General features: G+C 40.8%; 65 protein-coding genes, 7 tRNA genes, 1 pseudogene and 1 riboswitch (2 of these 74 cut by a window edge). Of the genes and pseudogenes, 55 read left to right on the top strand and 18 right to left on the bottom strand.

Annotated elements, in window-relative coordinates; translation table 11 throughout:
* The 3 genes from KFQ09_RS07175 to KFQ09_RS07165 all read left to right on the top strand — a co-directional run.
* On the top strand, positions 1 to 124 hold the 3' portion of the coding sequence (locus KFQ09_RS07175; protein ID WP_019744198.1) for a hypothetical protein. Its footprint begins 59 nt before the window's first position; only the last 124 of its 183 coding nucleotides appear in the window; the start codon falls outside the window, past its left edge; the stop codon is at positions 122 to 124.
* A 71-nt stretch (positions 125 to 195) separates the two neighbouring features.
* On the top strand, positions 196 to 642 hold the full coding sequence (locus KFQ09_RS07170) for a toxin-antitoxin system YwqK family antitoxin (protein WP_255836152.1): 447 nt from the start codon (positions 196 to 198) through the stop codon (positions 640 to 642).
* A 190-nt stretch (positions 643 to 832) separates the two neighbouring features.
* A complete protein-coding gene (locus KFQ09_RS07165) occupies positions 833 to 1,057 on the top strand; it encodes a hypothetical protein (RefSeq protein WP_024720475.1) in 225 nt (74 codons plus the stop codon).
* Positions 1,058 to 1,097: 40 nt separating this feature from the next.
* Here the strand turns inward: KFQ09_RS07165 and KFQ09_RS07160 are convergent, their stop codons facing one another.
* From KFQ09_RS07160 to KFQ09_RS07145, 4 genes are all read right to left on the bottom strand, one after another.
* Positions 1,098 to 1,361: a hypothetical protein gene (locus KFQ09_RS07160; protein WP_008346966.1), complete on the bottom strand. Its 264-nt coding sequence runs from the start codon at positions 1,359 to 1,361 to the stop codon at positions 1,098 to 1,100.
* A gap of 98 nt (positions 1,362 to 1,459) precedes the next feature.
* Complete coding sequence (locus KFQ09_RS07155; protein WP_008346964.1) at positions 1,460 to 2,029, bottom strand: GNAT family N-acetyltransferase; 570 nt, start codon at positions 2,027 to 2,029, stop codon at positions 1,460 to 1,462.
* 67 nt (positions 2,030 to 2,096) lie between these two features.
* Entirely contained in the window at positions 2,097 to 3,374 is a 1,278-nt protein-coding gene (locus KFQ09_RS07150) for an Nramp family divalent metal transporter (RefSeq protein ID WP_008346963.1), read from the bottom strand.
* Between the two features lie 229 nt (positions 3,375 to 3,603).
* Positions 3,604 to 3,864 (bottom strand): GlsB/YeaQ/YmgE family stress response membrane protein, encoded by a 261-nt coding sequence (locus KFQ09_RS07145; protein WP_003214275.1) that lies wholly within the window; start codon positions 3,862 to 3,864, stop codon positions 3,604 to 3,606.
* Positions 3,865 to 4,020: 156 nt separating this feature from the next.
* On the opposite strand from KFQ09_RS07145, the gene KFQ09_RS07140 reads away from it, so the two are divergent.
* The gene (locus tag KFQ09_RS07140) at positions 4,021 to 4,851 is read left to right on the top strand and encodes an EcsC family protein (RefSeq protein WP_255836149.1); all 831 of its coding nucleotides are present in this window, start codon (positions 4,021 to 4,023) and stop codon (positions 4,849 to 4,851) included.
* 26 nt (positions 4,852 to 4,877) lie between these two features.
* Here KFQ09_RS07140 and KFQ09_RS07135 read toward each other — a convergent pair whose 3' ends face one another.
* Positions 4,878 to 5,975 carry a TRAP transporter substrate-binding protein gene (locus KFQ09_RS07135; RefSeq protein ID WP_096881033.1) on the bottom strand — a complete coding sequence of 366 codons (1,098 nt, stop codon included), beginning with the start codon at positions 5,973 to 5,975 and terminating at the stop codon, positions 4,878 to 4,880.
* 67 nt (positions 5,976 to 6,042) lie between these two features.
* Between KFQ09_RS07135 and KFQ09_RS07130 the strand changes: the two genes are divergently transcribed.
* From KFQ09_RS07130 to KFQ09_RS07095, 8 genes are all read left to right on the top strand, one after another.
* Positions 6,043 to 7,662, top strand: a complete 1,620-nt coding sequence (locus KFQ09_RS07130) for an ATP-binding protein (RefSeq protein WP_026050048.1) — start codon at positions 6,043 to 6,045, stop codon at positions 7,660 to 7,662.
* A complete protein-coding gene (locus KFQ09_RS07125) occupies positions 7,659 to 8,342 on the top strand; it encodes a response regulator (RefSeq protein ID WP_039166112.1) in 684 nt (227 codons plus the stop codon). Before KFQ09_RS07130 ends, KFQ09_RS07125 begins: the two co-directional genes overlap by 4 nt.
* 125 nt (positions 8,343 to 8,467) lie before the next feature.
* A complete protein-coding gene (gene dctP / locus KFQ09_RS07120) occupies positions 8,468 to 9,736 on the top strand; it encodes a C4-dicarboxylate transporter DctP (RefSeq protein WP_048001258.1) in 1,269 nt (422 codons plus the stop codon).
* 210 nt (positions 9,737 to 9,946) lie between these two features.
* Positions 9,947 to 10,969 carry an AI-2E family transporter gene (locus KFQ09_RS07115; protein WP_007496515.1) on the top strand — a complete coding sequence of 341 codons (1,023 nt, stop codon included), beginning with the start codon at positions 9,947 to 9,949 and terminating at the stop codon, positions 10,967 to 10,969.
* Positions 10,970 to 11,032: 63 nt separating this feature from the next.
* Positions 11,033 to 11,166: riboswitch (cyclic di-AMP (ydaO/yuaA leader) on the top strand.
* 77 nt (positions 11,167 to 11,243) lie between these two features.
* Positions 11,244 to 12,485, top strand: coding sequence for a dicarboxylate/amino acid:cation symporter (locus tag KFQ09_RS07110; protein ID WP_025206789.1), 1,242 nt, complete (start codon positions 11,244 to 11,246; stop codon positions 12,483 to 12,485).
* Positions 12,486 to 12,611: 126 nt separating this feature from the next.
* Positions 12,612 to 13,538 (top strand): ABC transporter ATP-binding protein, encoded by a 927-nt coding sequence (locus KFQ09_RS07105; RefSeq protein ID WP_255836148.1) that lies wholly within the window; start codon positions 12,612 to 12,614, stop codon positions 13,536 to 13,538.
* Positions 13,516 to 14,283, top strand: a complete 768-nt coding sequence (locus KFQ09_RS07100) for an ABC transporter permease (RefSeq protein ID WP_024720482.1) — start codon at positions 13,516 to 13,518, stop codon at positions 14,281 to 14,283. The genes KFQ09_RS07105 and KFQ09_RS07100 overlap by 23 nt, the downstream gene beginning before the upstream one ends.
* A gap of 117 nt (positions 14,284 to 14,400) precedes the next feature.
* A complete protein-coding gene (locus tag KFQ09_RS07095) occupies positions 14,401 to 14,736 on the top strand; it encodes a hypothetical protein (protein WP_017366657.1) in 336 nt (111 codons plus the stop codon).
* A 98-nt stretch (positions 14,737 to 14,834) separates the two neighbouring features.
* Here the strand turns inward: KFQ09_RS07095 and fbpB are convergent, their stop codons facing one another.
* Complete coding sequence (gene fbpB, locus KFQ09_RS07090) at positions 14,835 to 14,984, bottom strand: Fur-regulated basic protein FbpB (protein WP_017366658.1); 150 nt, start codon at positions 14,982 to 14,984, stop codon at positions 14,835 to 14,837.
* A gap of 339 nt (positions 14,985 to 15,323) precedes the next feature.
* Positions 15,324 to 15,644 (bottom strand): thioredoxin family protein, encoded by a 321-nt coding sequence (locus KFQ09_RS07085; RefSeq protein ID WP_008346934.1) that lies wholly within the window; start codon positions 15,642 to 15,644, stop codon positions 15,324 to 15,326.
* A 184-nt stretch (positions 15,645 to 15,828) separates the two neighbouring features.
* On the opposite strand from KFQ09_RS07085, the gene KFQ09_RS07080 reads away from it, so the two are divergent.
* From KFQ09_RS07080 to KFQ09_RS07050, 7 genes are all read left to right on the top strand, one after another.
* Positions 15,829 to 16,911 carry a D-alanine--D-alanine ligase gene (locus KFQ09_RS07080; protein WP_255836147.1) on the top strand — a complete coding sequence of 361 codons (1,083 nt, stop codon included), beginning with the start codon at positions 15,829 to 15,831 and terminating at the stop codon, positions 16,909 to 16,911.
* Between the two features lie 81 nt (positions 16,912 to 16,992).
* Complete coding sequence (gene murF / locus KFQ09_RS07075) at positions 16,993 to 18,357, top strand: UDP-N-acetylmuramoyl-tripeptide--D-alanyl-D-alanine ligase (protein ID WP_045035108.1); 1,365 nt, start codon at positions 16,993 to 16,995, stop codon at positions 18,355 to 18,357.
* A gap of 26 nt (positions 18,358 to 18,383) precedes the next feature.
* Positions 18,384 to 19,076 carry an alpha/beta hydrolase gene (locus KFQ09_RS07070; protein WP_008346929.1) on the top strand — a complete coding sequence of 231 codons (693 nt, stop codon included), beginning with the start codon at positions 18,384 to 18,386 and terminating at the stop codon, positions 19,074 to 19,076.
* 127 nt (positions 19,077 to 19,203) lie between these two features.
* Positions 19,204 to 19,542 (top strand): avidin-fold protein, encoded by a 339-nt coding sequence (locus KFQ09_RS07065; RefSeq protein ID WP_017358401.1) that lies wholly within the window; start codon positions 19,204 to 19,206, stop codon positions 19,540 to 19,542.
* A gap of 166 nt (positions 19,543 to 19,708) precedes the next feature.
* A complete protein-coding gene (locus tag KFQ09_RS07060; protein ID WP_240504406.1) occupies positions 19,709 to 21,208 on the top strand; it encodes a degradosome RNA helicase CshA in 1,500 nt (499 codons plus the stop codon).
* A gap of 110 nt (positions 21,209 to 21,318) precedes the next feature.
* Positions 21,319 to 21,798, top strand: coding sequence for a PH domain-containing protein (locus KFQ09_RS07055; RefSeq protein WP_008346922.1), 480 nt, complete (start codon positions 21,319 to 21,321; stop codon positions 21,796 to 21,798).
* Positions 21,788 to 23,284 carry a PH domain-containing protein gene (locus tag KFQ09_RS07050; protein WP_255836146.1) on the top strand — a complete coding sequence of 499 codons (1,497 nt, stop codon included), beginning with the start codon at positions 21,788 to 21,790 and terminating at the stop codon, positions 23,282 to 23,284. The genes KFQ09_RS07055 and KFQ09_RS07050 overlap by 11 nt, the downstream gene beginning before the upstream one ends.
* Positions 23,285 to 23,339: 55 nt before the next feature.
* Here KFQ09_RS07050 and KFQ09_RS07045 read toward each other — a convergent pair whose 3' ends face one another.
* The gene (locus tag KFQ09_RS07045; RefSeq protein WP_007496491.1) at positions 23,340 to 23,945 is read right to left on the bottom strand and encodes a rhomboid family intramembrane serine protease; all 606 of its coding nucleotides are present in this window, start codon (positions 23,943 to 23,945) and stop codon (positions 23,340 to 23,342) included.
* Between the two features lie 94 nt (positions 23,946 to 24,039).
* On the opposite strand from KFQ09_RS07045, the gene acpS reads away from it, so the two are divergent.
* The 14 genes from acpS to KFQ09_RS06975 all read left to right on the top strand — a co-directional run bounded on the left by acpS (position 24,040) and on the right by KFQ09_RS06975 (position 35,027).
* Positions 24,040 to 24,405 carry a holo-ACP synthase gene (gene acpS, locus KFQ09_RS07040; protein ID WP_017358398.1) on the top strand — a complete coding sequence of 122 codons (366 nt, stop codon included), beginning with the start codon at positions 24,040 to 24,042 and terminating at the stop codon, positions 24,403 to 24,405.
* 160 nt (positions 24,406 to 24,565) lie between these two features.
* A complete protein-coding gene (locus KFQ09_RS07035; RefSeq protein WP_007496489.1) occupies positions 24,566 to 25,582 on the top strand; it encodes an outer membrane lipoprotein-sorting protein in 1,017 nt (338 codons plus the stop codon).
* Positions 25,583 to 25,710: 128 nt separating this feature from the next.
* On the top strand, positions 25,711 to 26,892 hold the full coding sequence (alr, locus tag KFQ09_RS07030) for an alanine racemase (protein ID WP_241511749.1): 1,182 nt from the start codon (positions 25,711 to 25,713) through the stop codon (positions 26,890 to 26,892).
* A gap of 293 nt (positions 26,893 to 27,185) precedes the next feature.
* Positions 27,186 to 27,467, top strand: a complete 282-nt coding sequence (locus KFQ09_RS07025) for a hypothetical protein (protein ID WP_003214273.1) — start codon at positions 27,186 to 27,188, stop codon at positions 27,465 to 27,467.
* A 4-nt stretch (positions 27,468 to 27,471) separates the two neighbouring features.
* Positions 27,472 to 27,822, top strand: a complete 351-nt coding sequence (gene ndoA / locus KFQ09_RS07020; protein ID WP_003214169.1) for a type II toxin-antitoxin system endoribonuclease NdoA — start codon at positions 27,472 to 27,474, stop codon at positions 27,820 to 27,822.
* 116 nt (positions 27,823 to 27,938) lie between these two features.
* Positions 27,939 to 28,769 carry an RsbT co-antagonist protein RsbRA gene (locus KFQ09_RS07015; protein WP_008346908.1) on the top strand — a complete coding sequence of 277 codons (831 nt, stop codon included), beginning with the start codon at positions 27,939 to 27,941 and terminating at the stop codon, positions 28,767 to 28,769.
* A 4-nt stretch (positions 28,770 to 28,773) separates the two neighbouring features.
* Entirely contained in the window at positions 28,774 to 29,142 is a 369-nt protein-coding gene (gene rsbS / locus KFQ09_RS07010) for an RsbT antagonist protein RsbS (RefSeq protein WP_003214235.1), read from the top strand.
* A 2-nt stretch (positions 29,143 to 29,144) separates the two neighbouring features.
* Positions 29,145 to 29,546, top strand: coding sequence for an anti-sigma regulatory factor (locus tag KFQ09_RS07005; RefSeq protein ID WP_019744214.1), 402 nt, complete (start codon positions 29,145 to 29,147; stop codon positions 29,544 to 29,546).
* A 10-nt stretch (positions 29,547 to 29,556) separates the two neighbouring features.
* Positions 29,557 to 30,564 carry a PP2C family protein-serine/threonine phosphatase gene (locus KFQ09_RS07000; protein WP_008346904.1) on the top strand — a complete coding sequence of 336 codons (1,008 nt, stop codon included), beginning with the start codon at positions 29,557 to 29,559 and terminating at the stop codon, positions 30,562 to 30,564.
* A gap of 59 nt (positions 30,565 to 30,623) precedes the next feature.
* On the top strand, positions 30,624 to 30,953 hold the full coding sequence (locus tag KFQ09_RS06995) for an anti-sigma factor antagonist (RefSeq protein ID WP_008346902.1): 330 nt from the start codon (positions 30,624 to 30,626) through the stop codon (positions 30,951 to 30,953).
* Positions 30,950 to 31,438: an anti-sigma B factor RsbW gene (gene rsbW / locus KFQ09_RS06990; RefSeq protein ID WP_007496471.1), complete on the top strand. Its 489-nt coding sequence runs from the start codon at positions 30,950 to 30,952 to the stop codon at positions 31,436 to 31,438. The genes KFQ09_RS06995 and rsbW overlap by 4 nt, the downstream gene beginning before the upstream one ends.
* Positions 31,404 to 32,192, top strand: a complete 789-nt coding sequence (gene sigB / locus KFQ09_RS06985) for an RNA polymerase sigma factor SigB (protein WP_012009000.1) — start codon at positions 31,404 to 31,406, stop codon at positions 32,190 to 32,192. Before rsbW ends, sigB begins: the two co-directional genes overlap by 35 nt.
* Positions 32,192 to 32,791: a PP2C family serine/threonine-protein phosphatase gene (locus KFQ09_RS06980; protein ID WP_255836144.1), complete on the top strand. Its 600-nt coding sequence runs from the start codon at positions 32,192 to 32,194 to the stop codon at positions 32,789 to 32,791. Before sigB ends, KFQ09_RS06980 begins: the two co-directional genes overlap by 1 nt.
* 76 nt (positions 32,792 to 32,867) lie before the next feature.
* Entirely contained in the window at positions 32,868 to 35,027 is a 2,160-nt protein-coding gene (locus tag KFQ09_RS06975) for a Tex family protein (protein ID WP_255836143.1), read from the top strand.
* A gap of 19 nt (positions 35,028 to 35,046) precedes the next feature.
* Here the strand turns inward: KFQ09_RS06975 and cmpA are convergent, their stop codons facing one another.
* On the bottom strand, positions 35,047 to 35,181 hold the full coding sequence (cmpA, locus tag KFQ09_RS06970) for a cortex morphogenetic protein CmpA (protein ID WP_008346893.1): 135 nt from the start codon (positions 35,179 to 35,181) through the stop codon (positions 35,047 to 35,049).
* Positions 35,182 to 35,280: 99 nt separating this feature from the next.
* Between cmpA and KFQ09_RS06965 the strand changes: the two genes are divergently transcribed.
* The 10 genes and pseudogenes from KFQ09_RS06965 to KFQ09_RS06920 form a co-directional block, all read left to right on the top strand.
* The gene (locus KFQ09_RS06965; protein ID WP_255836141.1) at positions 35,281 to 35,748 is read left to right on the top strand and encodes a SprT family protein; all 468 of its coding nucleotides are present in this window, start codon (positions 35,281 to 35,283) and stop codon (positions 35,746 to 35,748) included.
* Between the two features lie 117 nt (positions 35,749 to 35,865).
* Positions 35,866 to 35,940, top strand: a tRNA-Asn gene (locus KFQ09_RS06960).
* Between the two features lie 4 nt (positions 35,941 to 35,944).
* A tRNA-Ser gene (locus KFQ09_RS06955) sits at positions 35,945 to 36,035 on the top strand.
* A gap of 9 nt (positions 36,036 to 36,044) precedes the next feature.
* Positions 36,045 to 36,116, top strand: a tRNA-Glu gene (locus tag KFQ09_RS06950).
* A 24-nt stretch (positions 36,117 to 36,140) separates the two neighbouring features.
* Positions 36,141 to 36,215: transfer RNA gene (locus KFQ09_RS06945), tRNA-Gln, on the top strand.
* A 32-nt stretch (positions 36,216 to 36,247) separates the two neighbouring features.
* Positions 36,248 to 36,323: transfer RNA gene (locus KFQ09_RS06940), tRNA-Lys, on the top strand.
* A 7-nt stretch (positions 36,324 to 36,330) separates the two neighbouring features.
* A tRNA-Leu gene (locus KFQ09_RS06935) sits at positions 36,331 to 36,413 on the top strand.
* A 48-nt stretch (positions 36,414 to 36,461) separates the two neighbouring features.
* Positions 36,462 to 36,545: transfer RNA gene (locus KFQ09_RS06930), tRNA-Leu, on the top strand.
* A gap of 623 nt (positions 36,546 to 37,168) precedes the next feature.
* Positions 37,169 to 37,714, top strand: coding sequence for an HAD-IIIA family hydrolase (locus tag KFQ09_RS06925; protein WP_050826989.1), 546 nt, complete (start codon positions 37,169 to 37,171; stop codon positions 37,712 to 37,714).
* Positions 37,715 to 37,987: 273 nt separating this feature from the next.
* Positions 37,988 to 38,059 (top strand): annotated as a pseudogene (locus KFQ09_RS06920) (hypothetical protein); the annotation flags it as partial.
* 193 nt (positions 38,060 to 38,252) lie between these two features.
* Here the strand turns inward: KFQ09_RS06920 and KFQ09_RS06915 are convergent.
* On the bottom strand, positions 38,253 to 38,816 hold the full coding sequence (locus tag KFQ09_RS06915; RefSeq protein ID WP_050826991.1) for a GNAT family N-acetyltransferase: 564 nt from the start codon (positions 38,814 to 38,816) through the stop codon (positions 38,253 to 38,255).
* A 333-nt stretch (positions 38,817 to 39,149) separates the two neighbouring features.
* Here KFQ09_RS06915 and KFQ09_RS06905 point away from each other — a divergent pair, with 333 nt between their 5' ends.
* From KFQ09_RS06905 to KFQ09_RS06895, 3 genes are all read left to right on the top strand, one after another.
* A complete protein-coding gene (locus KFQ09_RS06905; RefSeq protein WP_050826992.1) occupies positions 39,150 to 39,950 on the top strand; it encodes an alpha/beta fold hydrolase in 801 nt (266 codons plus the stop codon).
* Between the two features lie 396 nt (positions 39,951 to 40,346).
* Positions 40,347 to 40,724, top strand: a complete 378-nt coding sequence (locus KFQ09_RS06900; protein ID WP_050826993.1) for a hypothetical protein — start codon at positions 40,347 to 40,349, stop codon at positions 40,722 to 40,724.
* A gap of 360 nt (positions 40,725 to 41,084) precedes the next feature.
* On the top strand, positions 41,085 to 41,288 hold the full coding sequence (locus KFQ09_RS06895) for a cold-shock protein (protein WP_003214229.1): 204 nt from the start codon (positions 41,085 to 41,087) through the stop codon (positions 41,286 to 41,288).
* 288 nt (positions 41,289 to 41,576) lie between these two features.
* Here KFQ09_RS06895 and KFQ09_RS06890 read toward each other — a convergent pair whose 3' ends face one another.
* Together KFQ09_RS06890 and KFQ09_RS06885 are read right to left on the bottom strand one after the other, a co-directional pair.
* Positions 41,577 to 42,038: a CarD family transcriptional regulator gene (locus KFQ09_RS06890; RefSeq protein WP_050826994.1), complete on the bottom strand. Its 462-nt coding sequence runs from the start codon at positions 42,036 to 42,038 to the stop codon at positions 41,577 to 41,579.
* Positions 42,039 to 42,288: 250 nt separating this feature from the next.
* Entirely contained in the window at positions 42,289 to 43,338 is a 1,050-nt protein-coding gene (locus KFQ09_RS06885) for an NAD(P)-dependent alcohol dehydrogenase (RefSeq protein WP_181891252.1), read from the bottom strand.
* A 223-nt stretch (positions 43,339 to 43,561) separates the two neighbouring features.
* Here KFQ09_RS06885 and KFQ09_RS06880 point away from each other — a divergent pair, with 223 nt between their 5' ends.
* The gene (locus KFQ09_RS06880) at positions 43,562 to 43,963 is read left to right on the top strand and encodes a MerR family transcriptional regulator (protein ID WP_046342750.1); all 402 of its coding nucleotides are present in this window, start codon (positions 43,562 to 43,564) and stop codon (positions 43,961 to 43,963) included.
* A 42-nt stretch (positions 43,964 to 44,005) separates the two neighbouring features.
* On the opposite strand, the gene KFQ09_RS06875 is transcribed toward KFQ09_RS06880, so the two are convergent.
* Positions 44,006 to 44,737: a beta-glucanase gene (locus KFQ09_RS06875; RefSeq protein WP_047947368.1), complete on the bottom strand. Its 732-nt coding sequence runs from the start codon at positions 44,735 to 44,737 to the stop codon at positions 44,006 to 44,008.
* Between the two features lie 258 nt (positions 44,738 to 44,995).
* Between KFQ09_RS06875 and KFQ09_RS06870 the strand changes: the two genes are divergently transcribed.
* From KFQ09_RS06870 to KFQ09_RS06850, 5 genes are all read left to right on the top strand, one after another.
* Complete coding sequence (locus KFQ09_RS06870) at positions 44,996 to 45,568, top strand: TetR/AcrR family transcriptional regulator (protein ID WP_255836140.1); 573 nt, start codon at positions 44,996 to 44,998, stop codon at positions 45,566 to 45,568.
* Between the two features lie 79 nt (positions 45,569 to 45,647).
* A complete protein-coding gene (locus tag KFQ09_RS06865) occupies positions 45,648 to 47,087 on the top strand; it encodes a DHA2 family efflux MFS transporter permease subunit (RefSeq protein WP_060832105.1) in 1,440 nt (479 codons plus the stop codon).
* 190 nt (positions 47,088 to 47,277) lie between these two features.
* Positions 47,278 to 48,171 (top strand): alpha/beta hydrolase, encoded by an 894-nt coding sequence (locus tag KFQ09_RS06860; RefSeq protein WP_019743361.1) that lies wholly within the window; start codon positions 47,278 to 47,280, stop codon positions 48,169 to 48,171.
* Between the two features lie 149 nt (positions 48,172 to 48,320).
* The gene (locus KFQ09_RS06855; protein ID WP_025206805.1) at positions 48,321 to 48,701 is read left to right on the top strand and encodes an MmcQ/YjbR family DNA-binding protein; all 381 of its coding nucleotides are present in this window, start codon (positions 48,321 to 48,323) and stop codon (positions 48,699 to 48,701) included.
* A gap of 104 nt (positions 48,702 to 48,805) precedes the next feature.
* Positions 48,806 to 49,567 (top strand): SDR family NAD(P)-dependent oxidoreductase, encoded by a 762-nt coding sequence (locus KFQ09_RS06850; RefSeq protein ID WP_050826997.1) that lies wholly within the window; start codon positions 48,806 to 48,808, stop codon positions 49,565 to 49,567.
* A 120-nt stretch (positions 49,568 to 49,687) separates the two neighbouring features.
* On the opposite strand, the gene KFQ09_RS06845 is transcribed toward KFQ09_RS06850, so the two are convergent.
* Positions 49,688 to 50,098: a UPF0715 family protein gene (locus KFQ09_RS06845; protein ID WP_225310507.1), complete on the bottom strand. Its 411-nt coding sequence runs from the start codon at positions 50,096 to 50,098 to the stop codon at positions 49,688 to 49,690.
* A 187-nt stretch (positions 50,099 to 50,285) separates the two neighbouring features.
* Here KFQ09_RS06845 and KFQ09_RS06840 point away from each other — a divergent pair, with 187 nt between their 5' ends.
* Positions 50,286 to 51,434, top strand: a complete 1,149-nt coding sequence (locus tag KFQ09_RS06840; protein WP_048001236.1) for a type II asparaginase — start codon at positions 50,286 to 50,288, stop codon at positions 51,432 to 51,434.
* 34 nt (positions 51,435 to 51,468) lie between these two features.
* Here the strand turns inward: KFQ09_RS06840 and KFQ09_RS06835 are convergent, their stop codons facing one another.
* Together KFQ09_RS06835 and KFQ09_RS06830 are read right to left on the bottom strand one after the other, a co-directional pair.
* Positions 51,469 to 52,362 carry an alpha/beta fold hydrolase gene (locus KFQ09_RS06835; RefSeq protein WP_017366679.1) on the bottom strand — a complete coding sequence of 298 codons (894 nt, stop codon included), beginning with the start codon at positions 52,360 to 52,362 and terminating at the stop codon, positions 51,469 to 51,471.
* Positions 52,363 to 52,418: 56 nt separating this feature from the next.
* Positions 52,419 to 52,871 (bottom strand): MarR family winged helix-turn-helix transcriptional regulator, encoded by a 453-nt coding sequence (locus KFQ09_RS06830; protein WP_007496431.1) that lies wholly within the window; start codon positions 52,869 to 52,871, stop codon positions 52,419 to 52,421.
* Positions 52,872 to 53,192: 321 nt separating this feature from the next.
* On the opposite strand from KFQ09_RS06830, the gene KFQ09_RS06825 reads away from it, so the two are divergent.
* On the top strand, positions 53,193 to 53,798 hold the full coding sequence (locus KFQ09_RS06825; protein WP_017358446.1) for a TetR/AcrR family transcriptional regulator: 606 nt from the start codon (positions 53,193 to 53,195) through the stop codon (positions 53,796 to 53,798).
* Positions 53,799 to 53,829: 31 nt separating this feature from the next.
* Positions 53,830 to 55,032 carry an MFS transporter gene (locus KFQ09_RS06820; RefSeq protein ID WP_050826998.1) on the top strand — a complete coding sequence of 401 codons (1,203 nt, stop codon included), beginning with the start codon at positions 53,830 to 53,832 and terminating at the stop codon, positions 55,030 to 55,032.
* Between the two features lie 34 nt (positions 55,033 to 55,066).
* Here the strand turns inward: KFQ09_RS06820 and KFQ09_RS06815 are convergent, their stop codons facing one another.
* Complete coding sequence (locus KFQ09_RS06815) at positions 55,067 to 55,483, bottom strand: hypothetical protein (RefSeq protein WP_048001232.1); 417 nt, start codon at positions 55,481 to 55,483, stop codon at positions 55,067 to 55,069.
* Positions 55,480 to 55,694, bottom strand: partial view of a LytTR family DNA-binding domain-containing protein gene (locus KFQ09_RS06810; protein ID WP_008346719.1) — the end only. The gene runs 226 nt beyond the window's last position; the window shows 215 of its 441 coding nt (coding positions 227-441); its start codon lies beyond the right edge, outside the window — the gene reads right to left on this strand; the stop codon is at positions 55,480 to 55,482. Before KFQ09_RS06810 ends, KFQ09_RS06815 begins: the two co-directional genes overlap by 4 nt.

Below are 55,694 nucleotides of genomic sequence, written 5' to 3'. Positions count from 1 at the left end.
TACACCGATTAATATAGAGTTCGGTAGTTGGAATATATCAAAAGAGCCAACGATATATTGGAAAACTGAAGATTTTAAGAAATTCCTAATTAAAATAGGCATAATGAAGGGTCTCTGTGCTTAAAGCAAACAGTATATTTTATCAGAACGCTCTAAAATAATAAATATGAAAGTTATAAAATGAAAGGAGTTTACATGATGGATGATATTCTGACAAAAAAAATAATTACAGAAAGTGGTACGGAGTTTGAAAAATCTCTAGAATATGGAGGACCCTACGAGCTAGCAATTGTAGAATTTACTAAAGAAGGAGAAGAAAAACTTTTTACAGGACTAGCCTATGATTTATATGAAAATGGAAATATTGAAAGTTATTTCTATGCAGAGCAAGGTGTTAAGCAGGGAAAGTATGTTGAATTTTACTCAAATGGAAATGTGAAAAAAATAGATAATATGAATAAAAGTGCTGCAGACGGATATCAAGTCGAGTTTTTTGAAAATGGAAATAAAAAGTATGAATCTGAATATATAGCTGGTCGGAAAATGACTTATATAAAGTACGATGAAAACGGAAGTATTGTAGAGCAAAAAACAGAGCCTGATGAATCTGATTTAAAATACGTCGAAAAATTCAATGGTTAATAAGGAAAAATAAATTCGAATAATGATTGAAATAATTGGAGTAATATTAATCTGTCTCAAAATAAAGAGAAGGCTTATATATAAAATGTGATAAAATTTATTAATCTTGACTACTGATCCCTGTAAGATATGCAGATATCGAGACACGCATTATTCGAAATGAGCTATTAACAAAAAAGGGGAATAAACCATGCTATGGATTTTCACACAAAACGAACAAAGTTTCGTTAATGTTCACGAAGTCACAGTAACTGGTAAAAAGATTGAAGGGTTTATCGCAGGCAGTGATTCTTGGGTTAAGACGCTCGGCAAGTATGACTCAAGCGATCGAGCATCAGAGATCCTTCAAGACATTGTGAAAGTAATTGAAAAAAACCCAAATGGTACGATGACCTATCGAATGCCTCAGCAGTAAAAAAAGAAACCACCTTTCCATCGCGAAAAGGTGGTTTTGTTTATGAAGGTGTTTTGGTAAAGGCTAAAAATAACGGGATGCCTGTGCCGACAAGTGTAGTGGCGAATAGGAACATACCGCAAATGAATAGAAAATGACTGGCTGAAAAGACGAGTGCCAGAATGAGAAACACGATGCTGAGTCCTGCCATGCTATATGATGGGACAAAGCGGCGTTTGTATGTGGCTTTCTTTGTTAGGAATGAGAAGAAAATGCCAAATAATAAAGGGACAATCCATAAGTAAAATAAAATAATAAGAGACATACATCATACCTCGATTTTTCCTTCTATTTTATCAGATGCCAATCACAACGGATACTACAAAGCTTCACTTTGTAAAATAGTTCATGCAATCGACACAATTAAGTGGGCTGATTGATCGAATTCGTTTTTTGTTTCATATATTCAGGCTGTAAAAGTGCGTACACACAGTGATCGGCAAAGTGGTCGCCCAGCCATTCACATTGTCTTAATATGCCTTCAAGTGAAAAAGATAAACGCTCTGCGATGCGTCTGCTTTTTTGATTATCAACAGCGGCCCTTATTTCAATGCGATGCAGACCGCACTCTTCAAATAAATAGTGAATGACCGCTTTGCATGCTTTTGTCATGATGCCTTTTCCTTGATAGCCTTCCCCGAGCCAATAGCCAATGGAAACCGTCCGATTAATCCAATGAATTTGGTGGGTGCCAATGATACCAACGAGTTCACCATGTGACCAGATTCCAGCCTGAAAACCATTGTTTTGCAAAGCTTGCTGCATGGCACCTTGAATAAACGCCATGCTGTCTTCTTCTGTCTGCGTCGAATCGACCCATAGCATCCATTCACGTAAGTGCTCTCTTGAGCGTTGGATGAGCAGATACAGACTTCTCGCGTCTCTTGGTTCAAGCAGCCGCATGGATAGATCTTGATCCTGATAAAAAAACATGTGATCACATCCTCTCAAGGGAAATTCTACCACAACCCGATATAAAAGACAGCCTGATCACTGTCTTTTACATAAACGTATCCACAATTAAAAACAGATTAAGTGCGACAACAAGAGCTGCTATCACCCAAGATATTCCGGTCACCCAGCGAGCATTCGTCAAATCGCCCATAATTCGTTTTTTACTTGTAAACAAAATGAGCGGAATTAAAGCAAACGCAATTCCAAATGATAAGACCACTTGACTCATCACAAGCGCAGATGTCGGATTGACTCCAGATGCAATGATCGCAATAGGTGGAATGATGGTAATCAGCCGGCGGACATACAGCGGGATTCGGTACTGAATAAAACCCTGCATAATAATATCGCCTGACAGTGTACCGACAGAAGAACTGGAAAGCCCGGCTACAAGCAGACCTACACCAAATAAGATCGCTGATACAGGACCTGCGAGAGTTCCAAAATGCTGAAATGCTACATCTAAATCCTCAACAAAAAGACCATTTTTAAAAAATAAAGCAGCTGCTACAATCAACATGCTGGCATTGATGGCGCCAGCAACTACCATCGCAATGAGGATGTCTAAAAACTCAAAACGAAAAATCAGCTTTTTCTCTTTTTCCGTTCTGCCGACGACTCTTCTTTGCGTTAAGGCTGAATGGAGATAGATCGCATGCGGCATCACCGTAGCGCCTAAAATACCAGCGGCAAGCAGTACGCTGTCTGTCCCTTCAAACCTTGGAATGAACAGTCCACCGGCGACACTTGCAAGATCAGGTTTGGCGACAAAGGTTTGTACAGCGAAAGCAATCACGACAACAAACAGCATGCCGGTAATTCCTGCTTCTAACGCTCGATAACCTCGTCTTTGGAGCTCTAAAATGGCAAAAGAACCGATCGCTGCAATAATCGATGCTTCAAGCAGCGGGATACGAAAGAGTAAGTATAAACCAAGGGCAGCCCCGATAAATTCGGCTAAATCTGTGGCGATAATGACGAGTTCGCCCTGAATCCATAAACCGATCGAGACTGGTTTTGGAAACTCTTCTCGAGCAATTTCAGGTAAATTTTTCCCTGTTGCGATTCCAAGCTTTGCAGACAAAGACTGGATGAGTAAGGCCATGAGATTGGATATGAGAATGACCCATAACAGAAGGTAGCCATATTTCGAGCCAGCTGCAATGTTGGTCGCAAAGTTTCCTGGATCAATATAGGCAATGGCGGCGATAAAAGCAGGCCCGAGAAAAGGAAGGAGCCTTCTAAATCCCTTCACCTTTCCTTCAAGTGCACGCTCCGCTGCCACTGACATGTGGGCTTGTGCCTCGATGTATTTGTTTGTCATATGTCATCACCTAGATTCTACAAAGTTTTGCTTTGGCACAAAAAGTTTCCTCGATGCAATTTTTAATCATCATATGCCCATCTTCATGAAAAGTCAACTATCTGAACTAATAGGTTTGTTTATCATATGTAAGTGAAAAAAATAGATACCTTGTCAATCAACACATAAAAAACACCGCCTCTTATCTTAGGCGGTGCATCCTCTGCTTCCTCTTCTTTTGTATCGTTTTTTAAGAAACCCTTGATCCAACGCTGCGGAAGATCAAGCTTAAAATAATGACGAAAATGGCTGCTCCTAAGATCGCTGGAATGATCGCAAATCCTGCCAGACTAGGACCCCACGTTCCAAGTAATCCATGACCAATCCAAGCACCTGCAAGCCCAGCAATCATTGAACCGATCCAGCCTCCTGGTACACTGCCTCCAGCGAGTGCACTCCCAATGAGACCAATGACAATCGCCACAACTAATGAAATCAGAAATCCTAACATGTTGATCACTCCTCTTTTGTTTGTTTACTAAGCAATAACCGTTTTAAAAGAGATTAAAACCTTTCGGAACCGCTTCAATGTTCGATACGTATGATGGACAAGGATTGTGTATAATAACAGACATATACTTGAACGGCATCTAAGGAGGCAAATGGCATGGAGGAAAGAGAGTGGCTAAAAGCACAATTAAAAGAGATTGAAAAATGGGAGAAAGACCAGCAAAAGGTATGGTTTTGGGAGAAACTTAGCCGGCTTCCATTTCAAATGTTGGACAAGCTGACCCCTGCCTTTATTCAAAAGAAAATCGGTGTGTTATTAGATGAGATGGGGCACTACATTCAATCAGGCGGTGTCTATTTGACGTCAGAGAAAGGCATTATTCATCAATTTCAAAAGAAATGTGCCGATGAATCGATTCAGCGTATTGAAGATATTGAGGCGGCTCCGATCGAGGTTATGGATGTCATTAGTGATCAGATGGGGAAAAACCGAACAAACCTCGCCACTGTACAAGGTGCGACAACAGGTGTCGGAGGTATGTTTACATTAGCGGCAGATATTCCGGCTGTCCTCGGTCTCTCTTTAAAAACATTACAGGATATCGCCGTCACCTATGGCTATGATCCGAAAAATAAAGAAGAACGAGTCTTTATCATTAAATGTTTACAGCTGAATTCTGCTGACGTTGTTGGGAAAAAATCAATATTAAATGAGCTGAAGAGCTATCATGCATCAGAAGGGAAGCACGAAAACATGATCTCTCAAATTCAAGGATGGCGTGAGGTCGTATATAACTACCGTGATTCGTTTGGCTGGAAGAAGCTGTTTCAACTTGTCCCAATTGCGGGGATTTTGTTTGGTGCAGCGTCCAACCGCTCACAGTTAAAAGGAATTGCCGAAACAGGCATCATGCAATATCGAAAGCGCAGAATATTAACAAGATTAGAGGAGCTCGCTCAGCAAGAACAGCGTGACTCCGGCGCATAAAAAAATCCCTTTCTCGAAGGGATTTTTTATTTGGTCTCAGCATCTTCTTCAAACGCTTGAATCGGAGAATATTCATAGCGTGCCCGGAGCTCGCGGATTTGTTTGATCAAGGTGGAACCGATGATCCTTTCTGCTTCATCATATAAAGGATCGAGCGCCTTCATCCATTTTTGCCGCTCTGCTGGTGTTAATTCGTGTATGGCAATTGGAGATTCGCGTTTAATATCCTCCAGCTGATCCTTGTTCATTTGTTCGGCATGTTTTTCGTTCCATGCCGTTGTTTCTTCCATCGCTTCGAGTAAAATTCGCTTCGTCTCAGGTGTTTGACGATCAAAAAAGGATTGATCTGTTAAGACGACATACCCTAAATACCCGTGATTACTGATCGTCATATAGTCTTGTATATGATAGAATTTTTTTGAATAAATATTTGAAATTGTATTTTCTTCACCGTCTACTTTTTTTGTTTCTAGCAGCTGAAAAGTTGAATTAAACGATTCCTGATAGGGTTTTGCGCCAAGAAGCTTGAATTGCTTTTCAATCATGTCACTTTGCATAATACGGAGAGATTGTTTTTTTAAATCACTAGGTTGCTTGATTGGGCCTTTATTCGAAGTGATTTGCTTAAAGCCATTTGTCCAGTAGGCCATTCCCTTTAGTCCGTCTTTTTGCAGTGTGCCGAACAGTCTCTGTCCAATCGCACCATGTAACCCTTCTTGGACAGCATCGTAGTTAGAAAAGGCAAAGGGCAGATCAAGTGCCAGCCATTCAGGAGATAGCATGCCGAGCTTTGACGTAGACGGAGCAATAAATTGAACTTGATTCTCTTTTAGTGCATTAATTTCTTCGATATCAGAATAAAGACTCCCGTTTGAAAAGATTTGAATGCTGATCCTGCCGTCGGATTTTTCGTGAACAAGTTCAGCAAATTTCTTTGCAGCCAGCCCTTTTGGGGTATTATCTGCGACAACATGGCTGAATTTGAACACAAGCTGATCCTTCAGCCCAGTCTGTTCATCGTCGAAGATCGTCGCTGATTTAGGCATCATATGATAAAAACCAAAGTATAAAGCGGTTACAAAACCGATGATGAGCAATAGCGTATAGGCGAGTAAATTCTTCATGCGTCAGATCCCCCTTATGTCAAGGATACTTGACAGAGGAAGAATTCGTAAAGATACAGGTGAAAAAATGATGAGAAATCGACTGAAATTACAACAATTATCTATTAGATGGAAGCTCACCATCCTCACATATTTCGTTGTCATTTTTGCCCTTTTAATCGGAGGAATTGTTCTGGTCGGGGGAATTCAGCAAACAGAGGAACGAGAACTTCGAAAAAGGCTCATGAACACGGCAAGAACAGTAGCTGAGATGAATGAGGTAAAGCAGGCATTGGATGATCAGACAAAGGAGCGTGCTCGGTTACAGCATGCCATTGAAGAGATTCGGATTATCCAAGATGCTGACTACATTGTTGTCATGGATATGGATCACGTGCGATTGACACATCCAGTAAAAACAAGGATTGGCCAGCGCTCTGAGGGGACAGATGAAGAACCTGCCTTTGCAGAGCATATCTATTTCTCAGAAGCACAGGGAGAGCTTGGCACAGCCATTAGAGCCTTTTATCCAGTAAAGGATGAAAAATTTAACCAAACAGGGGTTGTACTAGTCGGAAGAACATTGCCGAGTATGGCAGATATATTAGGAGAAATGAAGCAGGATATCCTCATGATCCTTTTGCTGACGCTCAGCTTCGGGCTTGTCGGTTCATTTTTGCTCGCCCGTCATATTAAACAGCAAATGTTTAAGCTGGAGCCGCATGAGATTGTCAGAATGCTAGAGGAGCGCACCGCTACCTTTCACTCCATTAATGAAGGGGTCATTGCCATTGATAACCAGCACATGATCACCATTTTTAATGAAAAAGCAAAGCAAATTTTCAGCGTGACAGGTGATGTAGTGGGCCGAAATATTTGGGATGTGCTGTCAGATACAAGGCTTCCAGAAATCATTGACCGCGCAGAACCCGTCTACAATGAAGAAATTCATATGAGCGGAAAGCGGATCATGAGCAGCCGAATTCCGATTGTGATGAAAAAGAAAATCATCGGAGCGGTTGCGATTTTTCAGGACCGGACAGAGGCGGCCAAATTGGCGGAGGAATTAACCGGGGTGAAGAACTTCGTTGATGGCCTACGGGTGCAAAATCATGAACATATGAATAAGCTTCATACAATTGCGGGATTAATTCAGCTGGGGAAAGCCGATCAAGCACTCGATTTAGCGTTTCAAACGACCGAAGAGCAGGAGCATGTGACGGACTTTCTCCACCGTGTGATACAGCATGACGCAGTGGCAGGTTTATTGATGAGCAAGATAAGAAGGGGCAAGGAGCTAGGCATAAAGGTTGAAGTAGATGAAAATAGCAGTCTGCGCGATTTCCCAGAGCGGCTGGATCAGCATGATATGACGAAGCTACTTGGCAACCTGATCGAGAACGCCTTTGCCGCGTATGATACTGTAGAAAGAGACACAAAACTCATTTCTATTAGTATTGATCAAACAGAGGATGTCCTCGCGATCTTAATTGAAGATTATGGATCTGGAATAGAAGAGGACATGATTCCTCATATTTTCGACAAAGGCTTTACTCACGGTAAAGAAGGCGGAACAGGCTACGGACTGTATATTGTAAAAACGATTATCGACAAAGGGATGGGAAATGTAGAAGTCACATCAAGCATCGGCATTGGTACCACCTTCTCAATCGAATTCCCAATGACAATAGAGGAGAGAGACAGATGACCCAGATTAAGGTGCTATTAATTGAAGATGACCCGATGGTGCAAGAAGTCAATAAAGAGTTCATTAAGAGTGTCCCTGGCTTTCAAGTTGCGGCTGTAGCAGGAAATGGCGAGCAGGGCATCCAGCTGATCAAAGACATTCGTCCAGATCTTGTGGTGCTCGATGTGTATATGCCTAAAAAAGATGGCGTCAAAACACTGCAAGACATCAGAAAGCAAAAGATGCAGGTGGATGTGATTGTTATTTCGGCAGCAAAGGACAAAGAGACGATCGGCACCATGCTTCAAAATGGTGCCCGAGATTATATTATTAAGCCATTTAAGTTTGAACGGATGAAAGAATCTCTTGAAAGCTATAAAGCGTTCAAATCAAAAATTCGTACCGCAGCAGAATTTTCTCAAGAAATGCTCGATGATATCATACGAAAGCCTGCGGTTAAGCAGGAAGAGACATGGCTTCCTAAGGGGCTGAATGTGCATACGATGAATGAAATTAAAGCCTATATGCGTCTGCAAGAAGGAGCGCAGTCTGCAGAGGAAGTCGCCAATGCACTTGGGATTGCACGTGTCACGGCACGCCGTTATTTAGACTTCCTTGTAAAAGAAGGCGAGCTGAAATTAGATATGCAATATGGCGGGGTCGGACGCCCTGTGAATAAATATATCGTACATTCTGACTAAGAGACCAAAAAGACCAAAATGTACGATATGTCCATAAGCTTCACAGCCTTTGATGAAATCGCTATCATTTACCTACAGATAGCAGTTAAGCGTTTACATCAAAGGGTGAGGGAGTTGATTTTTTTATGAAGAGGCTATTGAAGAACCTGACATTTCAGGTCATTGCAGCTGTCATTATCGGGATCATTGTTGGGATGGTTTGGCCAAACGTCGGGAAAGAAATGAAGCCGCTTGGTGACACATTTATTAATGCAGTGAAAATGGTCATTGCACCCATTATTTTCTTAACCATTGTTCTTGGAATTGCCAAGATGGGGGACATGAAAAAGGTTGGAAAAGTTGGGGGAAAAGCTTTTATCTATTTTGAAGTTGTGACGACGCTTGCGCTTGTCATCGGACTGTTTGTGGTCAATATCATGAAGCCGGGAGCGGGTCTTGACTATAGTAAGCTTGAAAAAGGGGATGTCTCGCAATATACCCAAAATGGGGGACAGGGTATCGACTGGATGGAGTTTGTCACACACATTGTGCCATCTAACATGGTAGATGCCTTTGCAAAGGGAGATATTTTACAGGTCTTATTCTTCTCTATTTTATTCGGTGTTGCGCTCGCTGCACTTGGCGAGAAGGGGAAAGGCATCATCGAATGGCTTGATAAACTGTCGCTTGTCTTCTTTAAAATCATTGGTTACATCATGCGTGCCGCGCCATTAGGGGCATTTGGAGCAATGGCTTATACAATCGGACACTTCGGTTTAGCTTCAATTAAACCACTGGCTAGTCTGATGCTTTCCGTTTATATGACGATGTTCCTGTTTATTTTCGTCGTGCTGAACATCATTTGTAAAATGTATGGCTTCAGCCTGCTCGGTTACCTCCGTTTTATCAAAGATGAAATTTTAATTGTTCTTGGCACAAGTTCTTCAGAATCTGTCTTGCCAAGAATGATGGATAAAATGGAACGCTACGGGTGCTCTAAGTCGGTCGTTGGACTTGTCATTCCGACAGGCTATTCTTTTAACTTAGATGGAACCTCAATCTACTTGTCCATGGCCGTGGTCTTCTTAGCGCAAGTGTTTGGGGTGGATCTATCCATCGGACAGCAGATCACGATTATCCTTGTTCTGATGCTCACATCAAAGGGAGCAGCTGGAGTCACAGGAAGCGGATTTATCGTGCTGGCTTCTACACTTGCTGCACTTCAGGTTATCCCGCTAGAAGGTCTTGCACTGCTATTAGGGGTCGACCGTTTCATGAGTGAAGGAAGAGCGATTACGAACCTGATTGGAAATGGAATTGCTACAATTGTTGTAGCGAAAAGTGAAGGGGAATTTGACGAAGCGAAGAGTAAAACAGCGCTACAGGAAATGCGAAATATCAAGCAGGCTGTTTAGTATAAAAACAACCAAAAACCGAAACCTTATGTTCTACATGGGGTTCGGTTTTTTCTTGTGTAAAAAAAGAAAAAACATAAAAGCTTGATTAATTTAGGACGAATCGTAAGACCTCATTGACCTTTTGTTATATAATTTACAGAAAGATCCGATATAATGAATATGAGATCCAACGAAAAATAGACTTTAGTCCTGGCAGGTGTGTAACGTATGGCGGCATTTTTTAAATTGTTCGAAAAACCTGGTGTCAAGAGGTTTTCAGTATTTGTAGTATTAGCCACAGCATTATATCTATTAAGAGGAATGATGAATTTAATCCTCCTGACCTTCATTTTCACTTTTTTAATGAACCGGTTAGAAGAGGTCATAAGAGGCTTTTTAAATCGCTTCCTGAAAATAGGACAGAAATCAGTCATCACCATTTTGTACATCCTTCTAGCTGGTGGATTGACGTTTGGCGGCTTTGTGTTTGTGCCCATCATTGCTAAACAGGTGGAACAGTTATTTCATTTAGGGAAAAAGATTGCAGATCATCCACAAGATTTACCCTTCTTTGACGTCGTCACCAATGTGTTCGGAGATTTCAAAATATCTTCTTTCTTCGAGAAAGGGTTTAATTTCCTCTATACATACTTAACAGATTTCAGCACGTTCAGTATCCAGGTCATTATGTCCTTAATATTAAGCATGTTCTTCCTGTTCGAAAAGGAACGCCTCATTCAATTCATGAATAAGTTCAAAACGAGTAAAATCTCCGTGTTCTATCATGAAATTGCCTTCTTTGGACGTAAGTTTTCCAGAACATTTGGTAAGGTACTTGAAGCACAGTTCATCATTGCAACAGTTAACTGTGTCTTAACGACAATTGCGCTTGGCATTATGGGCTTTCCGCAATTATTTGGATTAGCGGTCATGGTCTTCTTGTTAGGTTTAATTCCGGTAGCGGGTGTGGTCATCTCCCTCGTTCCACTCAGCATCATTGCGTATACACTTGGAGGCGGAATGTACGTCCTATATATTGTGCTGGTGATCGTGATCATCCATGCCATTGAAGCCTACTTCTTAAATCCGAAGCTCATGTCAGCTAAAACAGAGCTCCCTATTTTCTTCACGTTTATTGTCCTGATCTTTTCTGAACACTATATTGGCATTTGGGGACTGATTATCGGCATCCCAATCTTTGTGTTTATCTTAGATATCTTGGAGGTCACGAATAAGGAAGAAAGTAATTAAAAAGTTCATATGAACCTGTTTACAATTTTCTAAAAATAAGGTATAAATAGTATGAAAATATCATATTACCACACGCTTAATCCTTCTAAAGGAATGGGGGACCCAAGTTTTTGGGGTGAATTTTTCTTATTTAAGAAAAAAGGACATCTCTTCGTCCTAACCCGTCAGCTAACCTCATCAGCGTGAAGAGAGTAGACAGTGGTACACGTATGGACACGCAGGCCCACGAGAAGACTCTCTCGTGGGCCTTTTTGACGAGGAAGGGGAGATTTTATTGAAGCTTGCGACGAAAATTATTATTGCTTTAATTGTAGGTGCAATCACAGGACTACTGCTCAACATTTTTGCTCCAAATGTATTCAAAGTGTTAGACCCTTATCTATTTACACCTCTAGGTCAAATCTTCTTAAACCTGATTAAAATGTTAGTTGTACCGATTGTCTTCTTTTCGATCACACTTGGTGTAGCAGGCCTTGGCGATCCGAAAAAACTTGGCAGAATCGGCGTAAAAACCATTACTTACTTTCTACTCACTACAACTTTTGCCATCATTATTGGCATTTCATTGGCCTTACTTATTAAGCCAGGCGCATTTGGCAATTTTGATACGAAAGCGGCAGAATATTCCGCTGAGGAAGCCCCATCAATGGCAGATACACTACTCAATATTATTCCAACCAATCCAGTCCAATCTCTAGTTGAAGGAAATATGCTTCAAATTATCGTCTTCTGTGTATTTTTAGGTCTTGGCATTGCCTTGCTCGGTAAAAAAACAGAAGGTTTGCTGAAGCTGTTTGAACAAGGAAATGAATTAATGATGTATCTTGTCGGTGTTGTGATGAAATTCGCACCGTACGGGACATTCGGTTTGATCGCAACGGCAATTGGCAGTCAGGGGCTCGATGCCATGAAAGCGATGGGACTTTACTTCTCAGTCGTCTTAATTGCGCTGATCTTGCATTTCTTCCTGACCTATGGGTCAACCGTTGCCCTATTAGCTAAACGAAATCCAATGGCATTCTTCAAAGGATTTTCTCCAGCGATGGTTGTGGCATTTAGTACATCAAGCAGTAACGCAGTACTACCAGTATCAATGGAAACAGCTCAAAAGCGTTTGAAGGTGCCAGAACCTATTTCAAGCTTTGTGCAGCCGCTAGGTGCGACCATTAATATGGATGGTACAGCGATCATGCAAGGGGTTGCGACTATTTTTATCGCACAAGTGTATGGAGTTGAATTGACCCTTGTTCAAATGCTGACAGTTGTCTTAACGGCAGTACTAGCAAGTATTGGCACAGCAGGTGTCCCAGGGGTAGGGCTCATCATGCTAGCCATGGTTTTAAATTCCGTGAATCTTCCTGTTGAGGGCATTGCGCTGATCCTTGGCATAGACCGCTTATTAGACATGGCAAGAACCGTGGTCAATATTACAGGTGACGCAGCATGTGCGGTGATTGTTTCTGAAACCGAGAAGAAACATGAGAAGGAAGCACCAACACCTAATTTATCACTGTAACAACAAAAAGGGCTGACTGGATCAGCCCTTTTTTTCGTGGAACGGCTTGTCTAGCGTGATATACTTTTTACAGGATGAGCGGCCGTAACTGCCGCCATAGGTTTTACATCAGAAGGAGGAACCACTTTGCAGTCTGCTGTTCTACACATAGAGAACGTCGATAAACAAATTGGCCGGCATCAAATTTTGCAACATATTTCGATGGACATTAGGCAAGGGGAGATTGTCGGTTTACTTGGACCAAATGGGTCTGGAAAAACGACCTTGATTCGATTGATTGTTGGCTTGATGAAAAAAAACAACGGCCGGATCATCATTAATGGATATTCTCAAGATGATGATCATCTAAAGGCGATGTCATCTGTTGGAGCGATCATAGAAAATCCGGAATTTTATTCATATTTAACAGGTTTTGAAAACCTTGAGCTGTATGCATCTATGCATGATGGAGTTTCAGAAGAGCGCATTTTTGAAGTGGTAAAAAGAGTTCGTCTGGAGCACGCCATTCACCAGAAGGTCAAAACGTATTCACTAGGGATGAAACAAAGGCTCGGGATTGCACAAGCCATTTTGCATAAGCCCAATCTGCTCATTTTAGATGAACCAACAAATGGGCTTGATCCCGCAGGAATGAAGGAGTTTCGAGAGCACTTGCAAATGCTTGTACAAGAAGAAGGTGTCTCTGTGTTATTTGCTACACATCTTTTGCATAAAGTAGAAGAGTTGTGTGACCGCATGATCATCATCCAAAAAGGACAGATCAAAGCCAATACAAACCTTCGCGACATGGAAGGGAAAGAGCAGGTGCTGATGAATATTCAGCCGGTAGAAAAGGCAGTTTCATGGCTAGATACGCAAGGATATACATATGAACAAAGGGATCAGCATGTGCTGGTTCAACTGAAAAAAGACCGTGTGCCGGAGCTGAATAAACAGCTTGTCTTAGCAGAATTTGATGTACTTGAAATGACGCCTCAAAAACAATCAATTGAAGAGGCCTTTATGAAATGGACGGAAGGCGGGACGGCAGATGCTTCAACTCATCAAGAATGAACATAAAAAAATCACGAGACAAAAGATCACATTCATTGCACTTGGACTGATTGTTGTCTTTCAATTGACGATGGCTCTAGCATTGAAGCGAGTCATTTCCGGGCTTGGCGGGCAAGATACAGTCGCGAACTATTTTGCTTATTCCACGAATGTTGTGTTTATTTTACAAGTGTTCGCTGTCGTGATTGGCGCCACATTGATCTCAACAGAGTTTCAAAAAAGAACCATCAAGTTCTTGTTGATCAGGCCGAAGACAAGGCTTCATATTTTCTTGTCAAAATATATCACTCTTGTGCTGATGGTCCTTTACCTGTTTGTTTTTTATTATGTGTTCGCTTTTCTTTTTGGCCTTATTTTCTTTGGTACTGATTTTGATGAAAGCACTGGGCGGTTATTTCTGCACACATTTGCTGTGATTGGATCACAGTGGGTGGAAGTAGTCATGATGGCAAGCTTTGCTTTTCTGTGCTCAAGTTTGTTTAGAAACAGTCTGATTGCACTTGTGACTTCATTTTTCGTCTTATACGCGGCGAAATCACTAGTGTCGATCATGTCTCTGTTAGAAAATCAGTGGGGGAAAATTCTACTTTTCGCTAATACGGACTTCACACAATACAGTTTTCAAGGTCCGCCGCTCTTTCAGGGCATGAGCCCTCTTTTTTCGCTATTCATTGTAGGGGCGCATTTCGTTTTCTTTGTTGGTGCTGCTTGGCTCCTTTTTTGGAAGCGTGATGTAAATGTGTAAAAATTGTGTCAAATAACAAGAAAAATTCGTGACATCTTTGTGAAAACGAGTCTGTATTTCACGATAACCGGCTGATTTTGTCTTATAATAAGACAGAGTCATGGAGGTGGCACTATCGTGAAAAATTTTATTACGGCTTTACCTATTTTGCTGCTGTTGTCGTTTTCGTTTGTGTCTTTTGCCTTCCAGTTTGATCATCTTGTTTATTTCAGACTAGCGCTAGGGATCTTTTCATTAGCGGGTCTTTTCTTTCTGTATACACTTAAAAGAAACATGAAATGGTTCATGGTCTATTTATATGCGAGCTGGATCGTTCTTGCTGCCGTTACGACATTTGAAGAACCCGTGTTTTCACAATTCTTCTTCGGTGGTTTAACGATGACAATGGGTTATCTAACATATATGCTCATCTATTTAGGAATGAAGCAAGACCGTGTAGCGAAATCACATTAAAACAAAAGCCGATAAAATCGAAGAATAGATTTTATCGGCTTTTTCTTTTCTTCAGGCAAATAAAAAAGCAGCCATCTGTTTGACTGCTCTTCTTGTGTTTATGATTCACGTCCAGCAGCGGCAAGCTGCTTCTGGTGCTTTTTGTCGATGGTTGCGTATATACTTTCCATCATCTTAGGGTCTCGCATGATCGCTTCCTTGTTTTCTTCAATCAATTGCTGATACGTTTTGATTTTCTTCTTAGACATGTAACTCAACGCTCCTTTGGTAGAATGGACTCTATAAGATTTCACACAGATGAAATTGATAATCATTTTCAATTAGCATCTCCATTATACAAAGCAGAATGTCATAAGTAAAGATTCAATTCAGAAAATTCACGTAACCGACATATTCCCATCCATATCGACGATGAATTCTTTCCCAGGAAATAATCCGCTGTCAAACCTTGTCATGAAATCAGATCAAACATTCCTGTCGATGTTGAAACATTTTAGCCGCACATCTCGTCTTATGAAGAGATTTGATTTAAAAGGATATAAAAAAAGACACCAGCATGAGTTGGCTGATGTCTCCATTCAAATGAGTTATGAAACGTGTTCTTGAAGAAACTCTGTTACTTCTTCAGGTGATTTAGCGTTGGCACTGTGTAAATGACCTGTTTTTTCGCCATTTTTGAAAATTAACAGGCTAGGAATTCCCATGACCTGATACGTTTCCGCTAACTCAGGAAAGTCGTCTTTGTTTATTTCAAACCATTCATTCTGAGCATAAGCCTCTAAGATGTCTGGAATGAACATGTCCATTCTAGTGCAATCAGGGCACCATGTCGCAAAGAATTTAACGATGACCTCTTTGTCTGATTGAATGATTTCGTTGAATTGTTCAGTGCTTGTAATTTTTTTCAATTTGTCACAACTCCTTTTCAATGTCATTTTAATATAAAATAAAGGCGAATGACATACAAATGCTCGGGGGGCGCTTACAACCTTTACAAATCATTTCAATTCCGTAACAACAAAAATTAATTAGAGCATTTTTGCTTGAAAGTGATAAGATAGTAAAGATGAATTTTAGTGGGGGGAGTATCCATTGAAAATAAGTTTAGGATTGGTTTACGGCGGAAAGTCAGCCGAACATAATGTATCACTGCAAACAGCCCTTGCAGTTACGAAAGCACTTAACACTGAGAAGTTCGATATACATCCAATTTATATTACAGAAGAGGGCGAATGGCTAAGAGGAGAAAAACTCACTGAACAAGTATCAAACGTCAAAATGCTTCAATTTGAACAAAATGCAAAGACGTTTTTACCAACTTCTTTAAATGAAAGCATGTTTCCACAGCCTGCATCAGCTGATGAAAAGATTGATGTTGTCTTTCCATTGCTACATGGGCCAAATGGTGAAGATGGGACCATGCAAGGGTTACTTGAACTAATGAATATCCCGTATGTCGGTAACGGCGTTCTCGCGTCTGCTGCGGGTATGGATAAAGTCATGATGAAAGATGTGTTTGCTCAAGCTGGGCTTGCGCAGGCAAAGCATCTTTCCTTCAATAAAAAGGATTATGAGAAAGCCATATCAGACAGTCTAGAACAGGTAGAAGCAGTTCTCGGGTATCCTTGTTTTGTGAAACCTGCCAACATGGGATCAAGTGTCGGAATTAGTAAATGCCGCAGCAAAGAAGAGCTGCAAACAGCATTTGATTTGGCTTTCCAATATGATCGTCGTGTTGTTGTGGAAGAAGGCGTTGTAGGACGAGAAATTGAAATTGGTGTATTAGGAAATGACGAGCCGAAATGCTCAGTCGTTGGTGAAATTGCACCTAAAACAGATTTTTATGACTACAAAGCAAAATATGAAGATGGCGATACAGATTTGATCATTCCTGCGAGTGTGACAGAGGAAGAGTACAAGACGATTCACGATATGGCGATTAAGGCTTTTAAAGCCATTGATGGATCTGGCCTCGTACGTGCAGATTTCTTCCTAACAGAAGAAGGCGAAGTGCTGATCAATGAAGTGAATACAATGCCAGGATTCACACCTTTTAGTATGTTCCCGCTGCTTTGGAAACATACTGGTGTAGAGTATCCTGAGCTGATTGAGAAGCTGGTGTCACTTGCAATTGAACGCCATCAAGAAAAACAAACCATTAAAACCACTTTTTAATGTAAGAAGCAAGCAGACACTATCCTACAGGTAGTGTCTCTTTTCCTTCAAACGTGAAATGAGAAAGAGAGGCGAAAAAACATGATCAAACGTACAGTGAAACAAGTCGCCCAAATGGCTGGTGGCACATTATCGAATGAAGCTTTTGGCGAAGAACAGATACACGGAGTGACAACAGATACACGAAAAGTATCAAAAGGCGCACTATTTATCCCGCTTATTGGGGAACATTTTAACGGTCACACTTTTGCTTCAAAAGCAGTGGAGCTTGGAGCGGCAGCGGTTCTTTGGAATCAAACAGAAGCGAATCCACCGTTCGGTGTACCTGTCATACTTGTAGAGGATACTTTGACAGCACTCCAACAGCTTGCAAAATCATACTTAAAAGAGGAAAACCCTCGAGTTGTCGGTATTACTGGAAGTAATGGCAAAACAACGACGAAAGATATGATCCATTCTGTCCTACAAACGACATACAGAGTCCACAAAACAGATGGCAACTTTAATAATCACATTGGACTTCCACTGACCATCCTTGCGATGCCAGAAGGAACCGAGATTGCTGTACTAGAGATGGGCATGAGTGCAAAAGGGGAAATCGAATTTTTATCTAAACTCGCTGAACCTGATGCAGCTGTCATCACGAATATTGGAGAATCTCATATGCAGGATTTAGGATCAAGAGAAGCTATTGCAGATGCAAAATGTGAGATCACAAAAGGGTTAAAAGAGGATGGGACTTTTTATTATTTAGGAGACGAGCCTTTACTCCGCCAAAGAGCAAATGCCCTGGCACGCAGCGTAAAAACGTTTGGAGAATCAGAGGACTGTGATATCAAGGTGATTCACATTCACCAACTCGCTGAAGGCACTGAATTTCAAGTGGAGGGATATGCTCAAGGGTTTCTCATTCCTGTATTAGGGAAACACAATGTAAAGAATGCTCTTGCAGCTATTGCAATCGGCCAGCATTTCGGTCTGAATGAAAGACAAATTGCCCAAGGGCTGATGCAAACGAAATTGACAGGCATGCGTTTAGAACTGTTTAAAACAGATAAGGGCATCACGGTTATCAACGATGCGTATAATGCGAGTCCTACGTCGATGAAAGCAGCGATTGATCTTGTAGGAGATATGGATGGCTTTGCTAACCGCATACTCGTTCTCGGAGATATGCTGGAGATGGGCAGTGAAGAAGAGACCTATCATTTTGAAGTAGGGGAGTACATCAAGCCTGAGTTTATTGATCATGTTTTAACGTTTGGCCGTCTTGGCGCATTCATTGCTGAAGGAGCAAAGAAAGCATTTGGAGACGACCGCGTGTCTTCTTATATGGACAAAGAAGAACTGAAGAAAAAACTAACGGATGTGGCAGGACCTGACGATGTCGTTCTGGTCAAAGCTTCCCGTGGCATGAGATTGGAAGACGTTATTACTGCACTATAAATCAGATCGGCAAAGAAGGTGACAGGGTGATTGGCTGTCTATGTATACACGGTTTTACTGGTGCCCCGTATGAAGTAGAGCCGCTTGCGGAATATTTAAAGCAGACGACAGATTGGACGGTACAATCTGTCACGCTTCCGGGGCATGGGGAGGAACTTCAGCTCAAAGGCATTCTCTATCAGGAGTGGATTGCCACCGCTGAATTAGAACTCTTATCCCTTTACCGAACATGTGACACCATTTATTTGGTCGGCTTTTCTATGGGCGGGATGATTGCCTCATATTTAGCAGCGAAGTATCCAGTGGCCCGTCTTGTTCTGTTAAGTGCTGCTGCTAAATATGTAAACCCAAAACAAATGATTCAAGACACAAGGCAGATGGTGAAGGAATCCTTGTCTGGTTTGATTGATACGAACCCATTGTATGATCGATATCGTCATAAGCTGACGAGTACACCGCTATCAGCTGCTGTAGAATTTATGAAATTGGTGAAGCAAACGAAAGGTTCTCTTGAAAAGCTTCATCTACCTGTCTTGATCGTTCAAGGTGAAAGTGATGGGATCGTCCCCGCTTCTAGTGCAGAATTCATTTATCATAAAATCCCGTCCCGTCAGAAAGAAATGTTCTATTTACCTGATTGTAAACATCACGTTTGTCATGAGCCTTGTGCACAGCAATTGTTTGAGAAAGTCGAACAATTTCTAAAAAAAACAATTTAATCTATAGAAAAGCTAAAATGTGGCTAAACTAATATAAATTGAATCCCACTTGTTAAAATTTGCATCATTTTTGTCGAATGAGTGACAGGCCTATGTTACAATAGGTAAGAAAAGGTGGTCGATTCGGTTGTTTCAATATGACGGAAAAACCTTTATCCCGCAGTCTAATTCGAGCAATGGGGAAGTATCGGAAGGAACCATTTTTCAATATCGTCAGGACGGGAATATTTTAACGGGCACATATCAAGGCGGCAGTATTCAATCTGGCGTGCTTGTGGGAACTGTGAATAAAGACGGAGCACTTCATTTTAGATATCACCATGTAAGTAAGGATGGCAGCATGAGAAGCGGTTCATGTCATTCCACTCCTAAGCAGCTGGATAACGGAAAAATTCAACTGTTTGAAAAGTGGAAATGGATGGACGGAGATCAAAGTGAAGGTGAATCGGTCATTGTCGAGCAGTAGATATATCCATTTCTGTCTTGTTGAAAAACAAATAGTGTAATGGTAAGATATAATGTAGGGTAATTCGGGCTTTGTATATAATGGACCTGTCCTTTCATACAAAGGGCAGTTTTTAATGATCATTCACGAGATTACTGAAACAGCAATTAGAAGGAGTTTGAATAAATTGACTATAACGTTTCAAGATTTTCAATTAAGCGAAAGTCTCATGAAAGCTATTAACCGCATGGGATTTGAAGAAGCAACACCGATTCAAGCAGAAACAATTCCTCTCGGTCTTCAGAATAAAGATGTCATCGGACAAGCACAAACAGGAACAGGAAAAACTGCAGCATTTGGTATTCCTCTTGTAGAAAAAATCGATCCAGCGTCTCCTAACATCCAAGCGATTATCATTGCGCCAACAAGAGAATTAGCGATTCAAGTATCTGAAGAGCTATACAAAATCGGCCAAGACAAGCGTGCACGTGTACTTCCAATTTACGGTGGACAAGATATCGGCCGTCAAATCCGTTCGCTCAAGAAAAATCCTCATATCATTGTAGGAACTCCAGGACGTTTACTTGATCACATTAATCGTCGCACAATGCGTCTTCAAAATGTTGAAACAGTCGTGCTTGATGAAGCAGACGAAATGCTTAACATGGGTTTCATCGAAGACATTGAAGCGATCCTTTCAAATGTACCAAGTGAACACCAAACACTTTTATTCTCTGCGACAATGCCTGCACCAATTAAGCGTATTGCAGAGCGTTTCATGACAAACCCAGAACATGTAAAAGTAAAAGCGAAAGAAATGACTGTATCTAACATCCAGCAGTTCTACTTGGATATTCACGAGCGTAAGAAGTTCGATACATTGACTCGTCTTCTTGACATTCAATCACCAGAGCTTTCAATTGTTTTCGGCCGTACGAAACGTCGTGTTGACGAATTGACTGAAGCATTAAACCTTAGAGGTTATACAGCTGAAGGAATTCATGGTGACTTGACTCAGGCGAAACGTATGGTTGCGCTTCGTAAATTCAAAGAAGGTTCAATCGATGTGCTTGTAGCAACAGACGTTGCAGCACGTGGACTTGATATTTCAGGTGTTACACACGTGTATAACTTCGACGTACCACAAGATCCAGAAAGCTATGTACACCGTATTGGACGTACAGGCCGTGCTGGACGTACAGGTATGGCGATGACATTCATTACACCACGTGAAAAAGATATGCTTCGTGCGATTGAGCAAACGACTAAGCGTAAAATGGATCGTATGAAAGAACCAACTCTAGACGAGGCAATTGAAGGACAACAACAAGTCACAGTTGACCGTCTACGCACAATCATTAGTGAAAACAACTTGAACTTCTACATGACAGCAGCAGCTGAATTGTTAGAAGATCATGACTCTGTCACAGTGGTTGCGGCTGCTATCAAAATGATGACAAAAGAGCCGGATGCAACGCCTGTTCGTTTGACAGATGAAGCACCAATGATTTCAAAACGCAATCGTAACAACCGCAGCTCTTCTAAACGTAGAGACGGCGGCGGTGGCGGAGGCTACCGTGGAAAAGGTAAGAGCACTCGTTCATCTTATGGTGATAAAAAGCGTTCTTCAAATGACCGCAATCGTTCTTCTAACGATCGTCGTCAAAAGAAATCTTATAACAACTAATTCAAAAGCGAATCCTTTGCAGGGTTCGCTTTTTTTAACAGGCCTAATGAAACTTTTTAGGCTTTCTTTCGTAATATATTGATAGAAAAGTAAGAGAATGGGGGAAGAATGTGAGAAAACAGCCGCAACGTCAAATCAGCTTAAATGGATTAAAAGTATGGCGTCTTCAAAATGGAATTATCTCATTGATTTTCTTATTCATCATCATTGGGGTATTTGTAGCTAGTTATTATTTTCAATGGCCATATTGGATTGGAGCCATCCTCATCGGTTTATGGATTTTACAGGTCATCTTCGGAATCTGGCTCATACCGAAAATCCGTCATCACATCTGGCGCTACGAAGTATTTGAGAACGAAATTGAAATACAGCACGGACTGATACGTGTCACACGTGTCATTGTGCCAATGGTACGTGTTCAGCATGTGGATACATCCCAAGGGCCGCTTTTAAGGCGCTACCGGTTGGCATCTGTTCAAATTTCTACTGCTGCGACAGTGCATGATATTCCGGCACTGGAATTAGAAGAGGCAGATGAGCTTCGCGATTACATATCTCGATTAGCAAGGGTGACGGAAGATGATGTCTGAACCAAAACGTGTACATCCAATCTCGATGTTCATTGATTTTATATCAGATGCCGTATCCATGATCAAAAACTTCATTATCCCTTTTTTCGTGCTTATTTTTGTGAACTCGAATTCAAGTATTCGTTTTTATGCGTTCATCATTCTTGGGGTGCTTCTTTTATGGAAAGCTGTTTCAACCGTTTTAGCATGGAGACGATTCACCTACCGAATGGAAGACGATGAATTTCGAGTAGAATCAGGTGTCATCACCAAAAAGAAAAAGTATATCTCATTAGAACGAATTCAAACGGTGAATACAAGTGAAGGCATCTTCCAGCGGATTTTCGGTTTGGTTCGGGTGCAAATCGAAACGGCAGGCGGGACGGATGGACCTGAAGTGAGCCTGACGGCCATTACAAAAGCAGAAGCTGAGCAATTAAAGCAATCGATTTTCAACCGGAAGAAAAGCTTGCAACAAGAAGAAATGAATGATGAAAATTTAGATCTCCCTGATCCTCTGACAGCGCAACAGCCTGTAGAAAAAGAAATCAGTGTTTCCTACCGAATGGGTATACCAGAGCTGCTTTTGGCTGCGACCACTTCAAGCGGAATCGGCGTCATTATTTCTGGGTGTCTCGCCATTTACACACAAATAGATGAAATTTTGCCTTTGGACGGATTCCTCAAACGGTTTTCTTTTTTAAGTCATGCGAGTGTTGAGATTTATGCGATTCTCATATTTATTGCCGTATTGATTGCGTGGATTCTTAGTGTTGGGGTAACAGCCCTTCAATATGCGAATTTTAACGCAAAACGAAAAGGGAAAGACATCATCATCACAAGAGGACTCATCGAAAGGCATCAAATGACCATTCCGCTTGCGAGAATTCAAGCAGTGAAAATCAAGGAAAATATTCTGCGTGAACCATTTGGTTTTGCGACGGTCATGCTTGTCAGCGCAGGAGGTTCCATTACAGAAAAAGAGACTTCTTCTGTCTTATTTCCACTCATACGGAAGAAAAAAATCAATGAATTGTTAACGCAATTTACAGATCAATATCAGCTGGCACCAGAAAGTGAATTGAAAAAAGTGCCGAAGCGTTCACTAAAACGTTATCTGATATCTTACGGATTTGTTCCATTACTTGTAGGTATAATCCTTTCTGTACGTTTTCCACCATGGGGATATTTGGCGCTGATTCCATTACCATTTGCCTTGTTTTTTGGGTATTTAGCCTATAAACAATCAGGATATGTGATCAAAGATCAACTGATTCAATTAACGACAAGAGGTATCGGCAAGACCACCGGAATTGTTTTAAGAAAACGAATGCAAAACTATACGATGACCCAATCTTATTTTCAAAAGAAAGGGCGGGTGGCAAGTATTCACACCTTTGTGAAGTCCTCTGCCTTGCTTGATTCCTTTGGTGTGCATCACCTTGAAGAGGAAGATGCTGAACGTGTATGCGATTGGTATTCCTATGAAACGAATCAATCAACTTAAACAAAAAATGTCGATCAGCTCCCGTTAAACGGAGTGATCGACATTTTTTATGAGCTTAATAGCGTCGTTTTTTTGAATGGAAGAATAGAGTGATCGGTGCTAGGATCATGCCGCCTATCAATCCAAATAAGTGGGCCATGATGTTGATGTTCGAGTTGACGAACGTCATAATAACAGAGACGCCGAGAATCGTTAAGATCACCTGAGAATTACCACGGTCCATCATATGCGGTTTAAATAGGACAAGATAAAGATAGACGCCAAATAAACCAAATATCGCACCAGAAGCCCCGACATGTACGTACTCTAAAGGCTCCACCCAATAGGTTCCGAGATTGCCAATGAATCCAGCACCCAGATAAATCACAAGAAATCGAACCTTTCCAAGCAAATACTCAAGTGCTGGAGCGAATAGGAAGAGCGACATGGAATTGAACAGAATATGTGTCAGACTTCCGTGAAGAAAAATAGGCGTTAAAAGCCGCCACCATTCTCCTGCTGCAACACCATAATTAAAACCAACGAGATGGTCCTGCCCAAGCTGGATCATTGGAATAGGGATCGCAAATAAAAGCCATAGGCCGATTTGCAAAGCAAGGATCGCTGTTACGATTGGATACGATCTAATAAATTGTTGAAAGCTCTCCGTTCGAATAAACATAACAAACCCCTTTTGACTAGATAATGGTAAGTTTATAGTAACACGTTTATGAAGCGAACATCCAAATTAGTACGAGTATCATAGGAGGTACCTCATGATTAAAGGAATCGGTATGGATATTGTAGAGATCGGCCGGCTGTCACGAGTTCTTAGCAGGCAGCCCCGTTTACCAGAACGAATTTTGACTTTACGTGAACAGGAAGTCTTTCACACACTAAGTGAAAAGAGACAGCTGGAGTTTCTGGCAGGGCGTTTTGCGGCGAAAGAAGCATTCGCAAAAGCATACGGTACGGGAATTGGTCAGTATATAAGCTTTCACGACATCGAGATACAAAAAGATGCGAACGGAAAACCCCTCATCAAAAGTGAGAAAACAAAAGAAGACTACGTTCATGTATCCATTACACACACAAAAGAATATGCTGCAGCACAAGTTTTAATTGAAAGGTTGTCAAGCTAGTCTGCATATTGTTTGTCCCCCCTTCATATATTGGGTAGTGCGATAAGGAAGGGCGAGTTGCTAACAGGCTTTGATGGTTCGCGGTACGCAGTTAACTCTTGAGGCGTACTGTTAAAGTCAAACAAGCGGTTTCTTCCTTTTAACACAATTAACGAAGGGGTTGAAAAGGGTGAGAAAAAGCTTTGTTTTGCTTGTAACGGGGATCCTTTTTGTATTGATTCTCTCCGCATGCGGTCAAAAATCTCAACAAGATATCGTTGGAGATTTAAACAAAAAGGCAGAGGAAATGACATCATACAAAGCCAAAGCAAAAATGACCATTGAGACAGGAAATGATCCGCAGGAATACCATGTGGAAATTTGGTACAAGAAGCCGGAGCTTTACCGTGTCTATTTAGAAAATCCGAAGAAGGATCAGAGTCAAGTCATTTTAAGAAATGGCAATGGTGTATTTGTGCTGACACCTTCATTAAACAAAAGCTTCCGCTTCCATAGTGATTGGCCGAACAACAGCAGTCAGGTGTATTTATTTGAATCACTTGTGAAAGACATTAAAAATGACAGTGCAGCTCAGTTCAAAGCAAAAGAGTCGAAGTACGTTTTTGAAACAAAAACCAACTATCAGCACAACCAAATGCTGCCGACCCAAGAGATTACCTTTCATAAAAAAACAATGGCGCCTGCTAGTGTGAAAGTACTGGATAGCGATAAAAAGCCAATGGTGAAAGTAGAATTCTCTCACTTTGAATTCAACAAATCCTTTGACAAAGACGCCTTTGATGAGAAGAAAAATATGACACTTTCTCAAATGGATGTTGCCACAAGTGCAGATCCATCTGACAGCTTTGCTGTGAAAACGCCTGTGGATATGCCAGAGGGCGTGAAGAAAATGGAAGAGAAAGAAATGACAACAGATGCTGGAAAGCGGTATGTGATGACGTATGGCGGAAAGAAATCCTTCACGCTCATTCAGGAAAAAGCGCGGGTAGCAGAAGCGTCTACGCCTGTGACGATGAATGGCGAGCCAGTCGATCTTGGCATGACAGTGGGTGTTCTGACAGACAAATCTCTTTCTTGGACATCTGATGGAGTTGACTACTTAATTTCTTCAAGTGATTTATCGAAAGAAGAACTCTTAATGGTCGCCAAAAGTGTAGAAGGACAGTCAGCGAAATAGGCGAGATTCTTAACATAACAACAAATCAGCCCTGTGCAGGGGCTGATTTTCTTTGAGTTGTTTCACATTATTCTGGATTTTTAGTATCATAATGAAGTATTGAATCATTCAATAGGGAAGTGTGATGAATGGACACAAATGCCTTTTATAGAGACACATGGGCAGAAATTGATTTAACAGCAATCAAGCATAATGTTTCACATATGAAAGACCATATTGGTCAAAGCGTCCAACTAATGGCTGTTGTGAAAGCCAATGCATATGGACATGGAGATATAGAAGTGGCAAAAGCTGCCCTCGAAGCAGGAGCAGACCTATTAGCCGTCGCTTTTTTAGATGAAGCCATTTCTTTAAGAAATAAAGGCATCAAAGCCCCGATTCTTGTGCTCGGCGCAGTACCGTCAGAGTATGTCAAAGTCGCCGTTAGATACAACGTCATCATGACCGCTTACTCGATCGATTGGCTGAGAGAAGTCGTCAAAGTGATGAACGGGCAGATGGGACAACCCATTCGTTTCCACTTGAAAATCGACAGCGGTATGAATCGGTTAGGTGTGAAAACAATCGAGCAGGTGAGCGAAGTAAAAGAGCTTGTCCACGATCATTCTTTTTTACAGCTGGAAGGAGTATTTACTCACTTTGCCACAGCGGATGAAAAAGATGAAAACTACTTCGGTATGCAGGTTGATACGTTTAAAACATTGCTTCAACCGCTTCATACGGACAAACTGCTCATTCATTGCGCCAACAGTGCAGCAGGTCTAAGGTTTAAAGACACTTTATTTAATATGGTTCGTTTTGGCATCAGTATGTACGGGCTGTCGCCGTCGGAAGAAATCAAGGATGAATTGCCGTTTCAACTGGAAGAAGCATTATCTCTTCATACAAAACTTGCACATGTAAAGCCCATTCAAAAGGGTGAGAGCGTGAGCTATGGTGCAACTTATACAGCGAATCAAGATACATGGATTGGTACGATTCCAATCGGGTATGCAGACGGCTGGATCAGGAAGCTTGCCGGAACAGAAGTGCTCGTTGGCGGAAAACGCCGAAAAATTGCTGGAAGGGTGTGCATGGATCAATTCATGGTTGATTTGAAAAAGGACATTCCGGCAGGGGAGCCAGTCGTGCTCATCGGCACACAAGGCGAAGACAGGATATCTGTCGATGAAATAGCCAAGCGGCTTGAAACCATTAACTACGAAGTCACATGTTCTGTTGGTTACCGCGTCCCAAGAGTCTATATAGAGGACGGCGAAAGGGTTCGTGTACGAAATCCGCTGCTTCAAGGCGGTCCAAGCTTTTTATAAACAGCATCCACGGGAACGATGTTCAAACTGACATCGTTCTCTTTTATTCTACAAAGGCATCATAAACATCCTCCCATTTTTAGAGATTTTGGAAATACCGTATGATTTTCGGAAAAAAGCGTATAATGGGAAAGAGGAACTCCATTATCATCTTGATTTACGGGTGGCGAGCCGCTTCATGTTCTAATAAGAAATCATGAAAAAACAGCTTTGCTTGTGCATTGAATAATGGTATGATTAGTCTTGGAATGGATCGAAACGGTATCCGTAAGTTTTGTGGAGGTGTATGTTTTTTGTCTGAATCCAGCGCAACAAACGAAATGAAGATTCGACTGCCGGAGGCTTTAATGTCTGAGATCGAACGAGTAGCAGAGCAGGATAAGGTAACAAGAAATGAATTGATCTACCGAGCGACAAAAACGTATATTCGTGAACGTAATATTCGACAAAATCGTGAATCGATGAGACGCGGCTACATGGAGATGGCGAAAATTAATCTGAATATCTCTTCAGAGGCACAATACGCAGAATTTGAGGCTGAGAATACAGTTGAGCGATTAGTCAGCGGGGGTTAAACATTTGATTGTTAAACGCGGTGATGTTTACTTTGCTGATTTATCTCCTGTTGTTGGCTCCGAGCAGGGCGGGGTTCGCCCGGTATTGGTGATTCAAAATGACATTGGAAATCGCTTCAGCCCGACTGCTATCGTTGCAGCCATAACAGCCCAAATACAAAAAGCGAAATTACCGACTCACGTCGAAATTAATGCAAAGCGCTACGGCTTTGAACGAGATTCTGTCATTCTTTTGGAACAGATTCGTACGATCGATAAACAAAGATTGACAGATAAAATCACACATCTTGATGATGAGATGATGGAGAAGGTTGATGAAGCCTTACAAGTTAGTTTGGCTCTTATTGATTTTTAATATGGTGATACTTGGTTGCTCTACTGGGAGCAACTTTTTTTTGTGTTCAATTTTTATTAACGTTATAATGAAGAAAGACTAAAAGAAGTGCTTTTTATGTACGCAGGGGGTAAAACATGTCGAATCATATCGTGTTAGCATTCGCAAGAGAGCATCAAAAGGAATTAGAAAAAGAGTGGACGGACATTTTTAAACGACTCGGTGAAGAAGAAACGGACATGATGCTGAACGACAAAATGTATGAAACCATCTGTTCGGAATATGTTCAGCTCATTATTGCCTCTCTTTCTGAGGGATATGCCGAAGATTTTGAAGAAAAAATGCAAACTTTTGCTTTAAAAATTGTTCAAATGGGTATATCACTTAAGTTACTGGCAAATGGTCTAACAGAAATCCGTACTCATTTATATCAAAAAATGAACAACGACAAAGATACAGCAGAAGAGAGCAATGACCTCATCTGGCAAATTGATCGATTCATCACACCGATTCATAATGAAATTTTGAATCAATATTCCATCTCATGGGAAAAAACCGTGAACCTTCAAAAAATCGCGCTGCAGGAACTGTCTGCCCCGCTGATCCCAGTATTTGAGCATATCACCGTCATGCCGCTTGTTGGAACAATTGATACAGAACGTGCGAAAAAAATTATGGAGAATTTACTGAATGGTGTCGTAAAGCATCGTTCACAGGTTGTCTTGATCGATATCACGGGTGTTCCTGTTGTTGATACGATGGTTGCGCACCACATCATTCAAGCGTCCGAGGCTGTGAGATTAGTAGGTGCGAAATGTTTGCTGGTCGGTATTCGCCCCGAAATTGCTCAAACGATCGTTAACCTCGGAATTGATTTATCTCAGGTTACAACAAAGAATACCCTTCAAAAAGGAATTCAAACTGCTTTGGAAATGACAAATCGAAAAATTGTTTCATTGGAGGGATAACCTAGTGAGAAATCACCCGAAGATTCCAATCTTAAAACTATATAACTGTCTTCTGATTTCGATTCAGTGGGAGCTTGATGACCAAACAGCTCTTCATTTTCAAGAAGACTTGCTGAATAAAATTCATGAAACAGGAGCAAACGGTGTTGTCATCGATCTAACGTCTGTCGATATGATTGATTCATTTATCGCCAAGGTATTAGGTGATGTCATTACCATGTCTAAGCTCATGGGGGCAAAAGTTGTATTAACAGGAATACAGCCGGCAGTTGCTGTGACGCTCATTGAACTTGGCATTTCGCTGGAAGAAATTCAGACAGCACTAGATCTTGAACAAGGGCTTGAGACACTGAAGCGGGAATTGGGGGAATAGATATGAAAGACCAATCCTGTGTAAAAATATTGACGGAATGGGACATAGTCGCAGCAAGACAATTGGGGCGCAATGTTGCAAAAGAACTTGGTTTTGGAACAGTTGACCAAGCAAGAATTACGACGGCCATTTCAGAATTAGCTCGTAACATCTATTTATACGCTGGTAAAGGTCAGATTTGTATAGAAGAAGTAATGGAGCGCGGAAAGCGTGGACTCAAAGTCATCGCAGCCGATGAGGGGCCTGGTATTACGGATATACGCAAAGTGATGGAAGATGGATTCTCAACATCAGGCGGACTCGGAGCAGGTCTTCCGGGAGTCAGAAGGCTGATGGATGATTTCACATTAGATTCTGCACCAGAACAAGGAACTGAGATACAAGCTGTCAAGTGGCTTCGCTAGGAGGGAAACCATGGATTTTAAGGAGGTAATGGAGCAGCGGTATCATCAGCTGCTCAGTCGTTATATCAGTGATTTAACTGAAACATCGCTTTATCAAGCTCAAAAATTTAGCCGAAAAACCATTGAGCATCAAATACCTCCTGAAGAAATAGTGAGTGTTCACCGAAAAGTGATTCAGGAGCTTTACCCTGATTTGCCGGAAGATGTCTTTCATTCACTAGACTTCTTAATTGAAGTGATGATTGGATATGGCCTTGCCTACCAGGAGCATTTAACACTAAGAGGCATCCAGCAAGAAATTAAGTCGGAAATTGAAATTGCTGCAAATGTTCAGCAAACCCTTCTGGAAACGAAAATTCCAGAAGGAGACACATTTGATATCGGAGCCATCAGTGTGCCGGCAAAACAGATGAGTGGGGATTATTACCATTTCGTAACAGATCACGATACAATCAATATCGCGATTGCAGACGTCATTGGGAAAGGAATTCCAGCTGCGCTCTGTATGTCGATGATTAAGTATGCGATGGATTCCTTGCCAGAGTCAGGCAGCGGCCCAACGAAAGTGCTCAAAACCCTTAATCGTGTGGTCGAGCAAAACGTAGACCCAAGCATGTTTATCACCATGTTTTATGGCAGCTATAATAAAGAAACACATGAATTTAAGTACGCATCGGCTGGACATGAGCCGGGCTTTTTCTATTGCAAAAAAGAGAATCAATTTTACGATTTAGATGCAAAGGGTCTTGTTCTTGGAATCGCACCAGACTTTGATTACAGGGAATATGAGCAACATTTGGACGTAGGAGATATGGTGATCTTATTTTCAGATGGGGTCACCGAATCCAAGTCAGAGGACGGCTTCTTAGAGCGCGAAGATATCAAAGCGCTCATAGCAGAGCATCTTTCCTATTCAGCGCAGGAAATGGTCGACGCTATCTATGCAAGCTTACTCAAATTACAAGATTTTCAGCTTCACGATGACTTTACTTTACTTGTCCTTAAAAGAAAGGTTTAGAAAGTGAATATGCGGGTATATAAAACTTTAGGAAACAAGAATTTCGAGGTGAATGCATAATGAATATGTCTGTAAAAGAGCATCAAATAGATCATAAGACGAAAATTAGTGTCAGCGGAGAAATCGATGTGTACTCTGCTCCTGAGCTGAGAGAAACCCTTATGCCCAAAGCAGAGAAAGGAGAGCATCTTGACATTTGTCTGAAAGATGTTACTTACATGGATAGTACAGGTTTAGGTGTGTTTGTTGGGCTGTTCAAAGCGGCTCAAAAAGCAGGAGGATCATTAAAGCTTGAGAACTTGTCGGATCGGCTTGTCAGATTGTTTGAAATCACTGGACTAAAGGACATCATTGACATTTCTGCAAAGTCAGAGGGTGGGGTACAATGAACGAATCAGTAGATCTAATCGAGATGAAAATACCGGCGAAACCAGAATACGTAGGCATCATTCGTCTGACTCTTTCAGGCGTTGCAAGCCGGATGGGCTATGCCTACGAAGAGATTGAGGACTTGAAAATTGCCGTCAGTGAGGCGTGTACCAATGCAGTTCAGCATGCCTATAAAGGTGCAGATGGCGAAGATGGAGAGGTAGCGGTTCGCTTTCTTGTCTATGAAGATCGTCTAGAAATTATTGTCGCTGATAAAGGCGGTAGCTTTGACTTTAAGCAAAAGCAGGAAGACCTAGGGCCGTACACATCTGCTCATACGGTGGATCAATTGGCAGAAGGAGGTCTTGGTTTATACTTAATGCAAACATTGATGGATGAAGTCGAGGTGCAAGCAAACTCCGGAGTTACCGTGGCAATGACAAAGTTTTTAAACAGGGAGCGAGTTGACCATGACACAACCATCCAAAACTATGAAACTAACTAAAGATGAAGTGGATCGCCTCATTCAAAGCTATCAATCCAACCAAGACGAGCAGGCGCAGCTGACACTAGTTGAGTGTTATACAAACCTTGTGGATATGCTCGCGAAGAAATACTCCAAAGGAAAAAGCTTTCATGAGGATTTAAGACAAGTTGGAATGATTGGTCTACTCGGCGCAATTAAGCGTTATGATCCACTTGTCGGTAAATCATTTGAGGCATTTGCCATTCCAACCATTATTGGGGAAATCAAACGCTTTTTACGTGATAAAACATGGAGTGTCCATGTACCAAGACGAATTAAAGAGCTTGGACCAAGAATCAAGATGGCAGTTGATCACCTGACAACGGAAACGCAAAAGTCACCTAAAGTACAAGAAATTGCAGAATATCTAGATGTAACAGAAGAAGAAGTTCTTGAAACAATGGAGATGGGCAAAAGCTATCAAGCGCTGTCTGTTGACCAAGGCGTAGAGGCTGATTCTGAAGGAAGCACTGTGACGATTTTAGACGTTGTCGGCTCACAAGAAGAAGGGTACGAACGTGTAAACCAAAAAATGATGCTTGAAAGTGTGCTTCACGTTCTGACAGATAGAGAAAAAGAAATTATCAATCTCACGTATTTGCAAAATAAAAGCCAGAAAGAAACAGGCGATTTACTCGGCATATCTCAAATGCATGTATCAAGGCTGCAGCGGAAGGCAGTTAAAAAGCTACGAGATGCATTGTCAGAAGATGCGTCTATGGAGCTAGGGTAATGAAGCAGATCGAACACCATGAGCATGTAAACGCCATTATCTATCAATCAAACAAAGAAGGAAAATCATGCTGCGGGGACAGTTTTTTTATTAAAGCAGATGATGAAGAACTAATTTGTGCTGTAGCAGACGGATTAGGCAGCGGCCAGTTCGCCAATGAATCATCTTCTTTAGTCAGCGAAATTGTCGAAGAATATGGACATGAGGATGTAACAACCCTCATCGATAGATGCAATCAGGCCATGAAAAATAAACGCGGGGCCACTGTAGCCATATTAAAGGTGAATTTTTCCCAGCAGCAGTTTACCTATTGTTCGGTTGGCAATATCCGATTTATCTTGAATGCACCTTCTGGCGACTATATTTATCCACTTCCGACATCAGGATATCTATCAGGTAAACCTAGAAAATATAAAACATACACCTATTCCTACGAAAAAGGATCGACATTCATTATGTATTCCGACGGACTGAATGTGCCAAACATGCGAATGTGTTTAAAGCATAGCCATTCAGTTGCAGACATCGCCAAACAACTTGAAACATACACACAAGACAAGAAGGACGATCTCACCTATGTACTTGGTCAGCTTACATGAAATAGCTGACCTTTTTTCTGTTTTGCCGGTTTTTTTGATACACTAAAAGAGAAGACACAGTGAGAGGATGCAAAGTATGAAGACATCTGACTTTTTATTGAAACAAATTGCGACAGAATTAAAGCTTTCAACAAAACAAATTGGAAGTGTGATCCAGCTATTAGAGGATGGCAACACCGTCCCGTTTATTGCACGTTACCGGAAAGAGCAGACAGGCTCACTAGATGAGGTGCAAATTCAAACCATTTCTGAACGCTATACATATATCCAAAATGTGACGAATCGAAAAGAAGAAGTGATTCGCTTAATCGCTGAACAAGACAAATTAACAGATGAATTAAAACAGAAGATCGAACAGGCGCATAAGCTACAAGAGGTCGAAGATTTATATCGCCCATTTAAACAAAAGCGTAAAACAAAGGCAAATGTAGCCAAAGCAAAAGGACTTGAGCCGCTGGCGGAGTATTTACTGCAGCTGCCAAACGATGAGATCGAAAAGAAAGCATCGGCTTTTATCAATGAAGAAAAAGAAGTCACAACTGCAGAAGAAGCACTGGAGGGTGCCCAGCACATTATTGCTGAACAGCTGGCTGATGATCCAGATATGCGGAAATGGATTCGCAGTGAGACGTACCAAAAGGGAAGTCTTGTCACATCAGGAAAAGACGTTGAAAACGACGAGAAAAACGTCTATGAAATGTATTACGACTATCAAGAGCCGATTAAAAAAATTGTGCCCCATCGTGTACTTGCGGTCAACCGAGGCGAGAAAGAAGGGGTTTTGAAAGCAGCCATTGAACCACCTGCTGAAAATATTCGTTTCTACCTCGATAAACAAGTCTTAAAAGGCAAGCAAACGACGGCGAGACCTTACATTGAAGCGGCCATTGATGATGCATATAAACGCCTGATTCAGCCATCAATTGAACGGGAAATACGAAAAGAGCTGACAGAAAAAGCTGAGGAACAAGCCATTCATATTTTCGCTGAAAACTTAAGAAAGCTCCTTCTTCAACCGCCGATGAAAGGGAAACGTGTACTTGGGGTAGACCCTGCGTTTCGTACAGGCTGTAAATTAGCCGTCGTGGATGATACAGGAAAAGTCCATCATATTGGCGTCATTTATCCGCACCCGCCTGTGCAGAAAAAAGCGGAAGCCAAACAAAAAGTGAAAGAAATCATTCAATCATCCAACATTGAAGTCATTGCGATCGGAAACGGAACAGCCTCAAGAGAGACCGAACAATTCATCGCAGACTTGATCCAAGAGCTGGACCAGCCAGTTTCATATTTGATCGTGAATGAAGCAGGGGCAAGTGTATACTCTGCATCTGCGCTGGCAAGAGAAGAGTTTCCAGACTTGCAAGTGGAAGAACGAAGCGCTATATCCATTGCTCGAAGATTACAAGATCCATTAGCAGAGCTCGTAAAAATAGATCCAAAATCTGTCGGTGTAGGACAATACCAGCACGATGTGAGTCAAAAGCAATTAAACAGCTCGTTAACCTTTGTGGTAGAAACGGTTGTTAACCAAGTCGGTGTGAACGTTAATACAGCCTCACAGGCGCTGCTGCAATATGTGTCAGGTCTTTCAAAAGCCGTCGCAGGAAACATCGTCAAGCGCCGTGAAGAGATTGGGAGATTCACAAGCAGAAAAGAGCTGAAGGATATCCCGAGGCTTGGTGCAAAGACTTATGAGCAGTGTATCGGCTTCCTGCGCATCGCAGATGGACAAGATCCACTTGACCGCACGGGTATTCACCCTGAAAGCTATAAAGAAACAAATCAGTTCTTACGCATGATTAAGATGACGCCAGACGATCTTGGAACAGAACAGTTAAAAGAGAAAATTGCAGGGGTGAAGCTGGACGAAGCAGCAGAACAGCTTGAAATTGGCTCAATCACTCTTCAAGATATCATTGATCAGCTCACAAGACCTGAGCGTGATCCGCGCGATGAAGTACCAAAGCCGCTTTTGAAAACAGACGTGTTGAAATTGGAGGACTTGAAGCAAGGGATGGAGCTACAAGGAACGGTGAGAAACGTCGTAGACTTCGGCGCATTCGTTGATATTGGCGTCAAGCAGGATGGACTTGTCCACATTTCCAAGCTAAGCAATCGATTTGTGAAACATCCGCTCGACGTGGTATCAGTTGGTGACATTGTGACCGTATGGGTAGACTCCGTTGACCAGGCAAAAGGCCGGGTAGCTCTATCGATGCTAAAACCAGAGTAAACAAAAAACGAGGCGCACCTTAGGATGGGGTGTGCCTTGATGTGACTGAATGTTTTTTTCTATAGAAGTACCAGCATTGATTGAGCAATTTGATTTGATAATGATTTTTCTCATAAAATGCTTTCTGCATCTGATTTTTCAGCCAGTTGGGCATCGCCCATTCCTCCTTTGATCAAAACAGTGGGTGTACCTTCAATGTATGCAAAGAGGAAATTGTCCCGTTCGAGGTTTTTATAGAAAGGAACGATCTTGATTGAACGAGAGCGAGTTACAGCAGTTAACAGAAGACATTTCAGAGCAGTTCTTTGGTAAGGCGTTTCGCCATCAGGCTGTTTTTAATGACCGTCTTAAAACGACAGGCGGGCGATATTTACTTGGAACACACAATATTGAGCTAAATCGCCGATATCTTGAGGAGCATGGCAGAGACGAATTGATCGGTATCATTAAGCATGAACTATGTCATTATCACCTGCACCTTGAAGGAAAGGGCTATCAGCATCGGGACAGGGATTTTCGTGAACTCTTGCAGCAATTAGGAGCCCCGCGCTTTTGTACCCCGCTGAAGACCGTTCAAAAGAAAAAAAGAGCGGTGACGCTTCATTACTATGTGTGCACAGGTTGCGGAAGACATTATACGAGGAAGCGCCGATTTGACACCACGCGATATGTCTGCGGGATTTGTCATGGTAAGTTAAAAAAGGAAGGGGAAAAGGCTTGACTGTTATATTAGTATATGTTAAATTATAAAAGCCGTCGCAAATGGAGCAGGAATGAAACGTTTAAAAATTCTTGACACATTTTTCTGGCATAGATATAATGAAACATGTCTTATTATTCCGCAGTAGCTCAGTGGTAGAGCTATCGGCTGTTAACCGATCGGTCGTAGGTTCGAGTCCTACCTGCGGAGCCATAATGGAGAAGTACTCAAGTGGCTGAAGAGGCGCCCCTGCTAAGGGTGTAGGTCGCGCGAGCGGCGCGAGGGTTCAAATCCCTCCTTCTCCGCCATTATGATATGGCCCGTTGGTCAAGCGGTTAAGACACCGCCCTTTCACGGCGGTAACACGGGTTCGAATCCCGTACGGGTCATGTTTTCTTTTTATGTTGATTCGTTGGGCTATAGCCAAGCGGTAAGGCAACGGACTTTGACTCCGTCATGCGTTGGTTCGAATCCAGCTAGCCCAGCCATTTTTTTATATATGTTTTTCTGCATAGCAGATGAGCCATTAGCTCAGTTGGTAGAGCATCTGACTTTTAATCAGAGGGTCGAAGGTTCGAGTCCTTCATGGCTCACCATTGTCACGCGGGTGTGGCGGAATTGGCAGACGCGCTAGACTTAGGATCTAGTGTCTTTATGACGTGGGGGTTCAAGTCCCTTCACCCGCATTGTTTTTTCAAACAGTGCACTTATGAATATATGAGCACATCATACACGCGGTCGTGGCGGAATGGCAGACGCGCTAGGTTGAGGGCCTAGTGGGTGAATAACCCGTGGAGGTTCAAGTCCTCTCGGCCGCATCTAAGAAACCAAAGGTTGTAGACCTTTGGTTTTTTTGTTTTTTATAACTTTTAAATGAATTTGTCCACTTATCTTAAGTAAATGGATTTTTTTGTTTGAGTTTGATATTTTATATATTGTCGTCTAATTCTCAGCCGTAGCCTTTTTTAGAAAATAAATGACCTTATACATTCTTCTCCTTGTTCAATTAATAGAGCGATATGAGAGTGTTTAAGATAGTGAAGATTTTTGAAGTTTTTGTTTGTAGATAGTCGCAGTACACGGAAGTACACAACACAATATTAAAGATATGTTTTTAGCTTCTTTCAATTAATGAGAGGTTAACAGAGCCTTCCTTAATAATTAAGTTGAATGGTTGGTGAGTATGAAACAAATGTAATTTACAAAGACACCACGTAGAAACTTATTATGTAAATTCATTTGGCAAGTCTGTAACATGAACATCCTTTTTCTCTTTCTTGGAAAGAATGAAACAAATTGAAAAGAAAGACATTTGAAAAGATTTTAATTTTTATTAGGGGATATTGATAATAAATATTTATGATAAACTGATGTCATCAAAATTTTCTAATGGAATAATAAATCTTAACGCAGGATCAGTTGCTAGATAATGGGGGATAACATGAAACAGATAGAAGCAATTTTTTTAGATAGAGATGGAACAATTGGTGGTGATGACACTATTCATTATCCCGGAAAATTCGAACTCTTTCCTTATACAGCAATTCAAATTAATAAACTAAAAAAAGATAATGTGAAAATATTCTCTTTTACAAATCAACCTGGCATATCAAGTGGACTAGCTAAGGTAGAAGATTTTAAAGAGGAATTGAAAGGTTTTGGTTTTGATGAAGTATATATATGTCCACACGGTCATAATGACGGATGCTCTTGTAGGAAGCCCGGCATAGGAATGTTAATGGAAGCTCAACAAAAACACGATTTAACTCTCGAAAATTGTGTCGTAATCGGGGACCGTTGGAGTGATATTGTTGCAGCTGATAAAGTAGGAAGTATTAAAATTTTGGTTAGAACTGGGGCTGGTGAATATTCGCTTAGTGAACACTTTGATAAATTAAGTGGGATTAAAATAGACTATATAGCCAATGACCTTAATGATGCTATAAACTGGTTGTATAAAAATTCTTTTTTAAATAATCAAGTGTAATATTACCCTGCTAATGAGAGCTGTCAATACAAAAAAGGTGTTTCAACATGTAGCATCTTTTTTGTTTTTTTAAAACAGGTTACGAGTCCTTTCATGAACAGAGTGTTGAGGTCGTTGAAATTAAGTTAAACCAGTGGAAATGATGGTGACGGAGTTAAAACAGACCGAACTATGAAAAAATGGCAAGAAACATGAAAGCTAATCAGGAGGAAAGTCTTTAGAAATCTGTGAATGGAGAGTGAATCCAATTGCTCTATAAAAGAAATTGACTCGGATAAAAAAGTACCTCGTGACAGGTCGAAGCTGATTGCAGTTACATTGTGGTCTTGTGTTGAGAGCCTGCTGCTGAAAACTTTCTGTCAGGGTTTATCAAAGAAAACATCAGATTATGAAGAAGTAAAGGCAATAAGGACAATGTTAGAGGAGTAGACCCACTTATCAAGGCCAAAATTAAAAAACATAGCATATTATATAATGTGCTATGTTTTTTCTTGTTCCACTAATGCACCCATTACTTTAATTGCTGATGTTCATTAGGTTACTTTATTATGGAATAAAAACAAGTGTCAGTCAGCTTGCTGCCATCTGCGGATAAATCATCATTTCTTAAAGTGCCTTCAAATACAAAGCCAAGTTTTTCTGGGATAGCCCGACTTTTGAGGTTTGTTGATTCACACCTTATTTCAATCCTTCTAAATTTGACATTGTTTAATCCAAAGTCAGCTAATTTCTCCACTGCTTCTGTCATATATCCATTCCCACTAAACTTTGTATTTATCCAGTACCCAATCTCACATTTAGGAATGGTCCAGTCAATCCTCTGAAGGCTAGTTGTCCCAATGAAGTGATTGCTGTTTTTATCAAAAATAAGAAAACGGAAACTCTCCCTTTTTAAAAAATTGATATGAGCATTTCTTAAATTGATCTCTGTTTCTTCAGCAGTAGGAAGTTCATGAGCAAATGGCAGCCACGCTTTTAATTCAGAAAAGGAATCCTTTATTGCTTGGTTTACAATTTTCCCGTCTCCTGTTTGGTGTGGTGCTCGAAGAATGAGTCTTTCTGTTTCTAACTGTAAAGGAATATCTAACAATAAAGGGTTCATTTCATTTCTCCTCTCAATTTTATATTTTAGCGTGTATGGAGAGTATGTGGTTCAAACTGTTCGTTGTCAATTTATTGTAGCAAGAAACTGATCAATTCATTAGAAGAGCTTTGGAACAATTTTCAATTCTTTAAAATTTGAAGTAACATAAAGCATTTCAATGTCACACATGAATATGGGGATTTGTTATGATGAAGTGAAAGAATATAAACAGGCTGCACAATATTTTTTGTTAGAAGTTTTTTGGGGTTATCGCAACATAGTTTCCTAACAAGCAAAACAACAAAAACCTTGAGATTACTAGGGAAGCGCTAGAAAAGGGGATGCAAATACATGTCAATTTACCATAAAGTCATTGGAGAAGGATTTCCGATCGTGATATTGCATGGTTGGACACTTGACCATCAAGTGATATTACATGCATTGGAACCGGTATTTGAAAAACAAAGCGGTTGGAAAAGAATATACATAGACTTACCGGGTATGGGACGTTCCCAGCCTCACCCATCTATTCAGAACTCTGACGATATGTTAGAAGCGGTATTGCGTCTTTTGGACGAGATTATTCCTGATGAACAGTTTATTGTTTGTGGTTATTCGTATGGAGGGTACATAGCTAGAGGGATTGTTCATTCACGCAGGGAAACCGTTCGTGGATTACTACTTGTGGCACCAATGACGATACCTACATTCGATGAAAGAGTCGTACCAGAGAAGACAGTTCTAAAAAGTGACAGCCACTTGATATCGCATTTGTCTTCAGAGGAGGCGGATGCATTTTGCTCCATGGCGGTTGTGCAAGGAAAAACGGAATGGGAGAGGTTTCGCGATGAAATTTACCTTCCTTCTAAACAAACAAATCATGAATTCATCAATAACATTCTTCAAAATGGGTATGGCTATACCTTCGACATTTCAGCTGAATTTCAATATCCCACGCTCATGATCACAGGGCGTCAAGACGATGTAGTCGGATATCAAGATGCGTGGCGGCTGATCGAAGACTATCCAAGGGCCACTTTTGCAGTGCTTGATATGGCTGGTCACAACCTGCAGATTGAACAACCCGATGTGTTTCATTCATTAGTCCATAACTGGTTAAACAGACTTGAGTCGGAAAATGTGAAGAAATAGATTAGATCTTGTGCAAAATTTGTGCAAATCGGAGTCAGGGTGAATAACCCATGGAGGTTTAAGTCCTCTCGATCACCTCTAAAAAATACCGAGGGTAGTGTACCTTTGGTATTTTTTTATGTGCTCTTTTATTAGAAAGAGATCACAAGATACATCGATTGTATGCAGGGTGGAAACGTGCCCAAGTCGATTTTAATATCAGTTTCTCTTTGAACAAACGACTCCACTTCAAATTAACTTAGCTGTGAAATCTTAATGACTATCCTCTAGAGAATAGTTGTTAGTCATGATGGGATGGTTTTCTAATCACCTTTTATATTGTTAAATAAAGGTGATAATGAGATAATTTGATAAAAATAAATTAAGTCGCATAAGATCGACCAAAGGAGTTATAACATGATAAAAAGGTTTTCTCTAGTTTTACTTACTCTCATGATGTCTATAGTTGTTTTGCTAGTGGCAGCCAAAAATTCCCCTGGGGATCATGTCATTTCATTTGATCAGCCTCACATCTTAATAATATCAATTGGAATAATGTTATGTTTATTCATTCCTCCGTTAGTGATGTCCTTTTTCAGTCACTTGATTGTGAGAACTATATCTAGTGTATATCAATGTTTTATTGTTCTATCTTTTCTTGGGCTTATTCCGATAGGATTTTTTATTCCAGATTTTTTAACAATTGTTGTTTCTGTTGCAGGAACTTTAGCCAGCGTAGCTAGTCTTATAGTTACTTTAAGAATTGATAGGAATAGAGATGCTAACCTTAACTAAAATAAAAATGACATCAATTTTCTAAGAGTAAAGTAATGTTTCTTATTCTTTACTTTTAAATAAAACTGACAGATGTCTGAAAAAAAGGTTTGCGTTATGAACTTATTTATTCCTTTCATGATTGAACGCCCATTTTGTAGAAAAAATATCTTAAAGTCAGAGAAGAACAAAATTGAATATGATCGTTGATTTTACTCTTTTAAATCCTAAATTGCAATAATTTCCGATTCATGTTACAATAAGAATAATTATTTTTGTTCGGCGTAAAGGATAGCATGAAGAAAGACTTTTCGTCTTGAGGATACTTTGGGCAAGGATAGTATAATACATTGTGTGGTAACGCACTAGGAGGCAACAAACATGGAACAAGGTACAGTAAAATGGTTTAACGCAGAAAAAGGTTTTGGATTTATCGAACGTGAAGAAGGCGACGATGTATTCGTACATTTCTCAGCTATCCAAGGTGACGGATTTAAATCTTTAGACGAAGGTCAAAAAGTAACTTTTGACGTAGAGCAAGGTTCTCGTGGAGCTCAAGCTGCTAACGTTCAAAAAACTGCTTAATCTTCATTTTTAAAACAGGTTCTCTGTAGAGAGCCTGTTTTTTTGTGTTTTCATTTATTTCTGCAATATTTCTGCAATAAAAAACCCTACTCAACGTACAAGTAGGGAGATGTTACAAGGTAATCGTAAAAAAATTCATGCTTCAAAGGTTTATCAACAGTATAGCATATTGGATTTACAATATGCGGAATTTGCCTAAATAAATTCTTTTTTCTTTACTGGTCGAAGATAGAGGGATTTGTTCGTAGAGAAAATGTATTCAAAAAATGGGGAAGCAGGTAGACAATATTAGCAGAAACTCTTGATTTGTTTTTCAGTGATTCCTTTGATGACTTCTAGCTCACTAAGCAAATAACCATGAGCATCGTCAAGCATTTTCTTTTCGCTTGCATTCAGTTTTTTTTCTTTCTTCATCCGCATGAGATCACGTACCACTTCAGCGCCTTCTAGTATGTGGCCCGTTTTTATTTTGTCTGTGTTGATTTTATATCTCTCTTTCCATGGCAATAACTTATCTGATGTTCCATTTTGGAAAGTGTGTATGATGTTCTTTAAGGCAAGTATATCTGTAACAGGTCTTATCTTTGACCTTGACATCTTCCTTGTAGGAATCATCACTTTCATATGGCTAACGGCCATCTTAATGACATAATACGATTGTTTTTCATCAGAGAATTCTTTTTCTTCTATGGCTTCAATTATACCTGCTCCGTGCATTGGATAAACAATATTATCACCAATTTGAAACATATCATCCGCCTCCATATCATGTATCTACTTTAAGGGTACCACATTTAGAGGTAAAATAATCAAATTTTTAATAATAACATGTTTATTTATTTTCTGTCAATAAATTTGGTTCTAAAAAAGTGAGATTTTTTCATGATAATTTCGGGTGGTTTTTGATCATATCCTCAAGAATCCTTGCTACAAGAAAAACAGAATATCCATCATTAAAAAAAGACCAGACATTGAGCTGGTCTTTCCAAATAGAATCCGATCATAATGTTGAAATATCAATCACAAACCGATAACGCACATCACTATTGAGCACACGTTCATATGCTTCATCGACTTGGTTTGCGTTGATCACTTCAATTTGTGGTGCGATCTTGTGAGCAGCTGCGAAATCGAGCATTTCTTGTGTTTCTTGGATGCCGCCAACGAGTGAGCCGGCGATGCTGCGACGCCCCGTAATTAATGAAAACACATGGAAGTTGTCTGGCTTTGGTGGTGCACCGACGTTCACTAATGTTCCGTCAACACGAAGTAAGGACAAATAGGCATCCACGTTGATATTGGCAGAGACGGTATTGAGAATGAGATCATATTGACCGGCTAGTGTCTTAAACGTATCAGGGTCACTTGTAGCAAAATAGTCACTTGCACCAAATGATAGTGCCTCTTCTTTTTTATTCAAAGAGCGGCTTAATACAGTCACTTCAGCGCCAAGTGCGCGTGCAAATTGAATGGCGACATGACCTAGACCGCCCATTCCGACAATCGCCACTTTTTTGCCAGGCCCAGCCTTCCAGTGTTTTAACGGAGAATACGTTGTGATACCGGCACAGAGAAGAGGGCTGGCGGCATCGAGGGAGAGCTGGTCAGGAATATTGACAACAAATCGTTCTGTCACAACAATTTTCTGACTGTAGCCGCCGTAAGTTGGTTCTCCATCATAATCCAGGTTATTATAAGTTTGAACGACTCCTTTCTTGCAATATTGTTCATCTCCATTTTGGCAATATTCACATGTACCGCAAGAATCGACAAAACAACCGACGCCTACACGATCACCAATGTTGAATTTCGTGACAGCATCCCCAACAGCTGAAACAACTCCAGTAATCTCATGACCCGGAACCATTGGGAAAATACCGCCGCCCCATTCATCAAAGGCACTGTGGATATCTGAATGACAGATCCCGCTAAACTGAATATCAATTAAAATATCATGTGGACGAAGTGCTCTTCGTTCAATGGTTGTCCGTTCAAAGTTTGCTTTTGCATGGGAAACACTTAAAACATTTGATTGGTGCGTCTGACACATTCTGGATCATCCTTTCAAAAGTAAGATTCGGTCCTTCCTCTATACTGTACGTCTTAAAGTGAACTTTAAGTCAACATAGAACCCTGTGATCGCCTCAATTCAGGCTTTAGCATCAACCTTGAATCAAGATTTGAGCCAAAAGTATCTTGTCTTCTCGATAAAAATGGAGATGATGGGAAAAGGGAGATCGTCAAGTAAGAGAAAGAAGAGAAGGGTGAAAACAATGAAAATAGCACAAGCCGCCAAGCAGCTCGATTTATCTACTGCTACGCTCAGGTATTATGAGAATATAGGTTTAATTAGACCGATCAGGCGTGATGAAAATGGTGTTCGTGATTATACAGAAGAAGATATTCAGTGGATAGAATTTATTAAATGTATGAGAAATGCGGGTCTGTCAATTGATGCTCTTAGAGAATATACGGCTTTATTTATCGAGGGAGAGGATCGTACATTGTCCTCAAGGAAGCGTATTTTGGTCAATGAGAGAGAAAGACTTGTAGACAAACAAAAGGAAATCGAAGAAACGATTAAACGGTTAGATTACAAGATTGAAAGTTATGAAGATATTATCCACAGTTATGAACAAAAACTAGTTCATCAATTAAAAACGAACTCTATTTAAATGAAGAAAAACCTGTGACTTGTCACAGGTTTTGTGATGTGGTTATCTTTTTGTGTAACGCACCCAATTGTAATGAGCGTAAAGTGGAGTAACACCGTTGTAGGAGCCGAGCCATTCATCGACACCTGCACCATTCCATAAGTTCATCATAATCTTTCCAGGTGTTTGAGGGATTTGAGTAGTAGCCGTATGTTTTAATTGACCGTCCACATACCATTTAATCGAGTTAGGCTGCCAGTCGAACGCATATGTGTGATAAGAGTTTGCTGCATCAAAACCAAGGTTGACGATTTTTTCATGATTTCCGACACCATTGGTATAATAATTAAACTGAACCTTTGTCGTATCTTTTCCTAGAAATTCGATGTCGATTTCATCCCAAGGCGTACCATCAGTCGGTCCCGTATAAGTAAAGAACGAAGACACGATCCCAACATTTTTGGCTGGTTTCATGTTGACTTCATAAAGTCCATAGCCATATGTTTGAACGGAGCGGTTTTCTCCACAGTCAAACTTATTATACGAAGGACTAGTGAGCGATAATCGCATTTCCCCTAACGACGTCATGGAGACATTGTTTGCGCGCCACGTACAGTTAAACATATTTCCGTTCGAGTACCCATCGGCTTTTTGCCATAACCCCGTATTATAGTTGTTGAACGGTTCATAAAACGACCCGCCCGTTTGTGCCGAGGCACTTGCAGCAAATGTGGACAAACTTAAGAATAATCCAGTGACAAGCAGCATCAACATTCGTTTTACACGGTAAGACATGAAGGCATTCCCCTCTCTTTTTTGAAAGCGTTTTCTTTTTGATCATACATGATTCTCTCAAAATGGAAAATCGGTCTAAATAATGATAAACAGTGTGTTTTTTTAATAGAATGAAAAGAAAATTGATAGGTAAAAAATAATGATTGACAAAGCGGACAGTTGTCCGTAAGATAATACCGGTACAATTGTCCTAATGAAAATGAAAGAAATTTGATTTACACATAGAGATATATGCAAGGTGGATGAAGGTGAAGCATCATGGAAAAGGATATTGGAAAGGAAATTGAAGAGGTCGCTTTTTCTTTGTTTCAAGAGTTTGGTGTAGAGAATGTCAGTATGCATAAAATTGCTAAAACAGCTGGTGTTGGACAGGGTACTCTTTACCGCCGATATGCCAATAAAAGTGATTTATGCCTTTCGATCCTTGGAGAAAAATTTGAACAACTGATCCCTGCTTTGCATCTTTACTTAAATAAAATAAGTGATCAGCCGGTTCAAGATCGTTTGCAATATGTTCTCGAGGAGATCCATCTCATCGTTGGTCATCACTTAGACTGGATTCGGATGCTGACGATCTCTGGAAATTTAGAGCAGACAAGTAAAGTATATGATTGCCATTACAGTCAATCACTCAAACAAATCATTCGTGATTTGCTTGAGGAAGCGAAAGAAAAAGGAGAAGCGAACATACAAGACATTGAGTTGACGACATTATGTATGTCCTCTCCAATGACGCCTGAACTCATGTTTTATATTCATGAATCCGGCTACTCAATCGAAAAAATTGCACAATTCGCTGCAGAAAGACAGGTTTTGTCTGTCTTTTCCTAGACATTGAAGTGGCTCATTTCTGTCCAGCCTAACTACTTATGGTTCATCAAAATTGAAAAAGAAAAGGAGCCAACTTAATATGAACAAACAGCAAACAGCAGCTTCCGACATTCGAACGCTGCCCATTATTATTTCATTTATCACAGCTGGATTTATTGGACTGTTCAGTGAAACGGCATTAAACATGGCGCTGAGAAGTTTAACATTAGACTTTGGTATTGAAGCAACGACTGCTCAGTGGCTGACCACCGGCTATTTATTAACACTGGGGATTCTCGTTCCGATTTCTGGCCTCATTCTTCAATGGTTTACAACAAGACAGCTTTTCATCACCTCACTGGTCTTTTCGATCATCGGTACATTTATTGCCGCAGTTGCACCAGTCTTCAGTATTTTAATGGTGGCACGTGTGGTGCAGGCAGTAGGAACAGCCTTGCTCCTTCCATTGATGTTTAATACGATTTTGGTCATCATTCCGCCTCATAAAAGAGGTAGATCAATGGGGATTATTGGTCTTGTCATTATGTTTGCCCCAGCAGTTGGTCCAACGGTCTCTGGTCTCATTCTTAAATCGTTAACATGGCATTGGATTTTTTGGATTTCGCTTCCGTTATTGGTTGCTGCACTCGTATTTGGGTATATTTTTATGCAAAATATTACGGAACCCACAAGACCGAAAATCGACATTTTATCGATTGTGCTATCAACCATCGGTTTCGGTGGAATTGTGTATGGCTTTAGCAGTGCCGGTGAAGGCGGCGGCTGGAGCAGTATGCATGTGATTGTGGCGATTGTTGTAGGTGTCATTGGCATTCTTGTGTTCTCCCTAAGACAGTTAAACATGAAAGAACCGATGTTGAATTTAAGCCCATTTAAATATCCAATGTTTGTGATCGGGTTACTTCTGATCTTAGTGTGTATGATGGTGATGCTGTCTGCTATGATGATTTTGCCATTATATCTGCAAACGTCCTTGGCACTGTCTACATTTACAGCAGGTTTAATGCTATTACCAGGTGGAATTATCAATGGACTGCTATCGCCAATCATGGGTGGGCTTTTTGATAAATTTGGGCCGAAATGGCTTGTCATCCCAGGTCTTGTCATCGTTGCAGCGACCATGTTTGGCTTCACGAACTTAAGTATGAATACGTCAATCGGTTATATCGTGACGCTTCATATTACGTTAATGGTTGGAATTGCGATGATCATGATGCCTGCTCAAACAAATGGATTGAATCAGCTGCCGCCAGAGCTATATCCGCATGGTACAGCGATTATGAATACATTGCAGCAGGTGGCAGGAGCCATTGGTACTGCGATCGGTATCTCGATCCTTTCATCAGGAGCCCGCAGCTTTATGGAGAATGTGTCTGATCCCGCAAATCCGATGAATCAGCTGCTCGCCTTTACAAATGGCGTCCAGCATGCCTTTATCTTTGCTGTCATTATGACAGTGATTGGCTTGGTGATTGCTTTCTTTATTAAACGAGTGAAAGTCGAACAACAAGTATCATAATATATGAAAAGCACTGAGGACTTGGCGCCGCAGTGCTTTTTTTATTTATTCATAGGGGTGAATGTTTGTTTCAAAGGAGCTGAAAATGGGGAGATAGATAAAAAGCAACGACTCTCTGACGACATTGAAGGAAAAGACGAAATTCGTAACGAATGGATAGAGATAAAAGAATAAGATAGGAGCTGAGATCATGAACTTAGACGAACAAATCAAAATGGCTGAGTCATTACGTCAACCAGCTGAAGATTCATTAGCTGGTCAATCAGAACTAAAGCCAGTCCACCCTCCTGAAGTGAACAAAATGGAATATGATATCCCAACAGGTGCTGGTGAAACAAAGGTGTGGGTATTTAAACCTGTGAAAACATTGAAACAACCCCTACCTGTTTTTGTGAATTTGCATGGGGGCGGTTTTATCCTTGGAAGTGCTGAAATGGATAATCATTGGTGTCCGGTCATAGCAGATCGTGCGGAGTGTATCGTTGTCAATGTGGAATATCAGCTGGCACCGGAACACCCTTTTCCGGCCGCTCTTCATGAATGCTACGATGTGATGAAATGGTTATATGAACATCCTGATGAACTACAAATAGACCCAAATCGATTAGCCATTGGTGGACATAGTGCAGGTGGGAATTTGGCAACAGCGGTTTGTTTGCTTGATATCCAAAAAGGGAACAAACTTCCGATTGTCTATCAAGTGCTTGACTATCCGCCGCTTGATTTAGCTACTGATCCAGCACAAAAGCCAGCGTTTGAAGAAGCAATTCCAGTTGAAATGGCGAGACTGTTTAATGCCTTCTACCTGCAAGGTCAAGATCCGCACAATCCGCTCGTTTCTCCGGTCTTTGCAGAGAGAGAAGTGTTAGCACAAATGCCTCCAGCTCTTGTTATCACAGCTGAGAAGGATTCACTAGCTGAAGAAGCTGAGCATTATGCGGACAAGTTAAAAGAAGCAGGGGTAGATGTCACATACAAACAATTTAAAGGAGTCCCACATGCGTTCACTCATGCCGGAGATTTAGAGATAGCTGAAGAGGCTTGGCATCTGATGAGCGATCAGCTTAAGAAGGCGTTTGAATAAGAAATATTCGGATATCAGTAAAAAGCACAGACTTTTTTTCTGTGCTTTTTTTGTGTTCTTGCTGACGTCTTGAAAAGAAGTGTAGATACAACAATCGCAGCTGTCGATATAATAGAAAGATAGAAGACATCTAAAAAGGAGCTAATAGAATGAAAAAAGAGACACTACAGGCATTTTGTCTTTCTTTACAAGGAGCAACCCACGACTATCAACCTGAGTGGCAGGCAGATCGTTATCATATAGGTGGAAAGATGTTTGCCATGATGGGGGGAGACGTCGATCGCAAACCAGTCATCACTTTAAAATGTGATCCGCAACGCGCTGAAGAATTAAGAGAAATGCATGAAGGAATTATTCCCGGCTATTACATGAATAAGACGCATTGGAATTCTATTTATCTTGATGCAGATATTCCATCTTCATTTGTCGAAGAGCTAATTGAACATTCCTATCAACTGGTTTTTCACAAATTAACAAAAAAAGCTCAGCAGGCTATCCTCCAACATGATTCAAAAGAAACTAAAAGCTGAACGTTCAGTTGTTCATGACTCTTTGAATCTCTTCAAAATTGACTAGAGTCACATGCTCTCGCTATACTTTAAACAGCTAGAAGATACGAATTGGGGGATATACAATGGGCTATACAGTCATTACAGGGGCAAGTTCAGGTATTGGATATGAAACGGCTTTGGCCTTTGCAGCAAGAGGAAAAAATCTGATCTTAGCTGCACGCCGGCTTGATAAACTCCAAGAACTGAAAGAAAAGATTCTAGAAACATATCCCGATATTCAAGCGAAAGTCCAGTCTGTTGATTTAACAGACAGAGAGCAAGTGTATTCTTTCTATGAGTCATTAGCTGGTGATGAGCTGGATACGTTCATTAATAATGCTGGGTTTGGCCATTTTGGTTCAATAGGAGAGCAGGATGTGAAAAAAATCGGGGACATGCTTCATCTCAATATTGAAGCGTTAACAATTTTATCCACTCTGTATGTCCGTGATTATGAGCAAAAAGAGGGGACGCAGCTAATCAATATCTCTTCAAGAGCGGGTTATACCGTCGTCGGAAATGCTGTCACTTATTCAGCTACGAAATTTTATGTGAGCGCCTTTACAGAAGGGCTGGCCCTAGAATTGAAAGAAAAAGGAGCCAAATTACAGGCAAAAGTATTAGCGCCTGCTGCGACAGAGTCGGAATTTGCAAAGCGTTCATTAGATGTCGATCAATTCGAATATGAAGGCACTATCAAGAAATATCACACATCAAAAGAAATGGCAGCGTGCTTGCTTGAACTTTACGACAGTTCAAAAACAGTTGGTATCGTTGATGGGAAGACATTTGATTTTGAATTGAAGGACCCCATTTTTTCACACGCTGGCACAAGCATGAAATAAAAAGTTCCAATCACTGAGGATAGATTCTCTTAGTGATCAGCAGGTCACCGAGCTGAAAGATGTCTTGGATAATGTGGAGCACTGTCAACACATACTAGAATAGATAAAAACACCTACACATTAGGTGTTTTTTTTATGCATTCTTTGATGAATGAAAGAATCGCAGGTCCAGTAGATGAGACTGCTGACAATTATGATCGGGAGGGATGTTGAGCTCTCAATTCCATCCATAACAAAAAGCATGACAATCATTGCTATCAGTAAGTAAGCCGCTAAATAAAGAGGATGAAAAGCCTTGGGCTGTAAAGAAAACAACAACTGTAAAGGTACCGCAAAAATGAAATAATAAACAAAAAAGATGGGAGTGTAAAACATCATAAACGCAGGCTCGCCCTGAATCGGTGGATATAAACATACGAACAAGCTGAGTAAAATGGAACTGAAGAATAGTGTGAGTAGGATTTTGTAAAATGGTTGAACGGAACGCACTGTATGTACTCCTTTTTTGTAAGATTTCCTATATTTTATCATAAATGGGTCGAGAACAATTTCTGAAGTCAATTTAGGTATTAAGATATAAATAAATTTTGATAATAGTGTCCTTTTTCCTTTATTTGGTTCTGTGACTTTCACCTCATGCTGATGAATGAAGGAATGGTATAAAGTAAACCCTATAGACAGATAATTATTCATCACATTTAAGAAAAGAGATGATCTTATGAACGTAACAAAATGGTTTGGTGCTGCCCTTCTTACTGTTTCACTATTGGTGACCGCAGCTTGTGCGAACGATAGCACTCAAGAGAATAATCAAAGTAATCAAGAAAGCACTACCAGTGAAACAAAAGAAAAAAACACGGCTGTTGAGACAGGGAACAAGTCTTTATCCAATATTAAGGTGCTGGCAACAGGCGGAACGATTGCCGGTAGTTCAGATAGTAATACAGATACGACTGGATATAAATCTGGTGCACTTGGAATCGATAAAGTCATTGCTTCCGTACCACAGCTGAAGGATATTGCAAATGTCACGGGTGAGCAAGTAGCGAACGTCGGCAGTGAAAATGTGGATAACGCTCTTCTTTTAAAATTAGCGAAACGAGTCAATCAGCTTTTAAATGATGATCAAGTGGATGGCATTGTGGTGACACATGGTACAGATACTTTAGAAGAAACGGCCTATTTTTTACATTTGGTTGTAAAAAGTGATAAGCCAGTGGTGGTCGTGGGTTCCATGAGGCCAGCATCTGCCATTAGTGCGGATGGCCCGCTTAACTTGTATCATGCAGTGAAAATTGCTTCGACAAAAGAAGCCAAAGGCAAAGGTGTAATGGTGACATTAAATGACCGAATTGCCTCTGCTCGTTTTATTACGAAGACAAATACCACCACAACCGATTCGTTCAAATCTCTTGAGCAAGGGTACATTGGAGAAGTGGCGGGTGAAGTTGTCTCTTTTTATAACGAACCGACAAGAAAACATACAGCTGACAGTGAATTCGATATTTCAAAGCTAAAAGAGCTGCCGCAAGTGGATATCTTATACGGCTATCAAAATGATCAAAAGTATGTGTATGATGCTGCGGTTAAAGCAGGAGCGAAAGGCATTGTCGTTGCCGCCGCAGGAAATGGAACGATGTCAACAGAAGCGATCAACGGGGCAACAGATGCAGTGAAGAAAGACGTGGTGATCGTGAGGTCAAGCCGTGCAGGAAATGGCATTGTCACACATGAAAAAATGGATGATGAACATCATTTTGTCTCATCGGATTCATTAAATCCACAAAAAGCACGCATTTTACTCATGCTGGCTCTGACGAAAACAAAAGATCCAGATAAAATTCAATCCTATTACGAGCAGTATTAAAAAGAAGAAGACCCGACGAATCATTGGGTCTTTTTTATATGTGTACCTGATGTTCAGCCCGTTTTTTTAAAGAGAGTAAAATGTCTCTCCAAACATCATCTATATCAGTCAGAAAATGTCCTGCTTGCTCGATATAGTGCGTTTTGGCGTTTGGAATGTTCGGAGCAATGCTTTCTATCTCTGCAAAAGGGGCCATCTGATCCTCTTTTCCATGCCAGACATCCACAGGGATTTGTATATCTTTCATATCGAATGCCCATGACCGTGAGAGCAAATCTGGCTCATGAATACATTCATCAACCGATTGACGAGTAGCTTCGTATAAATGCCGCATCATCAGCTCCAGTTGCTCATCGGTTTGAAGAAATTGCCGATCCGATGGATGTAAATGTTTGTTCCCTTTTTTCGTTAGTTTCTTGAATTTCTCTGGTTTCTTTTCAATGAGTTTTTTCTGAGCGCGATAACTTGCCTTTAAGAGCCAAGGCATTCTTTTACTGAGGAAAAAGGCAATCTTGTTCTCCTTTAGCATACTTTTAGGCGGTTTACCATCCTGAAATGGGGTGGTACTTGAGACGAGAGCAGCTGAAAGAATGCGGTCTGGCAATTGATAGGCACAACCAGCAGCGAATGCCCCGCCTCCAGAGACACCAATCACTGAAAAATGGGAGATGTCAAGATGATCGGCCACTTCCTGTACGTCTTTTGCCCAGTCTAAAATAGTGCGGTTCGGTTGCGGATCAGATAAACCAAAACCAGGTCTGTCTAAAGAAATAAGACGAATGCCAAGCTCTTTTGAGATTGGATCATCATCTAAAAACATCACTCTCGATCCAGGTGTCCCATGAAAAAAGAATACTGGGAATCCTTCAAGATCACCGTATTGAGACAAACCAATATGACGTCCATCTTGCAAATGAATCCTGTCCATTTGATCATCCCTTTCATCGTTTATCTAACTTACATATTCATGCATGAAACGCCGGGTTAAGGCGTTTCTTTCGCAATTTGATAGATTTTTTCGTAAAGCGATAATAATGTTTTTAGATCTTCTTTTGAAAGCTGGGCATAGTATTTTTGAATAAGATGCAGCTGAATTTTTTCAATATCTTTATGATAGTCATGGCCCTTTTGAGCAAAATCAACAATGATTTCTCTACGGTTATGTGGATTAATCTCTCTTTTCACATATCCAAGCTGTTCAAGCTTTGATATGAGCTGGCTAGCGGCACTAGATGAAATGGAGAAATAATCAGCCAGTTCATTGATTGTTCTCGTCTTCGACCGCAGCAATTCAAGGGTCAGTTCTTGTTTGCTTGTTAAATCTGCATACTCATTTTTTAAGAATCGTTGATACTCTTCTACATAGATAGAACCTAGTGCGTTTGAGTACTCAATGATTTTTTTGCTGTAATGAATGATATCCTCATCCAATGACATCACCTCTTTTCTCCTATATTATATGCAATCTTAATATTTAAGTTAAGTTAAATGTTAAGGAAAATTAAATAAAAAGAGAATAGACTTGATGAGAAAATGACCTCTATCTCCACTTTTCATCAACAATGGACAAAGAATACTTCCTGTTTGGTGATGGCAAAAATGATCGTTTTGTTTGTTTTCACTTAGATTTACTCCTTTGGAAGTCGGGACTTTTTCATTGAATTATGGGCGATCTCCATTTATAATAAAAAAATAAACCAACTGGTCGGTTTTATTTGTCCGTGTGAAGAAAAGCAAGGTAGAAGGGATTGTTCATAGATGACAAGTGCACAGAGCGGGGCTGGAAAAAGTGAAAAGACGAAGCAGAAAATTGTCACCGCTTCACGTGATTTATTTGCGAAAAAAGGATATTCGGAAACATCCGTGCGAGATATTCTAGAGGCGGCTGAGATTAGTAAAGGCAACCTCTATCATCATTTTAAAGGAAAAGAGTTTTTGTTCCTTCATATTATGGAAGAGGATCATCGATTCATGATGGAGACGTGGCATGAAGAGAAACAAACGCTGCACCGGGCCATTGATAAGCTCGCAGGGTTTGCAGAGCTACTTAGTCAAATGGGGATTAACTATCCTTTAATGAGAGCAAGTGAAGAATTCTGTGCCAGTGCATTTACATCAGATGAAGTCATGGAGCGGCTGAACAAGATTGATGTAGACTTTGATGATGTGATGAGAGACATCCTGCTTGAAGGAAACGAAGATGGCAGCTGGTCGATTCAGCATGTTGAATCAAAAGTGAAAATATTACTTTCTGTATTCTATGGATTAGACGTGTTATATAAAAATGACACGATGCAGCAGAAAAAGGAATTACAAAAAGAGGCGATCTCATTGTTTATTCACGGAATCAACCATCATGAGTAACAAGTGAGTCAGTAAAGGGGAAACAAACATCATGCAAAAACCGATTCGTGAGCAAAAAGCCGTACTTGTTATTTTATTAAGTAATATATTTATTGCGTTTTTAGGTATCGGTCTGATTATACCTGTCATGCCGCTCTTTATGAATGTCATGCATTTAACGGGCAGTACGATGGGATATCTTGTGGCGGCGTTTGCCGTTGCACAGCTTATCGCATCACCTATTGCGGGAAGATGGGTAGACCGATACGGAAGAAAGATCATGATTGTGTCAGGCCTTTTTCTATTTGCGTTATCAGAACTCGTTTTTGGCTTAGGAACACACGTATATGTTCTGTATTTTGCAAGGGTTCTTGGCGGTATTAGTGCAGCATTTATCATGCCGGCTGTCACCGCTTATGTCGCCGATATCACGACTGTTCAAGAAAGATCAAAGGCAATGGGGTATGTATCCGCTGCTATTAGTACCGGATTTATCATCGGCCCAGGAATTGGCGGATTTATTGCAGAATATGGCGTTCGCCTGCCGTTTTTCTTTGCAGCAGGGATTGCATTTATTGCTGTGATTTCATCTATGTTTATGCTGAAGGAACCATTAACAAAAGAAGAGCGAGAGAAACAAATGGATCAAGTGAAAGAATCGACCTTCTTTAAAGACTTGAAAAAATCGATTCATCCAAGCTATCTCATTGCTTTCATCATTGTCTTTGTGCTGGCGTTTGGACTATCTGCATATGAAACGGTCTTTAGCTTGTTTACAAATCACAAGTTTGGATTTGGTCCGAAGGATATTGCGATTATCATTACCGTCAGTTCAATTGTAGCCGTCATCATCCAAGTCCTCGTGTTTGGTAAAATGGTGAATGCGCTTGGGGAGAAACGAGTTATTCAACTATGCTTGATTGTTGGAGCAGTTCTCGCTTTTGTTTCTACAGTCGTGTCAGGCTTTATGGTTGTGCTGATCGTGACGTGTGTGATTTTCCTTGCGTTCGATTTATTGCGCCCTGCACTCACGACCTTCTTATCAAAAATCGCTGGCAATCAGCAAGGATTTGTCGCAGGGATGAACTCTACCTACACAAGTCTTGGTACGATTTTTGGCCCGGCACTTGGCGGTATTTTATTCGATCAAAATATTCATTTCCCATTCCTGTTTGCAGGTGTTGTCTTATTTCTTGGATTAGGCTTAACCCTTATTTGGAAGGGGAAGGCGACAGAAGAGGCATCAGCAGAATAATAGAAAAGAGACCTTTCAAATAAGGTCTCTTTTTTTAAGGCTGCGGCTTCAGGTGATTCAGTGCCTGCGCCATTTTTTGATTTTGCTGCTTTTTGTAAAATAGAAAGGCGATGATATGGCCTACTAATGTGAGAAAGGCTATACCGATAAAATAAGGCATGATCCATTCGAGCAGTGTAGTCGAATATAAAGCGACCGCTCCTACTTGAAACCCTAAATTGACGACAGTGGAGATGAGAATGTTGATGGGTGCTGGGAAGGTAAAGTAGTTCCATAGTAAAGGATACATGACCCCAAAGACGATGCCTGCCAAAGTCCCGATGGCAATGATGTGCCACACGTAATGAAAAGAGATAGAGGATGACCATTGAGTGATGGACAGGATGAGTGTCAGCCATACGATAGAGACAAAAGCTGTTTGCATAAATTGATGTTTTAGTTCCTTGATCATTTGAATCGCTCCTTTATATATTTGGCGTAATGACGACTGACGGTGTAGCTGTTTTTCGAGATGGTTTCGACCTCTAAGCGAGCGTACGTACCAGCGACAAAGCTGTCGACTTGCGCTAAATTGAGAATGACTGCATTGTTGATACGATAGAAATGTTCACGCTCTAACGACTTCAGATCCTTCAGCCGTTTACTGAGAAAATACGTCGTAC

Origin of the sequence: Bacillus sp. FS02, from assembly GCF_024398395.1 — a bacterium.
Lineage (GTDB): Bacteria > Bacillota > Bacilli > Bacillales > Bacillaceae > Bacillus > Bacillus altitudinis.
This window is presented reverse-complemented; position numbering and strand designations above follow the sequence as displayed.

Bases quoted from the DNA above. Each gene is read 5' to 3' on its own strand.
- KFQ09_RS07170 (WP_255836152.1), top strand. From the start codon at position 196: ATGATGGATGATATTCTGACAAAAAAAATAATTACAGAAAGTGGTACG.
- KFQ09_RS07165 (WP_024720475.1), top strand. From the start codon at position 833: ATGCTATGGATTTTCACACAAAACGAACAAAGTTTCGTTAATGTTCAC.
- KFQ09_RS07160 (WP_008346966.1), bottom strand. From the start codon at position 1,361: ATGTCTCTTATTATTTTATTTTACTTATGGATTGTCCCTTTATTATTT.
- KFQ09_RS07155 (WP_008346964.1), bottom strand. From the start codon at position 2,029: ATGTTTTTTTATCAGGATCAAGATCTATCCATGCGGCTGCTTGAACCA.
- KFQ09_RS07150 (WP_008346963.1), bottom strand. From the start codon at position 3,374: ATGACAAACAAATACATCGAGGCACAAGCCCACATGTCAGTGGCAGCG.
- KFQ09_RS07145 (WP_003214275.1), bottom strand. From the start codon at position 3,864: ATGTTAGGATTTCTGATTTCATTAGTTGTGGCGATTGTCATTGGTCTC.
- KFQ09_RS07140 (WP_255836149.1), top strand. From the start codon at position 4,021: ATGGAGGAAAGAGAGTGGCTAAAAGCACAATTAAAAGAGATTGAAAAA.
- KFQ09_RS07135 (WP_096881033.1), bottom strand. From the start codon at position 5,975: ATGAAGAATTTACTCGCCTATACGCTATTGCTCATCATCGGTTTTGTA.
- KFQ09_RS07130 (WP_026050048.1), top strand. From the start codon at position 6,043: ATGATGAGAAATCGACTGAAATTACAACAATTATCTATTAGATGGAAG.
- KFQ09_RS07125 (WP_039166112.1), top strand. From the start codon at position 7,659: ATGACCCAGATTAAGGTGCTATTAATTGAAGATGACCCGATGGTGCAA.
- dctP (WP_048001258.1), top strand. From the start codon at position 8,468: ATGAAGAGGCTATTGAAGAACCTGACATTTCAGGTCATTGCAGCTGTC.
- KFQ09_RS07115 (WP_007496515.1), top strand. From the start codon at position 9,947: ATGGCGGCATTTTTTAAATTGTTCGAAAAACCTGGTGTCAAGAGGTTT.
- KFQ09_RS07100 (WP_024720482.1), top strand. From the start codon at position 13,516: ATGCTTCAACTCATCAAGAATGAACATAAAAAAATCACGAGACAAAAG.
- fbpB (WP_017366658.1), bottom strand. From the start codon at position 14,984: ATGTCTAAGAAGAAAATCAAAACGTATCAGCAATTGATTGAAGAAAAC.
- murF (WP_045035108.1), top strand. From the start codon at position 16,993: ATGATCAAACGTACAGTGAAACAAGTCGCCCAAATGGCTGGTGGCACA.
- KFQ09_RS07050 (WP_255836146.1), top strand. From the start codon at position 21,788: ATGATGTCTGAACCAAAACGTGTACATCCAATCTCGATGTTCATTGAT.
- KFQ09_RS07045 (WP_007496491.1), bottom strand. From the start codon at position 23,945: ATGTTTATTCGAACGGAGAGCTTTCAACAATTTATTAGATCGTATCCA.
- acpS (WP_017358398.1), top strand. From the start codon at position 24,040: ATGATTAAAGGAATCGGTATGGATATTGTAGAGATCGGCCGGCTGTCA.
- alr (WP_241511749.1), top strand. From the start codon at position 25,711: ATGGACACAAATGCCTTTTATAGAGACACATGGGCAGAAATTGATTTA.
- KFQ09_RS07015 (WP_008346908.1), top strand. From the start codon at position 27,939: ATGTCGAATCATATCGTGTTAGCATTCGCAAGAGAGCATCAAAAGGAA.
- KFQ09_RS07005 (WP_019744214.1), top strand. From the start codon at position 29,145: ATGAAAGACCAATCCTGTGTAAAAATATTGACGGAATGGGACATAGTC.
- KFQ09_RS07000 (WP_008346904.1), top strand. From the start codon at position 29,557: ATGGATTTTAAGGAGGTAATGGAGCAGCGGTATCATCAGCTGCTCAGT.
- KFQ09_RS06995 (WP_008346902.1), top strand. From the start codon at position 30,624: ATGAATATGTCTGTAAAAGAGCATCAAATAGATCATAAGACGAAAATT.
- rsbW (WP_007496471.1), top strand. From the start codon at position 30,950: ATGAACGAATCAGTAGATCTAATCGAGATGAAAATACCGGCGAAACCA.
- sigB (WP_012009000.1), top strand. From the start codon at position 31,404: ATGACACAACCATCCAAAACTATGAAACTAACTAAAGATGAAGTGGAT.
- KFQ09_RS06980 (WP_255836144.1), top strand. From the start codon at position 32,192: ATGAAGCAGATCGAACACCATGAGCATGTAAACGCCATTATCTATCAA.
- KFQ09_RS06975 (WP_255836143.1), top strand. From the start codon at position 32,868: ATGAAGACATCTGACTTTTTATTGAAACAAATTGCGACAGAATTAAAG.
- cmpA (WP_008346893.1), bottom strand. From the start codon at position 35,181: ATGCCCAACTGGCTGAAAAATCAGATGCAGAAAGCATTTTATGAGAAA.
- KFQ09_RS06925 (WP_050826989.1), top strand. From the start codon at position 37,169: ATGAAACAGATAGAAGCAATTTTTTTAGATAGAGATGGAACAATTGGT.
- KFQ09_RS06915 (WP_050826991.1), bottom strand. From the start codon at position 38,816: ATGAACCCTTTATTGTTAGATATTCCTTTACAGTTAGAAACAGAAAGA.
- KFQ09_RS06905 (WP_050826992.1), top strand. From the start codon at position 39,150: ATGTCAATTTACCATAAAGTCATTGGAGAAGGATTTCCGATCGTGATA.
- KFQ09_RS06900 (WP_050826993.1), top strand. From the start codon at position 40,347: ATGATAAAAAGGTTTTCTCTAGTTTTACTTACTCTCATGATGTCTATA.
- KFQ09_RS06895 (WP_003214229.1), top strand. From the start codon at position 41,085: ATGGAACAAGGTACAGTAAAATGGTTTAACGCAGAAAAAGGTTTTGGA.
- KFQ09_RS06890 (WP_050826994.1), bottom strand. From the start codon at position 42,038: ATGTTTCAAATTGGTGATAATATTGTTTATCCAATGCACGGAGCAGGT.
- KFQ09_RS06885 (WP_181891252.1), bottom strand. From the start codon at position 43,338: ATGTGTCAGACGCACCAATCAAATGTTTTAAGTGTTTCCCATGCAAAA.
- KFQ09_RS06880 (WP_046342750.1), top strand. From the start codon at position 43,562: ATGAAAATAGCACAAGCCGCCAAGCAGCTCGATTTATCTACTGCTACG.
- KFQ09_RS06875 (WP_047947368.1), bottom strand. From the start codon at position 44,737: ATGTCTTACCGTGTAAAACGAATGTTGATGCTGCTTGTCACTGGATTA.
- KFQ09_RS06870 (WP_255836140.1), top strand. From the start codon at position 44,996: ATGGAAAAGGATATTGGAAAGGAAATTGAAGAGGTCGCTTTTTCTTTG.
- KFQ09_RS06865 (WP_060832105.1), top strand. From the start codon at position 45,648: ATGAACAAACAGCAAACAGCAGCTTCCGACATTCGAACGCTGCCCATT.
- KFQ09_RS06860 (WP_019743361.1), top strand. From the start codon at position 47,278: ATGAACTTAGACGAACAAATCAAAATGGCTGAGTCATTACGTCAACCA.
- KFQ09_RS06855 (WP_025206805.1), top strand. From the start codon at position 48,321: ATGAAAAAAGAGACACTACAGGCATTTTGTCTTTCTTTACAAGGAGCA.
- KFQ09_RS06850 (WP_050826997.1), top strand. From the start codon at position 48,806: ATGGGCTATACAGTCATTACAGGGGCAAGTTCAGGTATTGGATATGAA.
- KFQ09_RS06845 (WP_225310507.1), bottom strand. From the start codon at position 50,098: ATGATAAAATATAGGAAATCTTACAAAAAAGGAGTACATACAGTGCGT.
- KFQ09_RS06840 (WP_048001236.1), top strand. From the start codon at position 50,286: ATGAACGTAACAAAATGGTTTGGTGCTGCCCTTCTTACTGTTTCACTA.
- KFQ09_RS06835 (WP_017366679.1), bottom strand. From the start codon at position 52,362: ATGGACAGGATTCATTTGCAAGATGGACGTCATATTGGTTTGTCTCAA.
- KFQ09_RS06830 (WP_007496431.1), bottom strand. From the start codon at position 52,871: ATGTCATTGGATGAGGATATCATTCATTACAGCAAAAAAATCATTGAG.
- KFQ09_RS06825 (WP_017358446.1), top strand. From the start codon at position 53,193: ATGACAAGTGCACAGAGCGGGGCTGGAAAAAGTGAAAAGACGAAGCAG.
- KFQ09_RS06820 (WP_050826998.1), top strand. From the start codon at position 53,830: ATGCAAAAACCGATTCGTGAGCAAAAAGCCGTACTTGTTATTTTATTA.
- KFQ09_RS06815 (WP_048001232.1), bottom strand. From the start codon at position 55,483: ATGATCAAGGAACTAAAACATCAATTTATGCAAACAGCTTTTGTCTCT.